We start from the raw sequence: 57671 nt of genomic DNA, 5'->3' as shown, positions 1-57671 counted from the left end.
ACTAAACTCGGAAGATCTGAATTTTTAGACTCATAAACAATCTCCCAATAATCAAGAAAAAATGAATTTTTTGGAGAGTTTAATTGCAGTTTTGATTGAGAAATTGACGACTGAGAACGATACCAAACAAAATAACACCGATCAAGCTGTAATAAATCCTGAATCTGACCTACTGTTGTTTTTAGAATAGTATTGAGGTCAAGGGAATTCCGAATTTGACTCGCAATTCGATTAATTAATTCTTCCTGTTGAGCGAGTTGACGAAATTTTGTTTCCGAAGTTTGTAGTGCAACTTCAGCTTGTTTACGAGCGGTAATATCTGTGATCGTACCAATATAACCGATTATTTCTCCCTGTTCATTTTTTTGAGCGATCGCCTGACCAAACACCCAACTCACTTCACCTGTCGGACGTTGTATTCGATATTCAGAACGAAATGTTTTTCCCTGTTGAACTGTTTTTTGCCATTCTTGAACAACTCTAGATCGATCTTCTGAATAAATAGTTTTGATCCATCCTGTTCCTAAAGAAGCGGCTTGATTAGTTCCAGAAATTTCACAACAACGTTCATTAACATACAAACAATTTCCTTGACTATCTGTATGAAAAATTCCTACAGGTGAAGTTTCAGCTAAAGTTTGATAACGTTTTTCACTCTCTCGTAAGGCTTCTTGAGCTTCAATTTCATCGGTTACATCCTGAACCAATGATAAAATAGAAACCAGTTGACCCGACTCATCAAATAAAGCTGAATTGTACCAATCGCAATAAACAACTGAGCCATTTTTTGTATAATTGCGGTTGCGAATTAAATTCCGGGGTTGATCTCTATCCAGCAGCGAAGTCATGACTTCACTCACCGCTTCCACATCTTCCGGTACAACAAAATTCCACTCACTCGGATGTAAATTTATTACTTCTTTTGCTGTCCATCCGAAGATCATTTCTGCTTGTTGTGACCATCGTTGAACGTGAAAATTACTATCCCATTCAATCACCGCTAAAGGGGTATTTTCAATATGAAAACTAAGCTGTTGATGGGCGCGTTCAAGAGCTTGATTAATTTTTTCGAGTTCTTTTGGGCTTTTTAAAGCCAAAATTTGGGGAACTAAAGGAATAATTGCTGTAGCCGTCACCACTGAAATAAAAGCTGTAATTGCTTTGATTGTTCCTGATACCCAATAGATTGGATACCAAAGGGTGACTATCGCCATTAAATGCGTTAAACCACAAGCAATAATAAACGCCGCAAACAATAGGAAAACATGGACATAGGGTAAATCTTTCCGCTTCCGAACAAAGTAAAATAAGGTTGCTGGAATGGAAAAATAAGCCAGAACAATTAAGACATCAGAAATAACGTGTAATCCAACTAATTGAGGTTGCCAAAGGTAACAATGACCATGAGGAATAAAAGAACTTATTGCCAAAAGATCTGATAAAATTTCCATAATAGACTAATTGATCTGATTGGAATGGGTCGAAGCAGCTTAAAAGTAATTAAACAATAGATAGGTGAATCTAACACGAAATTGATACTTTCATCTCTAATATTAGCTCAAAGTTAAAATAGATCACCCCCTAAAAATTAATTTTTAATCATTTTCAAACTTCCTCTAAACAAAAAATATAAAAGTGATTTATAGATAAGTTTTACATCACTTATATCAATATTTTTAGTTTTAATAAAACAAAAACACTTAATCTTAGAGGTATTCTGGTAAGCTCTCTAATTTCCTTCGGGAAAGAATCTCTACATTACGAGTTAAGATGAGATCTATATTAACCCTGAACACTCAATTCATCCAGAGCTTTAACAGAATAGTCCTTTGAACTCAAGATTAAGTGATACCCAAAAATAGTTACATCCCTCATCAAAAGAGCGTCACCCGGCTTAAAGTCAAAAAAATCAGAAAAGTAAAATGATCACCCCAATTCAGCAGAAAGCACAGTCCGAGAACAATCTAACATCGAAAAACGGCAACAGTTCTCAAAATAATTAGCCATTAACCCCTAAGTTGCCAAGAAATTCCCAGTAATCTTGTGAATTTTTAGTGAAACTGCTCAGGAGATTCACCCCCTCGTCGCCCTATCCCGGCTTACCACAGACTTGATATTAAGGTGAAATTTAATTAAACTTATAAAGAAAAGGAACTAAATTTTTTGTTACTCTGAATCTATAGCTTTAGAACCGTAGTCACCCGAATCAATAGTTCTTCCCCTTTCCAACAAGGCTTTGAAATGTCCCCAGAAACTCAAACCGAACTTCAACTCGAAGTAGAACGAAGACGCAACTTTGCCATTATTTCTCACCCCGATGCGGGGAAAACCACTCTAACCGAAAAACTCCTGCTGTACGGAGGCGCTATCCACGAAGCAGGCGCTGTAAAAGTCCGTAAATCCCAACGTCACGCCACTTCTGACTGGATGGCAATGGAACAACAACGGGGAATTTCCATCACCTCCACCGTGCTACAGTTTGAGTACAGTGACTACCAAATCAACCTTCTCGATACACCCGGCCACCAAGACTTCAGTGAAGACACCTATCGTACTTTAGCGGCCGCCGACAACGCGGTTATGCTCGAAGATGCGGCTAAAGGGTTAGAACCTCAAACCCGCAAGCTGTTTGAAGTCTGTAAAATGCGGAGTCTTCCCATCTTCACCTTCATCAATAAAATGGATCGACCGGGACGCCATCCCTTAGAACTCCTCGATGAAATCGAACAAGAACTCGGACTCAAACCCTACGCCGTCAACTGGCCAATCGGCATGGGAGACACCTTTAAAGGCGTATTTGACCGCCGTACCCAACAAATCTATCTCTTTCAGCGATCGCATCATGGTAGCCGTGAAGCCACAGAAACCATCATTAGTCTCGGCGATCCTCGCATTGAAGACCTCTTAGACCAAGACCTCTACTACCAACTCAAAGAAGATTTAGAACTCTTAGAAGAAGTCGGATCAGATCTAGACCTCGAACAAGTCCATCAAGGCAAAATGACCCCCGTATTTTTCGGAAGTGCCATGACCAACTTCGGGGTGAAACTATTTCTCGAAGCTTTTTTGGAATACGGCTTAAAACCCGGCATTCATCGCAGTACCCAGGGCGAAATTCCCCCCGAGTATCCAGAGTTTACAGGCTTTGTGTTTAAACTCCAAGCGAATATGGACCCGAAACATCGCGATCGCGTTGCCTTTGTGCGAGTCTGTACCGGAAGATTTGAAAAAGATATGACCGTCAACCATGCTCGTACAGGCAAAACCGTTCGTCTGTCTCGTCCCCAAAAACTCTTTGCTCAAGACCGAGAATCGATTGCAGATGCCTATCCCGGTGATGTGATTGGCTTAAACAATCCCGGTGTATTTGCCATCGGCGATACCATTTACAACGGTCAAAAACTTGAATACGAAGGGATTCCTTGCTTTTCTCCCGAACTCTTTGCCTACCTGAGAAATCCCAACCCCTCCAAGTTTAAACAGTTCCGTAAAGGCGTTTCTGAGTTACGGGAAGAAGGTGCGATACAAATTATGTATTCTGTTGATGATGCTAAACGTGATCCGATTTTAGCCGCCGTCGGTCAACTGCAATTTGAGGTGGTACAGTTCCGACTTCAGCAAGAATATGGCGTAGAAACCCTTCTCGATGTCCTTCCGTACAGTTTGGCGCGTTGGGTGCATGGCGGTTGGGAAGCCCTCGAAAAAGTTGGACGGTTATTTAATACCGTTACGGTTAAAGATAGTTGGGGACGACCTGTATTGCTATTTAAAAATGAATGGAATTATCAACAGGTGCAAGGCGATCACCCAGAGTTGCAACTTAATAGTGTTGCGCCCGTTGTTTCGGGTCAAGAACCTGAATCTATCTAGTTAACCTCCACCAGGATGGGAGTTGAAACCTAACTGCTAGAGTCGGGTTTCAATCTTTGTTTTTGCGTCACGGTTAACGGGGGAGTCTGTCAATCTCCGTTGTCTTTGACCACCAACACTGAACAGTGAGCCTCCGCCACAACTTGAGCGCTGACAGAACCTTGTAAAATACGATTTAACCCAGTCAATCCCCGACTTCCCAGAATAATTAAGTCTACTTTGTAGATATTTGCCAGGCGAATAATCTCGACTGCCGGATCACCATGAACGATTTCCAGTTCACTCCGAAAATCTAACTTGTCTTGATAAAGGCGGAGTTGCTCTTGGAGAAATTCTCCTGAGTCGGGATGAGGACGATCGGCGAGGGCTTCGCTATCAGACTCCTGGGCAGAAATCACATGGGAGAAGATAATATTTGTGGTCGGTTGTAATTGAAATTGTTCTAGAGCCTGAATCACCAACTCAGTCGATGGTGAACCATCAACAGCAACCAATATTGTTTTCAGCACAGATAGAGTTATCCTCCCAGACGACAAGCTACGATTGTTCGTGACTTCCAATCATACCAAGATCTGATCCTCAAACCCCGAATATCGAGATTACTTGACCGCAAATATTCAGTTACAACTGACCATCAAGATCAAAATTCCCTTGATCGTCAGAGGTTTCCGTTCGCAAACGTACTGAGTCCCCATGAGAGGGTAAACCTTCAGCAGTCGCCAGAATATTAACCGCATCAGCAACTTTTTGGAGAGCCGTAGGAGAATATTGGATTAAACTAGAATGCTTCAGGAATGTTTCCACCCCCAAAGCCGAAGCATAACGAGCCGCCCCGGAAGTCGGTAAAGTGTGGTTCGGGCCTGCGAGATAATCTCCCACCGCTTCTGGAGTTGAACTGCCCAGAAAAATAGCCCCCGCATGGCGAATTTTTTCCACCATTGCCCAAGGATCTGCAACTTCGAGTTCTAAATGCTCTGGAGCAAATTCATTAGACAGTTTAGCGGCCGCTTCTAAAGACTCAACCACAACCACTAAACCATAATGAGCGATCGCTTTTTCTGTTAAGGTTCGTCGAGGGTGATTCGTGAGTTGACGTTCGACTTCCGTGACAACCTGACGGGCTAATGCCGAGTCTGTTGTCAGTAAGATCGCCGCCGCCATCGGATCATGTTCAGCTTGAGCTAACAGATCCACCGCCACATAAACTGGATTTGCCCCACTATCGGCAATCACTAAAACTTCTGATGGCCCGGCGAGGGAGTCAATGCCAACCGTTCCATACACTAACTTTTTCGCTAAGGTGACATAGACGTTCCCCGGCCCTGTGATCACATCAACGGTTGGGATTGTTTCCGTACCGTAAGCTAGAGCGGCTACTGCTTGCGCTCCACCCACGCGATAAATTTCTTGAACCCCGGCCACTTGTGCGGCCACCAGCACGGCTGGATTGACTTTACCTTCGGGGCCTGGAGGCGTAGTTATGACAATCCGAGGGACTTTCGCCACCTTCGCCGGAATTGCATTCATTAAAACGGTACTCGGATAAGCTGCTCGGCCTCCGGGAACATATAAGCCCGCCCGATCAACCGGAGTGTAGCGTTTACCTAAGACCACATCATCCTCTTGAAACTGAACCCAAGATTTTGGAATCCGTTGTCGGTGAAAGGCCTCGATTTGTTTAGCCGCCAACCGAATCGCATCGAGAAGTTCTTTAGAGACTTGCTGATAGGCAGCATCCAACTCTGAACCACTGACACGCAACTGTTCTGGCGTTAAGGTTTGGTGGTCAAATTCTTGGGTGTAGTGCAGTAGAGCTTTGTCACCTTGTCGTTTAACGGTTTGCAGCACTTCCCGCACCGTTGCCTCTTTATGAAGGATCATGTCATCATGGGTACGACTCGCGATCCGTCGTAGTTCTGATTGTGCTTCAACCCACTGAGTGATAATTCGCAGCATGGTGATAGGAGTGCCAACCTCAAGAGTTATCGGCTAGAAGACGGAATTGGGAATCAGTCCAGAAATGGAGTGGACAGTACAAAATCGGAGTCACTTCGAGTCGGAGATTCAAAATCCCCCTTTTGCCTTGACCTGTCTCGATTTCAGCATTTTCCATCACCTTTCATCCATTCCGAATGTTGGGTGTTCCCGAACTTCTTGTAATAGTTTAACGTATCCTACCCTTGCCCGTCCCAGATTCCAGCTTTTCGCTCACTTCCCATTGCTTTTTTTTCCTTGATCCAGGTGAGAGGGCCTGCCCTTAAAGATTTTCGGACACCCGACGAAGCGGATCACGCTTGATCCAAAAATCCAATTTTTTCGGTTACTATTTTTGCAGAAAAGATGTTATAGTAGTATTTCTGTAACTTGTGTATCTAGAAGTCCTGAAGACCCGCATTTGGTGAGAACGCGAACCTATGGCTAATATTAAGTCTGCCATCAAACGAATTGAAATTGCCGAACGCAATCGGCTCCAAAACAAATTTTACAAGTCCGCCGTGAAAACGTTAATGAAAAATTATTTCGCAGCGGTCGAAAAATACGCATCTGATCCCAACCCAGACAACTTAAACGAAGTCAATCAGAGAATGTCAGCCGCTTACAGCAAAATAGACAAAGCGGTCAAGCACCGCGTCCTCCATCGCAATAATGGCGCACGAAAGAAGGCTCGACTGGCTAAAGCTCTCAAACCTTACTTCCCAAATCCAAATGCTCAGGAGTCCGCAGTGTCCTAAGGAATCCTAAATGGCTGTAGACAAAAGAGAAAAAATTACTCATTTGTCATGATCAACAGGGGAAGGGAGATGAGTTAGCTCTTCTCCCATTTGCCAATTGATAAAGATTCATTCGCAGCGACTCAAGAACTCGATCCTAGAGCGTTCTGCCCTGAATCTCCTCTATTGTATTCTAGAGTTCTAAACATTTAGATATAAAAGTGACCCTTAAATTAAGTCAAAAGTTGCAAGTGAGTTAACAACCCGTGACCGACTGCCAATCTGATCACAAAGGAGAGGGTTAGCACGCCTCACTTGCTAAAAGCGTAGAAAATTGGCGATCTTTACTGATCTTGATCCCCACTAACCGGCACTTGAGGAAAATCACACCCACGCGATTGTCAAGTTTGCCTGGGATGCCAGACAGCCCTAACCCAACTTCTGTCAACATCACGTTAAAATGCAGTTGAATTGCTGCCAAGGCTCTCCCGAAACGCGAATCTACTCAATTATAATGCAGCTCGTTGATACTCACGTTCATCTTAACTTTGATGTTCTCGCATCGGACTTAGAAGCGATTCAACAACGCTGGAAAGCTTCAGGTGTTGTTCGTTTAGTCCATTCCTGCGTACATCCACACGAATTCACCGAAATTCAAGCGATCGCAAATCAAGTCGAAAACCTCTTTTTTTCAGTCGGTTTGCATCCATTAGACACCGAAAAATGGACAACCGTTACCCCAGACCAAATCCTCAAACTGGCGCAATCCGATTCCCGTGTCGTCGCTTTAGGTGAAATGGGACTGGACTTTTATAAAGCCGATAACTACGACTTGCAATTGCTTGTGTTTGAAGCCCAACTCGAACTGGCTTATCACCTAAACAAACCCGTCATTATCCATTGTCGGGATGCAGCCGAACCGATGCTTCAACTCTTGCGAAACTTTTGGGAGCGACAAGGCCCGGTTCAGGGTGTCATGCACTGTTGGGGAGGAACACCCACAGAAACCCAGTCCTTTCTCGATCTGGGATTTTACATCAGCTTTAGTGGAACAGTCACCTTTAAAAAAGCCACTCAAATTCAAGACTCAGCCCGGATAGTCGATAGTCAACCCCTTTTGATCGAAACCGACTGTCCTTTCCTGGCCCCTGTTCCTCGTCGGGGAAAACGCAACGAACCCGCCTACGTGCGTTATGTCGCTGAAAAAGTCGCCCAACTTCGAGACATACCCGTCGAGATTCTCGCCCGACAAACCACCGAAAACGCTTGTCGGTTATTTGGCTTACCCCAACCCGAACTCCAAGAAGAACAACCCTTGAGTGTTTAACCCCAATTTTTGAGAGGGGACTTTTTACCCCAAGACTCACTATTATCCGTTCCAAATCAACAACTCTTGAGGAAAAAAGAATAATCGGCTTTTGTTGAACCCATTCAATTCAGCCTCAAGGAAACACCCCCAGCTTTCACGCCCCAAAGTAGAGGAAACCCATCCCCAACTCATAAAATCCGAAAACGAGTTAACTCTTAAATAAATTATGCTTTTGTTAAAAGAACCGACAGGCTTGCTCAAACCTCCCCTAAATTCAACACAGTACCCATCAATGTTCAAAATCTAGTCCGTCCACCTGACCCCATCCCCAAAAATCCAATTCCACGCAACTCAAAAACTAAACTCATGACGAATACCACCGCCGAAGAATCAATGTTCCTACTCCCCGACTTGATCGACATTCAACGCTCAAGTTTTCGGTGGTTTCTAGAAAGCGGACTCATTGAAGAACTCGAAAGCTTCTCCCCGATCACCGACTATACCGGAAAACTGGAACTCCACTTCCTCGCTCAAAACTATCGACTCAAACAGCCCAAATACGACGTTGATGAAGCCAAACGACGCGATAGTACCTACGCCGTACAGATGTACGTTCCCACCCGCTTAATCAACAAAGAAACAGGCGAAATCAAAGAACAAGAAGTCTTCATCGGCGATCTGCCGTTAATGACCGAACGCGGAACCTTTATCATCAACGGAGCCGAACGAGTCATCGTTAACCAAATCGTGCGGAGTCCTGGTGTCTACTATAAATCAGAAATTGATAAAAACCAACGCCGAACCTACAGCGCATCCCTGATCCCCAACCGAGGCGCCTGGTTAAAATTTGAAACCGACAAAAACGATCTCGTGTGGGTGAGAATCGATAAAACCCGTAAACTCTCCGCCCAAGTCCTCCTCAAAGCCCTCGGACTCTCCAACAACGAAATCTTCGACGCCCTGCGCCACCCCGACTACTTCCAGAAAACCATAGATCGAGAAGGCGAATTTAGCGAAGAAGACGCCTTGATGGAACTCTACCGCAAACTTCGTCCGGGAGAACCCCCAACCGTCGCCGGAGGAGAACAACTCCTCAATAACCGCTTCTTTGATCCCAAACGCTATGATCTCGGTCGAGTCGGACGGTATAAACTCAATCGTAAACTGCGCCTGACCATTCCCGACATTACCCGTGTTCTGACACCTACCGACATTTTAGCCGCGATCGACTACCTAATTAACCTCGAATACGACATCGGCGAAACCGACGACATCGACCACTTAGGAAACCGTCGCGTGCGTTCTGTCGGGGAACTCCTGCAAAACCAAGTCCGAGTGGGTTTAAACCGTCTAGAACGAATTATCCGCGAACGGATGACCGTTAGCGACTCAGACTCTTTGACCCCCGCATCTTTAGTGAACCCTAAACCCCTGGTGGCGGCGATTAAAGAATTCTTCGGCAGTTCTCAACTTTCGCAATTTATGGATCAAACCAATCCCCTGGCCGAATTGACCCATAAACGTCGTCTGTCCGCTCTAGGCCCAGGTGGTCTGACCCGAGAACGAGCTGGGTTTGCTGTCCGAGATATTCACCCCTCCCATTATGGGCGGATTTGTCCGATTGAAACCCCAGAAGGCCCGAACGCGGGTTTAATTGGTTCTCTCGCTACCCATGCGCGAGTCAATCCCTACGGGTTTATTGCTACCCCCTACTATCCAGCCGAAAACGGCCGGGTGCGACGAGATGGGCCTCCCGTGTACATGACTGCTGATGAAGAAGATGATTTGCGAGTGGCACCGGGAGATGTCGCCACAGATGCCGAAGGCAATATTTTAGGGGAAGTGATTCCAGTCCGTTATCGTCAGGACTTCACCGAAACGACTCCCGACCAAGTAGACTATGTAGCCGTTTCCCCCGTTCAAATCATTTCCGTTGCCACCTCATTGATTCCCTTCCTCGAACACGACGATGCGAACCGGGCATTAATGGGGTCTAATATGCAGCGCCAAGCAGTACCCCTGCTGCGACCCCAACGCCCCCTCGTGGGAACAGGTTTAGAAGCCCAAGCCGCCCGAGATTCGGGGATGGTGATTGTTTCACAAATTGATGGAGAAGTCTCCTATGTTGATGGGGCAAGAATTCGAGTCGCCTCACCGGAAGGCGAAGAAGTCGAGTACGAGTTACAGAAATATAACCGTTCTAACCAAGACACCTGTTTAAATCAACGTCCCCTCGTTTATGAAGGCGACCAAGTGGTAGTCGGACAAGTCTTGGCAGATGGTTCTTCAACAGAAGGGGCAGAACTGGCTTTAGGGCATAACGTGGTTGTGACTTATATGCCGTGGGAAGGCTACAACTACGAAGACGCGATTTTAATTAGCGAACGTCTGGTTTATGAGGATATTTACACCTCCATCCACATTGAGAAATACGAAATTGAAGCCCGACAAACCAAACTAGGGCCTGAAGAAATTACCCGCGAAATTCCCAACGTCGGGGAAGACTCCTTGCGACAACTCGATGCCAATGGGATTATCCGAGTTGGGGCCTGGGTAGAAGCCGGAGACATCCTCGTGGGAAAAGTCACCCCCAAAGGAGAATCAGACCAACCCCCAGAAGAAAAACTCCTACGAGCGATTTTTGGAGAAAAAGCCCGAGATGTTCGTGATAACTCCCTGCGAGTTCCCAACGGCGAAAAAGGTCGAGTGGTCGATGTGCGGGTCTTTACTCGCGAACAAGGCGATGAACTCCCCCCTGGTGCCAATATGGTTGTCCGGGTTTATGTCGCTCAAAAACGGAAAATCCAAGTCGGCGACAAAATGGCGGGACGACATGGAAATAAAGGGATTGTTTCGCGGATTCTCCCTGTCGAAGATATGCCTTATTTACCCGATGGACGGGCAGTGGATATTGTGTTGAATCCCTTGGGTGTACCCTCTCGGATGAACGTCGGTCAAATCTTTGAATGTTTACTCGGATGGGCAGGTGAAAACTTAAAGACGCGGTACAAAGTCATTCCTTTCGACGAAATGCACGGACAGGAAATGTCACGAGAAACCGTTCATGGAGAGTTGCAACTCGCCCGAGAAAAACAGAACAAAGATTGGCTATTTAACGCCGATAACCCCGGTAAAGTTCTGCTCTACGATGGTCGTACAGGAGAACCCTTTGATCAACCTGTAACCGTTGGGGTGGCTTATATGCTGAAGCTGGTTCACCTCGTCGATGATAAAATTCACGCCCGTTCAACCGGCCCTTACTCTCTGGTGACTCAACAACCCCTGGGCGGAAAAGCCCAACAAGGTGGACAGCGATTTGGAGAAATGGAAGTTTGGGCGCTCGAAGCCTTTGGTGCTGCTTACACCTTACAGGAATTGCTCACCGTCAAATCCGACGATATGCAAGGCCGTAACGAGGCTCTCAACGCCATTGTCAAAGGAAAAGCCATTCCTCGACCCGGAACACCAGAATCCTTTAAAGTGTTGATGCGGGAATTACAATCTCTATGCTTGGATATTGCCGTTCACAAAGTTGAAACAGGTGAAGACGGAGTGGGTCGCGACTTAGAGGTGGACTTGATGGCAGACGAATCCAACCGAGGACGCACCCCCTCCAAACCCACCTATGAGTTTACAGCCACCGAAGAAGACAAAAAAGACTCTTAAACAGTCAACAGTGACCCGTGAACACCGGAACAATCTAAAAAAACTGATAACTGAGACTTATCCGTTTCTATAACGTTAACGTTGACCACCCCCACCGTTAACTCATTCGTTAACAACTCCGTTTCTACAAACTATGCCTAAACTAGAACAGCGCTTTGATTACGTCAAAATTGGGTTAGCTTCTCCAGAGCGAATTCGGACTTGGGGAGAACGGACATTACCCAATAACCAAATTGTTGGCGAAGTCACCAAACCCGAAACCATCAACTATCGCACCCTGAAGCCGGAGATGGATGGTTTATTCTGCGAGCGAATTTTTGGTCCGGCGAAAGATTGGGAATGTCATTGCGGTAAATACAAGCGGGTTCGACATCGGGGTATTGTTTGTGAACGTTGCGGCGTAGAAGTCACCGAGTCAAGAGTTCGTCGTCATCGCATGGGCTTCATTAAATTAGCCGCTCCAGTGACTCATGTGTGGTATCTCAAAGGAATTCCGAGCTATATGGCAATCTTGCTCGATATGCCCCTGCGGGATGTCGAACAGGTGGTTTACTTCAACGCCTACGTCGTCCTCAACCCCGGTAACGCCGAAAACCTCTCCTACAAACAGTTACTGATGGAAGAGCAGTGGCTAGAAATCGAAGAACAAATGTATAGTGAGGATACAACCCTCAGTGGCGTAGAAGTCGGAATCGGGGCTGAAGCTGTTGCTCAACTCTTAGCAGATATTCCCCTTGAAGAAGAAGCCGAACGACTGCGTGAAGACATCGCTGCTGCCAAAGGACAAAAACGCGCCAAACTGATTAAACGCCTACGGGTGATTGATAACTTTATCGCCACTGGGTCAAAACCGGAGTGGATGGTATTACACGTCATTCCCGTCATTCCTCCAGATCTGCGACCTATGGTGCAATTAGATGGGGGACGTTTTGCCACCAGTGACTTAAACGATCTCTATCGTCGGGTGATTAATCGTAATAACCGTCTGGCTCGTTTGCAGGAAATTCTCGCCCCAGAAATCATTATCCGCAACGAAAAACGGATGTTGCAAGAAGCCGTTGATGCCTTAATTGATAATGGTCGGCGAGGACGAACAGTTGTGGGGGCGAATAATCGTCCATTGAAATCCCTCTCCGATATTATCGAAGGAAAACAAGGTCGTTTTCGGCAAAACTTACTCGGAAAACGGGTAGACTACTCCGGACGTTCAGTGATTGTCGTCGGGCCGAAACTGAAAATGCACCAGTGTGGACTCCCGCGCGAGATGGCGATTGAACTCTTTCAGCCCTTTGTAATTCATCGGTTAATTCGTCAGGGATTAGTCAACAATATTAAGGCAGCCAAGAAATTAATTCAACGCAATGATCCCAGTGTTTGGGATGTTTTAGAAGAAGTAATTTATGGTCATCCAGTCATGCTCAACCGAGCGCCGACACTACACCGTTTGGGGATTCAAGCCTTTGAACCGATATTAGTAGAAGGACGAGCCATTCAGTTACATCCTCTCGTCTGTCCTGCCTTTAACGCGGACTTTGACGGCGACCAAATGGCCGTTCACGTTCCCTTGTCGATCGAATCTCAAGCCGAAGCGAGACTGCTGATGCTGGCTTCTAACAATATTCTTTCACCCGCGACGGGTTCTCCGATTGTCACACCGAGCCAAGACATGGTACTCGGCTGTTATTATCTCACGGCTGAAAACCCCGCAGCTACAAAAGGAGCAAACGGCTACTTTGCCAGTCTTACCGATGCTATCACCGCTTATGAACAAGGAGCTGTAGACTTACACGCCTACGTCTGGGTGCGCTTTCAAGGTGAAGTAATGGGAAGCGAAGGTGAACGACTGGAAAAAGAAGAAACCAACAGTGATGGAGTCGTCACCAAAATCTACGTCGGAGAGAAAAGTGGACAACCCACTCGTCGGGTGCGAGAAGATCAAGACGGAAAAATTTTGTCCCAATATGTGCGAACCACTCCGGGACGTGTGATCTTCAATAAAACCGTTCAAGACGTTTTAGTGTAATTGTTTTCGAGTTCTCGTTTCAGGTGTTCACCCCAAGTGAGAAGATCACCTTCACCTGTCACCTGCTGACTAATTCACTGTTCACTATTCACGCTCTATAACCCATGACTGAAAATAAAAAAATCTTCCGTAATCAAATTATTGATAAAAAGCAACTCAAGAAACTCATTTCTTGGTCCTTTACCCATCATGGTACCGCTCGTACCGCTCAAATTGCCGATGAATTAAAAGATATGGGATTCCGCTATGCCACACGCGCCGGAGTTTCCATTAGTGTAGAAGACTTGCAAGTTCCCCCGTCTAAACGAGGTCTTCTCGATGAAGCCCAAGAAGAAATTCGTCGCACAGAACGTCGCTATACCAAAGGAGAAATCACCGAAGTCGAACGCTTTCAAAAAGTGGTCGATACCTGGAACGGGACGAGTGAGGCCCTCAAAGATGAAGTGGTGCGGAACTTTAAAGCCACAAACCCGCTCAACTCCGTTTACATGATGGCATTTTCTGGGGCGCGGGGTAATATCTCCCAAGTTCGTCAGCTTGTGGGAATGCGGGGACTGATGGCAAACCCCCAAGGGGAAATTATTGACTTACCGATTAAAACCAACTTCCGAGAAGGATTAACCGTTACCGAATACATTATCTCCTCCTACGGGGCGCGGAAAGGTTTAGTGGATACCGCCTTACGAACTGCTGACTCGGGATATTTAACCCGTCGTTTAGTAGACGTGGCTCAAGATGTCATTTTGCGGGAAATCGATTGTAGCACCGAAAAGGGAATTTGGCTGCGAAGTATGACCGATGGGGAACGCATTCTAATTCCCTTACAAGATCGGTTGTTTGGACGAGTGCTAGGAGCAGATGTTATCCACCCCGAAACTGGGGAAATTGTTAGCTTTGAAGGCAAAAAAGCTGTTCGCAACCAAGCCATTTGTGCCGACCTCGCAACTGCGATTGGTCAATCAAAAGTCAAGGAAGTTTTTCTGCGGAGTCCGTTAACTTGTGAAGCGACAAGATCTGTCTGTCGGCATTGCTATGGCTGGAGTTTGGCTCATGCAGATATGGTTGACCTCGGAGAAGCCATTGGGATTATTGCAGCCCAATCCATCGGTGAACCGGGAACCCAGTTAACCATGCGGACATTCCACACCGGAGGAGTCTTCACCGCAGAAGCCGCCGAAATTATTAAAGCTCCCTTTGATGGTGTGGTTCGCTTACCGAAAACACTGCGATTACGGGCCTTCCGGACTCGTCACGGTGATGATTCTTTTTACATTGAAAGTAACGGTAAAATCACTGTTGAAAATGGGGATCGGAGTCAATCGTTAAATGTCTCTCAAGGAAGTTCGCTAGTCGTCAAAGAGGGACAGCCAGTTAAAGCTGACCAAGTGTTGGTGGAGATTCCCGCAGGCGGTCGTACCGCTCGTAAAACCACAGAAAAAGCGACCAAAGACGTGGCCACAGACTTAGCGGGTGAAGTCAAGTTTGCGGATGTAGTTGCTGAGGAAAAAACAGACCGTCAAGGGAACATGACCCGCATCGCTTCGCGTGGGGGTTTGATTTGGATTCTCTCAGGTGAGGTGTATAACTTACTTCCTGGGGCTGAACCGACGGTTAAAAATGGAGATCATGTTGGGGTCGATAGTGTACTGGCTCAAACCCGATTGGTTTCTGAACATGGGGGAATTGTTCGGATTCATCAACCGGAAAGTGAAACGACAACACCAGAGGTTCTCGAACCTACTGTGAAACCTTTAGCGGAACCAACGGGTGCGGGTGTGGTCACTCCAACTACTACGGCTAAATCAGACCTTCCCCGTGAGATTGAAATTATCACGGCTTCGGTGTTGTTAGACCAGGCGTTAGTGCGGATACAGCAACTCCAGGGTCGGGAACAATATGTGATTGAAACCACCAACAACAATCGCTTTTTGCTGAAGGTGACACCCGGTAGTAAAGTCGAGAACCATGAAGTGATTGCTGAGTTGATGGATGATAGCTACCGCACGGCTACCGGAGGCATTATTAAATATGCGGGGGTTGAAGTCGCCAAACGGAGCAAGGCTAAACTTGGGTATGAAGTCATTCAAGGCGGTACACTCCTGTGGATTCCCGAAGAATGTCACGAGGTCAATAAAGATATTTCTCTGTTGTTGGCCGAAGATGGTCAATATGTCGAAGCCGGGACTGAAGTCGTTAAAGACATCTTCTGTCAGTCCAATGGGGTGATTGAGGTGACTCAGAAAAATGACATTTTGCGGGAGATTGTGATTAAACCGGGTGAACTGCATTTGGTTGATGACCCGGAAATGGTGATTAAAATTGATGGTCAGATTGTTAATCCGGGACAAGAAGTGATTCCCGGGATTGAAGCCAAAGAACTGCACTATGTTGAGTATGTGGAAACTCCCGAGGGTCCTGCTTTGTTGCTGCGACCCGTGACCGAGTTTGCTGTACCGGAAACTCCCCCGATTCCCTCTCAAGAGTCTTTAAACGAATCGATTTCGCTGCAAGCGGTACAGCGCTTAACTTTTAAGGATGGCGAACGGGTGCGCTCAGTGGAAGGTGTGGAACTGTTGCGGACTCAATTGGTGATTAATATCGACACTGATGCTCCCCAACTGGCGGCTGATATTGAACTGATTCCCCACGAAGAAGACTCGGAACTGATGCGCCTGCAATTGGTGATTTTAGAGTCTTTGGTGATTCGTCGGGATATCGTGGCTGATGCGACTCAAGGGAGTACCCGCACTCGTTTACTCGTTAAGGATGGAGACGAGATTGAACCGGGTGCTGTGGTCAGTCGGACGGAAATTTTGTGTAAAGAAACGGGAATTGTCAGTGGTATTCGCTCCGGGACGGAAATTCTGCGACGAATTTTGGTGGTGCGTGATGCTGACCAAATGAAATTTGACCTTCCTGCTGGTGTGACTACTGATGTTAAACCGGGTCAGTTGGTGGTGGAAAGTAGTGAACTGGCTCCTGGGGTGACGCTTCCCGAGTCGGGTGAGATTGTGGCTGTTCATCCAGGGTCATCTGGGTCTGCTAATGAGGGGTCTGTCTCGGAGGGTTCGGAAGATGATTCCCAACTGGCGCAAGCGGCTTCAACGAGAGTGGTGTTGCGTTTGGGGCGTCCTTATCGGGTGTCTTCTGGGGCGATTTTACATCTTAATGATGGAGATTTGGTTCAACGGGGGGATAACCTGGTGTTGCTGGTGTTTGAACGGGCAAAAACGGGGGATATTATTCAGGGTTTACCTCGGATTGAAGAACTCCTAGAAGCTCGTAAACCCAAAGAGGCTTGTATTCTCGCCAAACATCCCGGAACTGCTCAAGTCAATGTCACGGATGAAATTGTTGACCTGCGGGTGATGGAAAATGATGGCAACATTAGTGAATATCCGTTGTTACCCGGTCAAACGGTGATTGTCTCCGATGGACAAATGGTGGAAGTGGGTCAACCCTTAACTGATGGGCCGGCAAATCCTCACGAAATCTTGGAGGTTTTCTTTAACTATCATCAACACACCGAGGGCATTTATGAGGCGGCGTTGCGGAGTTTCCAACAATGCCAAACTTTCTTGGTGAACGAGGTGCAATCGGTTTATCAGTCTCAAGGGATTGACATTTCTGACAAACACATTGAAGTGATTGTTCGACAAATGACCTCGAAGGTGCGGATTGATGATGGTGGAGATACAACTATGTTACCGGGTGAGTTGGTGGAACTGCGGCAGGTTGAACAGGTCAACGAAGCGATGTCGATTACCGGGGGCGCACCTGCACGATATACTCCGATGTTACTCGGGATTACTAAAGCGTCCTTGAATACTGATAGCTTTATCTCTGCGGCGAGTTTCCAAGAAACCACTCGGGTGTTAACCGAAGCCGCCATTGAAGGGAAGTCTGACTGGTTACGAGGCTTGAAAGAAAACGTAATTATTGGTCGTTTGATTCCGGCAGGAACTGGATTTAATGCCTATGAAGAACTCGGTGTTGGGGATTTTAGCCTTGAGAATAACGACATGAGTTATCTCGAAGATGAGGAAATCGAATTGCAAGATGTTGTTCTTGACGATCGCACGGCTCGGAAGATGGATCGAGGCGATCTCAACCCAACTCAAGATTCCGATGAACTCGTCAAGGATAATTCTCTATTCTTGGATGATGAACTGATTGATGATGATAGTTTTGAGGAAGAACAATAGAAACAAAGGCGCTCCGTGAATATTTAGAGGTTTAGAAGTTCAGGAGTCTCTCTGGGGATGACGACTTCGCGACTATTAGATAGATCACTGTTAAACGTTTTGGCATCTGTCTCCCCTTTCAATCAACCCAGCGGAGTGGGGGCAGATGCACTCGGGAACCGCAGGGAGCGCCAAGGTAAGGTATAATATCAACAGCAAAGCACGATTTGTGAGCTGTAGTTGGAACCTCCAATTTCAGCGCACGCGAATTGAAGCCGTTCAACTCTACTCATTGTTGCTGACAATACCGCATGATTGGATCAGACCCCAAGTTAGAACAGCACGCTCATCAAGCCAAACACATTCACAATGACCACGAACATCACCAGACCACTCCTCATGTTCACAGTGAAGAATCCCTGCGACGTATTGTGAACCGCTTGTCTCGGATTGAAGGGCATATCCGAGGGGTGAAAAGAATGGTCGCCGAAAGTGATCCTTGTCCGGATGTTTTAGTGCAAATTGCCGCAATTCGAGGCGCCTTAGACCGAGTGGCGCGGATTATCCTAGATGAACACTTGAGTGAATGTGTGGCAAGAGCGGCAAAAGAAGGTAACATCGATGATGAGATTGAGCAGTTAAAATCTGCTTTAGATCGGTTTATCCCCTAAGCCTTGTGCTGCATTTATGTTCAGGAAAGTCTTCTTTGGATTTTTGTGGATCGGGTTTGTTACCTACGCCTTTACCTTGGCGCCACCCGATCAGCCCGATACCTTAGTTTTGATTAAAGATTTGTCAACGGGCAACTGGCAGGGAATCAATCCTCTGATCGTTGCTCTTTTTAATTTAATGGGAATTTGGCCGCTGATTTATAGCAGTTTATTGTTTTTTGATGGTCAAGGTCAAAAAATACTGGCTTGGCCGTTTGCAATGGCTTCTTTTGCGGTGGGGGCGTTTGCAATATTACCTTATCTGGTTTTCCGTCAACCCAACCCCAATTATTCGGGTTCTCTAAATTTTGTTTTAAAATTATTCGATTCTCGAATTACAGGTATTCTTTTAACAATCGGCGCAGTTACGCTGATGGGCTACGGTTTAAACGGTGGAGATTGGTCAGACTTTCTACAACAATGGCAAACGAGTCGCTTTATTCATGTGATGAGTTTAGATTTTTGTCTGCTCGGTCTGGTGTTTCCGGCTTTACTCTGGGATGATATGGCGCGACGGAAAATGAATAATTCTTTTCTCTTTTGGGGGGTGGCTTTACTTCCCTTGCTAGGGCCTTTATTCTATCTGTGTGTACGATCGCCTTTGAGTGCGACTCCGAGTGAAACGGAAACCAATCAACAACAACCCCAAACCTGACCTCTGACCCGATCAATCTGATCTCAAAGACTTAAAGATTGACCACAGATGATTGATGGCAAGATCCGGGGATCTTGCCATCAATACCCTGATTTTTTTTTCGATTTTAGATCAAAATTGCTCACAATATTAGTTTTTCATGTCTTCAGTCGTTGCGTAAATTGTTGCTTCGGTTTAAGATAAATTTTTCTATACTAGACTATATCGTTTAATTTTCTAACTTTTCAAGCCTCAGCAATACCTCTGCTCAGGAGGTCGAAAGATGGCTAAGAGTTGTAAGCTTCACCACTTTACAAGTGAATGGGGAAGCTCATTGCTCATTGAAAACGAGCTGGCTGTATTCTAGTTTCAAGTCATCTCTGTTTATCAGTCAGCCGCACACATTTTTAAATAAAACTGATTAACCTCAATGGAAACATTTAAGAAATGGATAGCAAAAGATACTCGAACAAATCCTTACTTCTGTTACTGGGGACTCTACTGCTGAGTTCTTGTGCGGAACAACCTCAAGCTGCGGCACCTCCACCCGTCGTTGTAGAAATTGACCGAGTGGAATCGAGTCAAGTTAGAAATAGCACCGAGTTTGTTGCTCGTGTCGAAGGGGTGGAAAACTCTATCCTTCAACCTCGGGTAAGTGGTTGGGTGAAACAAGTGTATGTGAGATTAGGCGATCAGGTGTCAACCGGAGATCCGCTGATGTTGATTGATCCGTCCCAACAGCAGGCAAACTTGGAAAGCCGGTTGGCCGTGGTCGAATCCAGACGCGCCCAACTCGAAAGTGCCAAAGCCAACCTCGACTCTCAACGGGCCGAATTAAGGCGATTGCAAGCGGAGTTGAGCTTTCAATCCCAAGAAGCCAATTTGAGAGACGCAGAACAAACCCTGGAAGCCGAAAGGCAAGAAAAGCAACGCCTGGAACGGGAACTGGAGTTTATTTCAGAAGAAGCCCAATTGAGAGATGCCGAACAACAACTCGAAGCCGCCCGTCGGGAGCGAGATCGTCGGGCTGTCGTTAAAGAAGAACGGGACAGAGCCTTTCAGAGATATGAGAAGCTGTGGCAAGAAGGGGTTGTTTCTTCAGAATCCTATGATCAACGGTTGCGCGAGATTCGAGAAGCCGAAGCAAGCCTTGCTCAACAAGAAGATGCCATACGATCTGCACAAGCGCAAGTTGTAGCCGCTCAACAGGATCTCGAACGCCAGATTAGTACCTTACAAGCTCAGATTAGCACTCAGCAAAGCCGGATCGAAGCGGCTCGGGCGAGGGTTGAGAGTGCCGGACAAGCGTTTGAACGCCAAGTTGCGACTCTTAATGCTCAAATTGAGAGTCAGCAAAAGGTGATAGATGCTCAACAATCTGAAATTAATCGCTTGGGACGGGAAATTCAACAGGCTCAAGCGGATGCGACGGCCCAACAGGTGCAACTCGACTACTATAGTGTAGAAGCTCCAATTTCGGGAATTGTGGGTAATCTGCCTGTGAAAGTGGGGGATTTTGTTGATAGTCAAACGACGATTACCAGTATTCGACAAAATGATCAATTAGAAGTGAATATTGATGTGCCTGTAGGACGATTATCTCAAATTAGAGTCGGGACTCCGGTTGAACTGATCTCTCAAGAAACAGGTCAACAGATTGGTACAAGTAGGATTTCCTATGTTTCTCCCAGTGCGGGAACAGCAACTCAAACGATTTTAGTTAAAGCGATTTACAACAACCAAGATAACAAACTGCGAACTGACCAAATTGTGCGAGCGAGAGTGATTTGGGAACAACTTGCGGGAATTACAGTACCGACAACGGCAATTAACCGCATGGGCGCTCAAAGCTTTGTGTTTGTGGTTGAAGAAGAAAATCAAGACGGTCAGCAAATGCAGATTGCCAAGCAAAGACCTGTGGAGTTGGGGAGTATGCAGGGTCAAGGCTTTGAAGTGTTATCGGGGTTAAAAGCAGGCGATCGCATTGTCACCGAAGGGGTGATTAAACTGCGTGATGGTACACCTGTTGCGGAGCCAAATCAACAATAGGAAGCCGGATCAGTTTCGGAGTAATTGAGAGTGGGGGCGTTGTGTCGCTGACCTTACCCTGATCTCCAATCATGAGTTGAGCTAATAGAAATTCACCCGAAAGGAGGATGCTTTCACAAAACTCAAACGGTATGGAATTTTAGTCAATCGCTCAGTTGATTGAATCAATCAAAAGGTAAGGAGTCTGATAAACTGGAAGGCAATTATAGTACATCAATTCTTTTGTTATAAAAAAGATTAATTTTTTTAACCTAGTTTGTACTCGAAAACATCAAGACGTTCAAATACCAGTATCTTAAAAAAGAAGTTTAAAATAGAGTCCGACTCTCGTTAACAATCGGTACTCCCAACCCTAAACTCATCTATTCCTGCTGATTTTTATGTTGTTATTCGTTAGCACATTTATTAAAAGACCCGTTCTGACAACGGTTTGCACGATTATTATTATTTTGTTGGGAGCTATCTGTATTCCTTTGCTGCCGATTACTCAGTTACCCCAACTCGCAAACACCCAAATTAATGTGACTGCGGTTAATACTGGGGCAGACGCTCAAACCACTGAAACGACGGTCACGACGATTTTAGAACGGGAAATTAACGGGGTAGAGGATATGAGATTCATCTCCTCCAATACCGGAAATAACGGCGTTTCTAATGTTTCTGTTGCTTTCCCCGTAGATGTGGATCGAGATATCGCTCAGGTCAACGTTCAAAACCGGGTTGCCCAAGCCGAACCTACCCTACCGGAAGCAGTTCGACAAACGGGGATATCGGTGAGCGCTTCTTCGCCGAGTATTCTGCTGGTGATTGCCTTTTACTCCGATACCAACGATAACGGCAGATATCTCTACGACGATATCTTTATGAGTAACTACGTCGATCTCAACATCGTAGACCAACTTAAACGAGTTTCGGGGGTGGGTGATGTCACGATTTTTGGGGAACGGCAGTATGCGATGCGAATTTGGCTCGATCCCCAACGGATGACCGCCCGGGGATTGGTGGCTCAAGATGTGGCGTCGGCACTACAGCAACAAAATATTCAGGTGGGTGCGGGAACGCTGGGTCAGAATCCAGCCCCAGAAGGTCAGCTATTTGAAATTCCCCTACAGGCAACAAGCCGTTTAACAGTCGATCAGTTTGAAGATTTGGTGCTGAAAGTTGGGGATGATGGGACGCTGGTGCAACTGCGGGATGTGGGCCGGGCTGAACTGGGTGCTGAGACTTACAGTACCACTGCAACCTTTAAAGGTCAGCCGACGGTGGGGTTGGGGATTTATCAACTTCCCGGAAGTAATGCCCTCGAAGTTGCCAATGAGATCAAATCAACTATGGCGGAGTTGAGTCAGGGTTTTCCGCCAGGATTAAATTATGAAATTGCCTACGACACTACGTTATTTATTTCGGCTTCTTTAGAAGAAGTGGTTGTCACCCTCACCCAAGCAATTGGTTTGGTGATTTTAGTCATTTTTATTTTCTTGCAAGACTGGCGCACTACATTAATTCCGGCGGTGGCGATTCCGGTGGCGTTAATTGGGGCAATGGCGGGGTTAAAAATCATGGGATTTGAACTTAATACTCTGACGCTTTTTGCCAGTACCCTAGCAACGGGTTTGGTGGTTGATGATGCAATCGTGATTGTTGAGGCGGTTTCTCTGAAAATTGAACAGGGGATGAAACCCCGTCAAGCCGCCCTGGACGCGATGAGCGAACTGACAGGGGCAACGATTGCTACTTCTTTGGTGTTGATGGCGGTATTTATTCCGGTGTCTTTCTTTCCGGGAACAACGGGAATTATCTTTAAACAATTTGCCTTGACAATTGCTTTTGCGGTTGCCTGTTCGACCTTTAATGCTTTGACGTTTTCACCCAGTATGGCGGCGCTGCTGTTGCGTCCGAAAGATGAAACGAAAGGGCCGCTTGGATGGCTGTTTAGAAAGTTTAATCAGGGGTTTGGTTGGTTGCAAAATAAATATGCCAAACTGGTGAATTTTCTGATCAAAATCAATACCCTGGTGATGGGAATTTTTGTGGGGGGTTTGGTTCTCACCTTTTTGATGTACCAGTGGGTGCCGGGGGGATTTGTCCCAGAAGAAGACCAGGGCTATTTTCTGATTCTGATTCAATCTCCAGATGGGGTTTCTCTCAACTACACCGCAGAGGCGATCGACGAAATTACCGATCGCGTTTTGGAATCTCCCGAGGTGGAGGGAACCTTTGGAGTCGCTGGGTTTGGTTTTACTGGGATTAACCCCAGTCAGGGGATTATGTTTGTACCGCTTAAACCTTGGTCAGAACGCCCGACCCCCGATCAGTCGGCTTACGGGGTGCTGCGTCGGGTAAACGGAGCTTTGCAAACTGTCCCCTCTGTGAGAGCATTTGCGGTGAACGCCGCGCCTGTACCGGGGTTGAGCAGTACGGGGGGTTTTGAGTTTCAACTGCAAGACCGCACCGGGAATTTGCCGATTTCAGCGTTGCTAGAAAATGGTAATCGTTTAATGGAGGCGGTGAACTCGGCTCAGTATCCGGCTGTGGGTGCGGCTTTTAGTCAATTTACGGCAAATAAGGCTCAAAAACAAATTGAAGTGCTTCGCGATCGCGCTAATGTGCTGAATGTCAATGTTAGCGATATTTTCCGAACGTTGCAAACCTATATTGGTTCGGCCTATGTGAGTGACTTCGTTCTCGGACAGCGACAGTATCGGGTTTATATCCAAGCTGAAGCTGATGCCCGGGCGGCTCCTAATGATCTTGATAAACTTTATGTTCGCTCCCGCAATGATGAGATGATTCCGTTGAGTAGTTTGATTAAAATTACGGATTTTGTCGGCCCGGAAACGATTACCCGTTTTAATATTTTCCGTTCAATGCTGATTCAAGGAAATCCGGCTCCGGGTTATAGTAGCGGACAGGCGATCGCCGCGATGGAACAGGCAGCAGCAGAAGTGCTTGACCCCGGTTTTGGGTATGCGTGGCAGGGGAGTGCTTTGGAAGAAAAATCTTCTGGGGGAGCGGCACCGATTATCTTTGGATTAGGGTTGGTGATGGTGTTTTTGGTGCTGTCGGCGCAGTACGAAAGCTACATTGATCCCCTGATTATTATTCTGTCTGTGCCGTTGGCGGTGTTGGGAGCGTTATCTGCGGTCTGGTTCCGCTCTAACGTTTTGATGGCGGGGGGCTTGTGGCCTGGAGTCACGAATGACGTTTACTGTCAGGTGGCGCTGGTGATGCTGATCGGTTTGGCGTCTAAAAACTCAATTTTGATTGTGGAGTTTGCCAACCAACTGCGCGACAAAGGGTTGAGCATTAAAAAAGCGGCGACCCAAGCGGCAGAACAGCGGTTTCGACCCATCCAAATGACGGCGATTTCTTCGCTGATCGGGTTTTGGCCGTTGGTGGTGGCGTCGGGTGCGGGCGCTTCGAGCCGCTGGTCGTTGGGAACGGCTATTTTTGGCGGGATGTTGGTGGGGACGGTGTTAAGTTTGTTGATTACGCCAAATCTCTTTATTGCGGTGAAAAGTTTGGAGGCGGGTCTGTTGAAAGGGGAAAAACCGGATAAAACCGATGGTGATGGTGATGATGATTCTTCGGGTTTAGGGGGGTTATTCAAGTCTAGAAAGCGCCGTCAGAGTGGTAATTCTGAATCTTCTACAGAAGAAATGTTGAGTCCTGATGAGGCTTTACGAATCAATCATCAGTCTCCTGATCCCACTGGAGAAGGGGTTTAGGTTTACTATTCACTTAGGAGTAAATCAACGAATGCTATGACGGATGAAGAACGTGTTCAAGGTAATTCTGCTGAGGCTTCCCAAGCTGACAGCCTTTCAGTCTCTAACTCGGATGACTCGACAGCGTTAACTCTTTTTAGCTTGTCGCAGCGCGTTGAACAGTTGGAGGAACAGTTGAGTCGTATGGCGTTGTTGTTGAGTGATGTCTACCGTTACGGGAAATTGCGAGACTTGTTGGCGGCGCAACAGTGGAAGGAAGCGGATATCGAAACGACTAGAGTGATGTTAGAAATTATCGGACAGAGTAATCACGATAATATTACGCCGGATGATGTGATTAAGTTTCCTTGTAGTAGTTTATGCTTGTTGGATCAACTTTGGCGGACTTATAGTCATGATCATTTTGGGTTTAGCCGACAACAACAAATTTATGTCAGTGAAGGGGGAACTGATGATATTTCTAATATTGATTTGAAGGTTTTAGAAAAAGTTGGCGATCGCCTGGGATGGCGGGATAATAATAAATGGTTAGATTACGATCGCTTGGATTTTAGTTCATCGGCGCCGTTGGGCTGTCATCCCTCTAACTGGTGGCGTTCAGCGTATGGGGCGAAGATGGCGGTTTATTTTCTGGCACGACTGATGCAGTGTGATGTTACTTCTGATGTTCAACTGATTGCAGAGGACATTGAAAATGTTTAAAGATTGGTCTCCGGATGATTGGATTAATCATATCCTGTTTGCTGTGACGATTTTGCTATTACTCGTTTCTTTTATTTTGGCTTAATTTCTTTTTAATTTGAGTAATTATTTTCGGTGGTGTTGAGGTGGATTTTGATTGAATTTCTATTGATTATCCTTGCACGCTGATCATGATCTCTTAATTTTTACCTCAACAACGGGGGAGAGATTATTGAAAATTATTTTAATTTTCGTAAAACAATGTTTGTAATGTCTCCACGGTTTGCTAAAACGGATATAGAGACTAAACAAAAAATGTAGATATGAGTCAGCTTAGGGGGAAAATACGATGAATACGAGGCTCATCCTCTTTTCGGGGATTATCATGGCGATGCTTGGCTCTGTATTTGGGTTGGCTGTCTCTAAGCTACACCAGGATCGGTATCAATGTTGTAATCAGATTAGCATCAATGATGTGGGTTATTCTCGCTCAAAAGCACCGAGTCAATATGCAATGGCGGGAACCGCGATGGGGTTTGCCGTCGGTTCAGTTTTGGAGACCGTTCGTCAACTCAAACCCGAGGAGAACGAAGAATAAAGCATAATACCTCAGTTTATTGATCAACTTATTACTATACAATCCTACACAAAGAGATACAAAATCAGACATTGTATTGACTCATCAATTTAAGTTTATAAATTTATCAAACTATCCGGGAATGAAAGCGGAAGAATTTGCCAAACAAGGGCTAGAACTAGCGAGGCTGTCATCAGGGGCAATCTATCTGGAAACTGCTACTGTGTAAGGCTTTCAGAAAGTGAAAACTGATGCTTTGCAGTCGAGAAGATATTGCAGCTTCTAGGTAGTTCCTGCAAAATTCGGAGGGGACACGCATTAGGAGTCAATAGCTACAATCTTTACAGAGCAAAGGTTTCAGTAGTTTTAGCTTAATTGTCGTCAAGACCTGCTCAAACATTGAAAGCTGCAAAATTATCTAGATTGCCCCTGGTGTCAGCAATGCTAGTTTTGCTCCTCATAATGCGATTGACGCGGTAGCGCACTGGGCTTCGCCCAATCGCTTTTTTTGGGGGGGGGAGTGAACGGTTCCTTTGATCAGATACAATCTACTCGTCTAGGAGCTATTGTAAAGATAATTCAAAATGGCGAAGAAAAAGTTCGAGGGGCTTCCTTTTCCTGATTTAGTCAAAATAGATACTGATACTCCAGTTTCAGTAAGCCAAATTTCAGAAATTTTGAAAAATCATCCAAAAGGAGTTAGTATCTGTGTTCGAAGCCTTGATGGACATCCTGACAGAGGTGGGTACTTTTTTCATTTTCGTTCTCTTGATCGTGACCAGTGCCAATTATACAACTTTGAGAAGATACCCATTGAAGTATTACCTATTGAGCAGACAATACTTCTAATCAATCATTGTTCTGGATTAGAGTTTAGTGACTGGGCATTTCAGTTCTGTCAGTCTGTTGTTAATTTTCGGCTTGATCCAGATTGATGGGAATTAAATGCTTTGGTTTTTTTCCCGATCGTTTCTTTTTTAACGTCCCTTGCTCATACCTAAGCTCACTCCAGTGATATTTGTCTGAAAATCGAAAAACTTTGTTGATACCTAACTCTCGAAGAAGCACTTTTTGCTTTGATGGCTTAGGTGCAATAGAATTTAACAAAAAAAGAGTATCACCTGATTGCCAACCGATTTGCTTATCTTTGAACAAAACAGGTGTAATTTCAGGATATCCAGATAGCTTTGGAAGAAATGAATATGCTAATCTATCAAAACCTAGTCGAACTACTTCATTTTTAAAAGTCAGATAATCAGAGACAGTACGGCGAAGCAAATCTGTCATAAGTGGTTCATATTCAAAGTCTTGCTGCCAAATCCTTAGAAGCTTTCCGTAGTTACCTTCTTCTTCATTGTATTTGCCTTCTTTACAGTTCACTGCGTATCTAAGATCAAATCCCTGCAATCCGTTGCCTAAATCTTTAGGAGGACAGTTCAACCAATACCAATCACGCAATAAAGCTAGTGATGATGCGTGAAAAACATATACTTGGTAAACAAAAGATGCTCGATCCCAATTAATATTTTCAGGATCGTTTTTCCAATCCCAAGCAAAAATAACTACAAAGTCTGTTTTAGGATGAATATCTTTTCTCAGGGTGTCAAAATTAGCAGATTTTTCTTCCGAAATTGACTGAAGACACTTAACTTCAACTCGAAGACCTTTATGACCTGAAGTTGTACGAACCTCTAGATCAGGAAAACGATTAGCAACAACGTATGTCCAAAAAATATCTTTAATCTCAAGATTCTCAAGAATAGAATTTGCTATCCGTGCTAACTCATACTCGATAATTAAACTAACGCGATTGCGTGTATCGGTTAAATTTCTTTCGTTTTCTGGAATTTTTTCACCAGAATAGATGCCAAGTTTACGTCGAACATCTGTTTTATTGAGTGTTTTGACAATTTCCGGAAGGAAAGACTCAGCTAACCATGATAATGTATCTATCGGATTAAACTCTCCTTTAAGAAAAGCCTTTAAAATTGTAGGATCAAACATCATTTCTTTTCTTCTTTTATTAGTTATTTGTAATCGTTGATGCCCACTAAAAGAAGAAACCACCTCTTGAACAGATGATGTTAGCATCAGTTGAGAATGAGTCAATAAGCTTTTGATTTCTGAGTTGATATCATCAACTTTTTGACGTTGACTTAAATACTGATAATGAATTTGCTCTTGAATATCTTTGGATGGTAGTGGAATCATAACTTGACGTAGGTCTTTTGACTTTACTCTAGGACGACCGATCCCTGCTACTAAATGCCGAATTTGTCCATAAACAAAGTCAGATCTAAGTAAAACGCTCAATATAAGAGGATCAACTACAGGTGAGCCATCAAGCTCCTTTTTGATAGTGAAAACAGAGCATTCAGACGATACGAAACCTGGTTCAGGAAAACTCGCTAATACAACTTTTCTTAAATTAGGACGCATTTTAGCAAAAATAATATCACCAGGATAATACATTTTTACCGCGCTTTTTAATGAATCAGCAAGAGTGGAAACTTGTTCATATCGTCCAGTATTAGCTTCTATATTTGTCAGGCTAGTGTAGCAAATAACTTCACCAGCAAGTTCTTTATGTGGAGTAACTGAAATATTTCTCTCTATGCATATTTCGTCCAGCCGCTTCAAAGGATAGATACAGTTACTGATAAGCTTCTGACTGTCAATTCTAGATGGATGATGAAACTGGAAGTCTATTCTGTAGTCATTATCTTGATAAGATAGATTAGAGTAAATATCTGTGATGTAGATATTCTCTGATGTTTCAACCTTCCCATATTTACAATATCTTTGCCAAGCTTTTAATATTAGGGGAAGATCACTATTAAGGTGGCTTTTACCTCGTTCGTCGTAGTTGATATCTTCATCACCGTTTGTTTTACGACCAACTTTATCTGCTTTAGCAAAGAAAATATTTGGATTACTGATATTATCAGCTTTTTTAGACATTATTAAAATAGAACTATTTACTGTTGCATATGGCATAAAAGTTGTTTCAGGCAAGTTAATTACAGCTTCCAAATTAAAATTTCTACTAATAAATTTTCTAACATCAGTTGCATGAGATAGGTTTAAAACACCTTCGTCTAAAATAATTGCAAGCACACCCCTTTCACGTAACAGTGCATGACAACGTTCGATGAAAAGAATACCACGTCTTCGAGCTGTTCTACCTGAACCTAATTTGAACGTATCTAAAGTTTCTGAATCGGCGAAGTCGCTCCCAAATGGTGGATTGGTTATTATCGTATCAAAAGATGAAAATAATTGATTTGCTTCATTACTTAATGTCCCACCGTTAGGAATAAAAAATGTATGAAAGTTATCAGCTTCGTGAAGAAGCATATTAATTCCTGAAATCCAAGATAAACGTTCATCTATTTCAATGCTAGTTAAAGATGAATAGTTAATTTTATGTTTTACAATACTAGCAAGGAAACCTCCTGTTCCTGATGCGGGATCACATATATCTCCTTTAATATAGGGTTTACAGGCAGAAATAATGAAATCAACAATGTGAGGCGGTGTAAAAAATTGCTGATGATCTCCTTTGTTGAAGGTATTACGAATAACTTCTTCATATGCTAATCCTGTTACATCGAATCTTGTAGATGCAAAATTTAATGACTGAAGAGTAGCAATACATTTTATAATCGCATCATCAGAACAGGAAAGCTCTCTAAAACGTTTCGGAATTAAACTACTATACTGATGTGCAAGCTCCTTATAGTAGCTTCTAATAGCGTTAGAATTCACTGGAACTTCAGCAGACGAAAATAGTTTAGAGAGTTTATGATTCTGAGCTTTGTCAAATATAACTTTAGAAAAAATCAGCTTAATAATTTCGTCTAAACGATTAATGATATTGCTTTGGCTGTCATTATCGCGGAGAAGATCGTGGAGACGGGTGACTAATAGACGAATGTTTCTCAAATCAAGCACTTCAGGCTGTGAGGACGTTGTTATTTCTAAAGGGATTTCAAGCTGTTTTTGAATTGGCATAGATATACACAATCTAGACAAAGACCAACCGCAGAGTAAATTTCGTATCTATATTGTCTACTGTCTACAGACATATGTCAACTGTCTGTAGACAATTTACTTTAAAATGGGGATCTAAATAAATTTGTAAATTTGAGTCTATAGTAACAGTGCAAGTTAAGCGTGTAATAGAAGTTGTGAAAGAGTTTCCAGGCTTAGGGAAGCGAATCAAACAGGTGAGGGAGAAGGATAAACGACCACTTGTCCAAATTTGTCGCGAGGCTGGCATTAGTCGTGCTTACTGGTATCAACTGGAGGCTGAAGACTTGAGAGCACCTGCGACAGAGGAGATGATCCGTAAGATTGAGATAGTTTTGGGTGTTGATTTAGATATCGGGTTTGATAAATGAGAAATAGAACTTATTATTTGTTGGCGTAATGCTAGAGAAGCTGTCATATATTTGGAAAACTTATTAATTAGTCCCAAATTTTTGTAAAAGAGAGGAGAGTAATTCATAGGCTGAAAACTATATATAGAAGTAGTTTCAGCAACAGGCTGCACTTGATAGCAGGAACCTTATATTTACGCCAAGTAAGCATGGCACTTCATAGCAGCTTCTCTATCAATACCCCAACAAACGAATTCCCCCGCTCTCTTAATCATCTGTTTAACAAGCTTGAGACTCTAGTTTTTAATTTTTAATGCGATGAATCTTCAAGAAATTGGTTCCTCGCGGATGTTTGGTGGGAATTCCAGCAACAACTAGAATTTGATCCCCCGTATTGACTAACTGACGCTCTAACAGCAAGGTTTCGGCTTGGTCAATTAATCCTTCAAAAGAACCGACTTCGTGAGTTAATAAAATGGGGAGAACGCCCCAAACTAAGTTCAAACGATGGTAAGTAATTTCATCGGGAGTAAAAGCCACAACTGGAGCTTTTGGTCGTTCGGCAGCCGCAAGTTCAGCAGTATATCCGGTGCTAGTATAAGCGACAATACACTTCAACGGCAGAATTTTATCAATTGTATTTAAGGCTTCACTCAACGCATGGGTTTCGTCAGACTCAGCAGGAGGATAGTTAACAAATTTCAATTCGGGTTCAACACCAGAGGCAATTTTAGCCAGCATTTCCACCGCTTTTACCGGAAAATTACCCACGGCGGACTCTCCCGACAACATCACTGCATCGGTACCGTCAATAATCGCATTCGCAACATCTGAGGCTTCTGCACGAGTTGGACGGGGGTTGTTAATCATGCTTTCTAGCATTTGAGTTGCGGTAATCACCGGAATGCCTTTTTGGTTACAGAGTTTAATAATCTGTTTTTGCAACAAAGGCACTTTTTCCGGACTCATTTCTACTCCTAAATCCCCTCGGGCGACCATCAAACCGTCACATTCATTAATAATTGCTTCTAGGTTATCAATAGCTTGGGGCTTCTCAATTTTTGCCATTACCGGAATATGTTCCGCCCCGTGTTCTGTGAGAAATGTTTTTAAGTGGCGAACGTCTTCAGCCCGACGGACAAAACTCAGAGACACCCAATCAATACCTTGAGATAAACCAAATTCTAAGTCTTGGATATCTTTTTCTGTCATTGAAGGCAGTTGTAAAATTAAACTGGGTAGATTGACGCCTTTGCGACTTTTTAATAAGCCCCCTTCAATGATTTTACAGTTAACAGATGAACCCGAAATTTCCTCAATTCTGAGTTCTAATAAGCCATCATCGAGCAAAATTTGCGCTCCCGGTTCGGCTTCTTCTGCTAAAGAGGGATAATCAATAGAAATAGTATTGGGTTGATTATTATACTCATCAAGCGGAACTAAAGTTAGGGATTCACCAGTGATTAATTCTACCGCACCATCGGGTAATTGACCAACTCGAATCTTCGGCCCTTGTAAGTCTTGTAAGAGTGTAATTTGGATGTCTAAATCATCTGAAACCTGACGTAACATTTTAATAGTTTCGGTATGATCTTCGTAGCTACCATGAGAGAAATTTAATCGAGCGATTCTTAGGCCTGCAAATACCATTTGTTTGAGGATATTGGTATCTCGACTAGCTGGGCCGATAGTGGCGACAATTTTGGTTCGATGAGTTAACGTTTGCATAAGCTGAATCTGTTAGCACTTAGAGGTTGATTTAAAGTTCCCTGTTTAGGGAGATTTGATCTTCTTTTCAGTAGATGAAGACCAAGATCAGATAAATAAGCAAAAAAAACAGAATATTCTTTAATTAGGAGTTTGCAGATTGAAATTTTGTGTTTCTAAAGATCGAGTTTATCGATATATTCTCGTAAAGTATGAGCCGATTTTTTGAGGAGTTTTTCTTCGTTTTCAGCTAGGGTAAAATTCATAACTTTCATCACACCTTTTTGGTTAACAATTGAAGGTAAACTAATACAAATATCTTCAGACAATCCGTACATTTTATCGACTCGGGTACTGACGGTAAAAATCCGATTTTGATTGCCAAGAATAGCTTTAACAATCTCTGTTACGGCTAAACCAATGGCATAGGAAGTATATCCTTTTCGCTTAATAATTTCATAAGCGGCATTTTTTACCTGTTCAAAAATTTCATTTAATTCTGCCAAATCACAACTTGGGCTTCCTTCCCAGTCACCATCACAGATTTTCATTCCCGCAACATTTGCCTTACTCCAAACCGGAACTTCACTATCACCATGTTCACCAATAATATAAGCATGAACACTGCGAGGATCAATATCAAGTCGGTTAGCTAATAAAGCGCGAAAACGAGCGGTATCGAGTACCGTTCCTGAACCAAATACTCGGGAACTGGGAAAACCGGAAAGCTTGAGACTAACATAGGTCATAATATCAACAGGGTTGGCGACAATTAGTAAAATTGCATTGGGACAATGTTTCGCAACATCCCCAATTAAACCTCTGAAAATTTTGACATTACGGTGTAATAAATCTAGACGAGTTTCACCTTCTTTTTGATTGGAACCTGCTGTGACAATCACAACATCTGCATCTTGTCCAACATCGGCGACTGTTCCGGCTTTGATGCGAGTCGGAGAGATAAAAGGAACGCCATGTAATAAGTCCATGACTTCTCCTTCGACTTTTTCGGTGGCAATATCTTGTAAGATTAGTTCATCAAAACAGTCTTGAATTAAGATAGAATAGGCACAAGCCATTCCGACTTGACCTGCTCCAATGATTACCCCTTTACGAAGTTTAATTTTACTGTGAAAATTCTCCGCATCTGGATGTAGATTAAATAATCCCTCAAACATAAATCCTCCCGTTAATTAATTAATTTTTGAGTTCATTCAATTCGACAAATTGTACGTGACTATACAATTGAGTTTTTTTGACTTGTTCTACAACAATTTTGACTGAATTACACCTAATTTTACCACTAACTTTTCAATCTCGCAGGGAAATGATTCAATGGATCATCTATTCTTAACCACAATTATAAATCTTCTTAACCTCTTAGCCAGTAGAATCTCAAAAAAAAGGGTTTATTCATCTATCTAATGAGGTAAAATGAGGAGAATTAAATCCTCATAATTCACAAGTGATATCTATAAAAAGGTAGATTTTTTTTAATCCATCGTTTTGTACCTGATAGAAATTGATGTTAAGATTTTAAATCTAAGTCAATTCCAAAAGAATCTCGTAAAATTTTGTTATATTCTGCTTCAGTCTGTATGGTATAGTCTTGTCGTTGACCATTTTGGGTGATTATTAATCGATTATCGCTCAATGTGATTCGACCTTCAAGAGTTGCTTTCGTACAGATACGACGCTGAGTGAAAATAGATTGAGGAGAAGTTTGATTATATTCACAAGTGGGTTGAAAATCTGTTAGTTTTCTAGGTGTTAAAGTAAAACAATATTTGGGTTGATAGTGGTTATCCTTTTTTTGATAAAATATCCAGTTAATATCCTCTTTTATTAACTGATAATATTCTTCATTTTTGATTTGTTCAGTTAAAGTTTCTAACTTCAAAGGATAAAGAAATGAGTCTCCAAAACCAACATCAGCTAACCAATTATCTCTATCTTTTACCAATAGCGTTAAATGACCAAATTCTCGCCCAAAATGACCATCTTCTCGCGCCACCTGAGCGGAAAGTAGAGTCACCTTAAAACCCAGTTTTTGCAAGAGCCAAGAAAATAAAGAATTAAGTTCATAACAAAATCCTCCTCGGTTTTGTCGAACAATTTTAGTGTATAAAGCTTCTAAATTGAGATGAATCGGTTGGTTGAGATGAATACTAAGATTTTCAAAGGGAACGGTGAGTAAATGACAGCAATGCAGTTGATGAAGCGTCTCAAGATTGGGTTCAAGAGAGCCTTGATAGTGAATACGGTTTAGATAGGCTTCAACGTCCATATAAAACTTAATATTTTGATCATTATTCCTGATCAAATTTCTGTTCAATTTGACGATATTTCGGGACATCAATCAGTTTCTCAAACTCCTGAAAACTGACTAAGTTTTTTAAATTAGCTGTAGTTCCTGTTTCTTTCAACTGACGCAAACAATCCATCATTGCTTTGGTTACTGTGAATAAACCCGATAACGGAAAAAAGACGATTTTAAACCCCAACTGTTGTAATTCATGGGCTGACAATTGCGGTGTTTTTCCGCCTTCTATGATATTTGCAACTAAAGGAATATTGGGTAAAGCATTAGCAATTTTAACAAGTTCATCTTCAGACTGGGGTGCTTCAATAAAGATCACATCAGCACCCGCTTCAAAATAAGCTTTCCCTCGGTTAATGGCCTCATCTAAACCCAAAGGTGCGCGTGCATCTGTCCGTCCAATAATCACTAAATTACTATCCGCTTTCGCCTCAACTGCGGCTTTGATTTTCGCAATTTGTTCGGTTGTGGAAATCACTCGTTTTCCCTCAAAGTGACCACATTTTTTAGGCCATTCTTGATCTTCTAAAATAATTCCCGAAATACCTACATTAACCGCATCTTTAACTGTACGAGTTACATTTAAAACATTACCATAGCCTGTATCTAAATCTGCAATTAACGGAATTTCAATGGACTGAACAATTCGACCAATACTATAAAACATTTCAGTCGCCGTGAGAAAGCCATAGTCGGGTAAACCGAGTGTGGATGCAGCAATACCAAACCCGCTAGTAGCGATAACTTCAAAGCCTAACTGTTCAGCGATTTTAGCACTCAAACAGTCATAAATACCCGGAATTACCAAAATTTCTGATTGTTCGAGTCGTGTTCTGAGTTGATTTCCAAAAGACATAGGGCAATATTAAACCTCTATAATTTAGGATACACCAATTTCTGTCGTTAATCCTATCAATTTTTACAAGCCGATGAAACCTCAAAAAATAATTCAGCAGTTTATCTTTGCAATAGCAGTCGGCTTTTTATTCTACTGGCTGAATATTCCGGTGGGTTGGCTACTCGGGCCAATGATCGTCGGGATTTTGTATGCTACGATTTTAGGTTATTCTCAACCCTTACCTCCGGTTTTTATGACATTGGGTAAGGCTTTTTTGGGGTTAGCAACAGCAGTTCGCTTTTCTCCAGATACTTTAATTCTTGCTGCTAATTATGCCATTCCTCTATTACTTTGTATTGCTATTACCGGAATTATGAGCTTATTTCATGGCTATTTATTAGCTCGTTTTTCAGGAATTGATCGCGTCACGGGATTGTTAGCTTTTATTCCCGGTTTGGCGTCGAGTATTGTGGCAATTGGCGAAGAAATGGGAGCAGATGCGGTGGCAATTGCTTTGTTTCAATATTTGCGTTTATTGTTAGTAATTGTGATTGTTCCGACTCTAGCAACTTTCTTGTTTCCGGCTAATTCTGAGAGTCCAAATCTAATCCCTATTTTGACAGTAGATCAATTATCTATTCCTTTCGTTTCCAATTTGTTTATATTAGCAATTTGTTGTGGTCTAGGCATCTGGGGCGGAAATAAATTTAATCTACCTGCATCAGGATTTCTAGGGACATTTATTGTCGGTTTAATTGTCTTTTGGACGTTTCCTGACTATATCCAAGTCCCTCAATGGTTATTTAAAATTGGATTGTTATTTGTCGGACTTTCAATTGGATTGAAGTTTGATTTTCAAACGGTTCGTAAACTCTTTAAAGCAGTGTTAATTGAAGCAGTATTAGTCATTTCGCTAATAATTTGTTGTTTAGCAATTGGATATGGATTTCATCGGGTGGCAGAGGTTGATATTGTTACTGCTATTTTAGGTTTAACACCGGGAGGACTTGAAGCGATGATTGCAACTGTTGTGCAGCTTGGCGGTGATACTAGCTTAGTATTAGCGATGCAATTAACTCGAATGTTAATGATTCTTTTATTGACTCCCTGGCTAACTGCTTTTGTGAGTAAACAAGACCAAAAAGATGTCTAATTGCTAATTGTTTTAAAGAAAAATAAAATAAAATAAGTTTTTTCAAAAATTTAGGTATCATAGATTTAAACTTGTGCAACTTACAACTATGTCTGAAGCTTTTACCTTTGATCAACTGATTAAAAATGTTCAGGTTATTCGTCCTCATCAGCCTTCTGTGGAAACACTTGATCTCGGGATTAAGAATGGAAAATTTGTTAAAATTGAACCGAATATTAACCCTAAATACGCTCAACAAACCTTCGATGGAAATCACCTTTTAGCCTTTCCAGGTGTGGTAGATGCTCATATGCACGTTGGGATTTATCAACCCCTCAACCAAGATGCTGTTACCGAAAGCAAAGCGGCTGCAATGGGCGGTGTAACAACCAGTTTAAACTATATTCGTACAGGTCAATATTATCTCAATCAAGGTGGTTCTTACCATCAGTTTTTCCCGAAAGTCTTAGCACTTTCTGAGGGTAATTTTTATGTTGATTATGGGTATCATGTTGCTCCAATAGCCGCCCAACATCTTGAAGAAATGCCCCAACTGTTTGAGGAGTTTGGGGTGTCTTCGTTTAAAATTTTTATGTTTTATGGCGGTTATGGGTTGCACGGATTATCTGACCAGCAAAATTTATTTTTAATGATAAATAAAGAAGAACGCTACGACGTGGCTCACTTTGAGTTTATCATGCGAAGTTTAACTCAAATGAGAGAAAAATATCCCGATTGTCAAGATTATCTCAGTTTGAGTTTGCATTGTGAAATTGCGGAAATATTGAGTGCTTATACTAAAATTGTTCAACAGGATAATACCTTAACTGGACTAAAAGCTTATAGTGCGGCTCGTCCTCCTCATTCAGAAGGTTTAGCGATTTGTATTGCGTCTTACCTCGCCCATGAAACTAACTGTATTAATATCAATTTACTGCACTTAAGTTCTCGCAAAGCTCTTGAAGCGGCTTTGATGATGCAAGCGACATTTCCTCATATTAATTTCCGTCGAGAAGTCACCGTCGGACATTTACTTTTAGATGTAGATACACCGACTAGAAAATGGGCAAAAGTGAATCCTCCCATTCGTCCGCGAGAGGATGTAGAATTTTTATGGCAAGCGGTTTTAAACGGTCAAATTGATTGGATTGTGAGCGATCACGCTTGTTGTTCTGCGGAACAAAAAGTTTCTCAAAAAGACCCCGAAAATATTTGGTTAGCGAAGTCAGGTTTTGGCGGAACTGAATATTTACTATCTGGGGTTTTTAGTGAAGGAAATAAACGCGGAATGCCTTATCATCAAATGGCTGAATTATTATCTTGGAATCCTGCACAACGATTTGGGCTGTTAGAAAAAGGGGATATTGCTGTGGGTTATGATGCGGATTTGGTGTTAGTTGATCCCCATGAAATGTTTACGGTTCAAGCGGATGAATCCCCGTCTCAACAAGGTTATACTCCCTTTGAAGGTATGGAATTAACTGGACGAGTTAAAAGTACATTTCTTCGCGGAAATTTGATTTATCACAACGGAGAAATTCTCGGTTCGCCTCAAGGACGTTATTTAAAACGACCCTATAGAAAGACTAAAAAACAATGAATTAATTTGGTATTATCTTGGTTTTTTGTGTTAAAATAGAGGTAAGTTTAATTTGTTCAGTCGCGTTTCTATGACTGAGATAACCTCAAAAATCGAACTTCCACCCCCTTTCCCAGACCATACTCAACTCCCCGAGTCGGATGGTACTTTTGTAAAAAATTTTTATAACCATCCCCAGAGTATTTTACTCACAGATTCTATCGGCCCAATCTTACAAAAAATTCATCCAGACGGACAATATGCCATCGGTCACAGTTCTCCGCGATGCAAGCTCCCGGAGCTGCTGTGACTTCGTCAAGACTGCGGGATTTATTGGCAAGAAACTGACCCGCCCGAAAAAGGAGCGGAAGCGCCGGACTGGTTTTATGTTCCGAATGTTCCGCCCAAACTTGACGGTCAAATTCGTCGTTCTTATGTCTTGTGGCGGGAATTTATGGCTCCTTTAATTGCCTTAGAATTTGCTAGCGGAAATGGAGACGAAGAACGGGATAATACACCGTTATCTCGAACGGGAGAAAAAACCAAACCGGGTAAATTTTGGGTCTATGAGCAAATTATTCGCATTCCCTATTACGGTATTTATGAAATCAATAATAGCAAGTTAGAAGTTTACACTCATCGGAACGGCTATTATCAAAAAATGTCTCCCAATGAACGCAATCATTATCCGATTTTACCTTTAGGAATTGAATTGGGATTGTGGCAAGGTCGCTATCAAAATCAAGACCAATTGTGGTTAAGATGGTGGGATAACGAAGGTAACTTGTTATTAATAGGAGATGAACGCGCCGAACAAGAAAAGCAACGTGCCGAACAAGCCGAACAAGAGCGCAAAAATGCCATTCCTCGGTTGTTGGGAATGGGTTTAAGTGTTGAACAGGTGGCGGAAGCACTCAACCTCAGCATCGAACAAGTTCAACAACAAATTTAAGCCTCAGACCACCCATTATTTGATTTTTGCTTCAAAATATAGATGGAGTCATTTTAGAGGTATCTATGTTTCCTTTCTTCAATCCTTGCTGGAATTGGGATAATTCATCTAGTTCTCACAAAGCCTACCAAGAGCGCAAACTGCAATTTATGAAGTGGATGCGAGATGATCTCGAAACTCGGCTGGCTGGACTCAATGCGGCGATAGAAACCGTTGAACGCCAAATGAATCAAGAGTAAGCACGATTAGCTTTAAAGTTTGAAATTTAAAGTTTGAGTCAGGGTGCTATTTTGGGGTACTGAATCTTGCACCTTTACTCATAATATATTAGCACAAGTTAGCATCACAGCTAACTTTTTTATTTATTAAGTAATGTTATGGAATTAACCTAGTTTATGAGTAAGAATTAAATCTCCAAAAAAGTAGTTTGATCGGATACAAATGATGTAAAATTTTTTCACAACGAACATTAGTCAAGCCTAATTTTCTATGACAGCAAATCCAGAGCGCATCGAATCTTTTCGAGCCTTAGCCCTTCAGTTGACTTGTGAGGCGGTTAATTTAGCGAGTAGTCCTTCCGAAGCCCGAAGCATTATGACGAAAGCGGTAGAGAGTTTAGAGGGAAAAATAGCCACCAGTTTAGCGTTTATTGGTTCAGACTGTCGTTTGGTGTTACTTCCTGAATATTGGTTAACAGGTTTTCCAATGGGGGAAGCATTAGGGATTTGGGCGCAGAAAGCTTGTTTGGCAATGGATGATCCTATCTATGATACTTTAGCAGAAATCGCACAGAAATTCAATATATTTTTAGCCGGAAATGCCTATGAAATTGATCCCAATTTTCCGAGTTTATACTTTCAAAGCTGCTTTATTTTTAACCCATCTGGAATAATGGTTTTGCGGTATCGACGGTTAAATTCTATGTACACGCCTACACCGCACGATGTTTGGGATAAATATCTAGATTGTTATGGTTTAGATGGGATTTTTCCGGTGGCAAAAACCGAAATTGGCAATTTAGCAACTATCGCCTCGGACGAGATATTATTTCCAGAATTAGCGCGAACCTTTGCCACCCGAGGAGCCGAAATTTTCTTACATCCAACTTCAGAAATTTATGGTCATGCAAGACTGCCAAAAGAAGCTGCAAAAGTGTCTCGGGCTGTGGAAAATATGGCTTATGTTATCTCTGCTAACACTGCCGGAATTGTTAACACTCCGCTTCCTAGTTCTTCAACTGATGGGGGTTCAAAAATAATCGACTATCGGGGGATTCTATTAGCTGAAACGGGAGCGGGTGAGAGTATGGCAGCTTTTGCAGAAATTGATTTAGCGGCGCTCCGACGCAACCGCAAACGCCCTGGGATTCAAAATTTATTGGCGCGTCATCGTTCAGGATTGTATACTGAAACATATCAGCAACCTCATTTTTATCCAGCCAACACAATGCTAGAAGGAGAGATAGAACGCCAACATTTTATTAAAACTCAGCAAGCAACGATTAACAACTTGATTCAGCAAGGAATAATTTAAAAATGGAAAAGAAAATTAAAGTTCGCAATCCCAGAACTGGAAAAATTGATTATTTTATTACACCTCTTACAGATACAGAAATTGCTGAACAGTGTAATAATTTACGACAATCTCAAATTGACTGGCAGTTAGATATTCATCAAAGAATTGAAGTTTTACAAAACTGGAAAAAAGTCCTTATTGCTGAAAAAGATGCTTTGATTCAAGCCTTGGTTGAAGATACAGGAAGAATTCGAGAGTCAGTCATGGAAGTTGATGGTGTGATTTCCAGTTTAGAGCGATGGTGTAAACTCGCACCCGAACTCTGTTTAACGGAAGAAAAAAACACAGCTATTCCGTTTATTCAGATTAAATCTCAACTCGTTCCTTATTCATTAGTTGGGGTAATTAGTCCTTGGAATTTTCCCTTGTTACTGTCTCTAATTGATGCAATTCCGGCGTTATTGGCTGGATGTGCAGTCATCATTAAACCCAGTGAAATTACTCCCAGATTTATTCAGCCTTTAGTTAAAACAATTGAATCTGTTTCCCAGTTAAATCGGGTTTTGTCTTTTATGCAAGGAGCAGGAGAAACAGGCAAAATCATAATTGAAAATGTTGATGCAATTTGTTTTACTGGCAGTGTTTCAACGGGTAAAAAAGTTTCACAATTAGCTGCAAAACAGTTAATTCCGGTGTTTTTAGAGTTGGGAGGAAAAGATCCGGCTATTGTTTTAGAATCTGCTAATTTAGAACAAGCAACTTTAGCGATTTTATGGGGTTCTGTGATTAATGCCGGACAGTCTTGTTTATCCATAGAACGGATTTATGTAGCCGAATCAATTCACGATTATTTTGTTGATAAACTTGTTGATAAAGCCAGTCAGTTATCTCTCAACTATTCTGATATCAAAAACGGTGAAATTGGGCCGATTATTTCAGCCAAACAAGCAACTATTATTGCTGAACATTTATTAGATGCAACTGAAAAAGGAGCAATTATTAATTGTGGGGGTCAAGTCGAAGAATTAAACGGAGGATTTTGGTGTCGTCCGACGGTATTAACCCGTGTTAATCGTAACATGAAAATAATAACCGAAGAAACCTTCGGCCCGGTCATGCCTATAATGACTTTTACCTCGAAAGAAGAAGCAATTAAACTCGCAAATGATAGCGTTTATGGGTTGAGTGCGGCTGTTTTTGCTGCTTCACAAACAGAAGCATTAGAAGTCGCCCAACAGATAGAAGCCGGGGCAATTAGTATTAATGATGCAGGGTTAACCGCTTTAATTAATGAAGGTGAAAAAAATTCGTTTAAATCTTCAGGTTTGGGAGGTTCACGAATGGGGGCGGCTTCAATGGCTCGATTTTTCCGCAAAAAAGCCCTCTTAACCAAAACACAACCCGTTGTAGACCCCTGGTGGTATTGACAAAACTAAAAAGTTCATAAACAATGAAAAACAATCTTATTCTTCTGTTAAAATCAGATATCCTCAAAGTACAATTATAAATTTAAAAGAGGAGAATAAATTATGTCCAATCTGCGCGAAAAAATGCCCGTTTTAGCCCGCCATGAAGGAGACTGGACAGGAAGCTATACCCTCGTTAATACGGAAGGGAAAATTATCGATAAACATCAATCTCATTTAACCTGTCAATTTCCCGAAACAGGGGATTATCCCTACTTTCAAATCAACCGTTATCACTGGGAAAATGGTAAACAAGAAGAACATCAATTCCCGGGCATCTATCAGGATAACAAACTTATTTTTGATACTGAACGCATTACCGGAAAAGCGTGGGAAGCAGATGAATCTACTCTGATTTTGTGGTTGGCTTATAAAGGCGTACCGGATGCTTATATTTATGAAATGATTCAAATTAGCCCTTGTAACAATTATCGCGCCCGCACTTGGCAATGGTTCAAAAACAATCAAGTCTATCAACGCACTTTAATTCAGGAAGAACGAATGCAATAAAATTGGGAATTTAATTGTTGTTCAAAATAAAAATTTAGATAATGAAACAGCCAGTGAAAAGAGCATATTTAGACACAGAAGACGGACAAATTCTTTACCGAATTGCTGGCAAAGGAGAACCTATTTTACTCCTACACATGACACCTCGAAGCGGCGATGAATTTCGAGAAATTATCCCCATTTTAGCCGAAAGTCAACAAGTGATTGCAATGGATTTAATGGGGTTGGGAGATTCAGACAAACCGCCTAGAGAGTATTCTGTCGCTGATTATGTTCAAAACATTATTACACTTTGGGATGAGTTGGGGATAGAAAAAAGCAACGTTCTCGGAAGTGTAACGGGCGGTTATATTGCGGGAGAATTGGCGGCGATTTATCCAGAAAGAGTTAATAAATTAATTCTCTGTAATGTGCATGGATTTGATGCCGAAGAACAGCAAAAAATTGTGCAAAGATATTCAATAGGATTTAAAATAAAAGAAGATGGTTCTCATTTAATGGAACGTTGGCTTTCTCGTGTTAATTATGTAGGAAATGGAGAGTTAAATCATCGTTGTGTGATTGATGATTTAAAATGCTTTGGTTTTCCTGTCTATCCGGGTGTTGCTGTAGCAAATTACTGTTTGTTAGCAAAAGAAAGATTTAAACAGATTCAATCTCCAACTCTAGTTTTAACCGGAGATAAAGCGTTAGAACCCTTAGAAAAAGCAGGTTTAGCAAAAGCAGAAAATCAAACTTGGCTATCTGAGTCTATTCCTGACATTCAAGAGATTATAATTGAAAATGGTACGCTTTGGATGATGAATCAACAACCTGAAAATATTTGCAAGTTAGTGGACGATTTCTTAAAAACTTCATAGATTCATTAATTTAAAAACCATGAATATAAAAATAAAACGAGCTTTCTTAGACACAGAAGATGGTCAAATCCATTACCGAATCGCGGGAGAGGGAGAACCTTTACTGTTATTACATATGAATCCTCGCAGTGGTGACGAATATCGGGAATTAATGCCGATTTTAGCCCAAACAAAAAAAGTCATTGCAATGGATTTAATGGGGTTTGGAGACTCCGATAAACCCCCGAGAATGTACACAATTTCTGACTATGCTAAAACGGCAATTGCTCTTTTAGATGAACTCAAAATCGAAACAGCTTGCATTTTAGGAAATCATACTGGGGCTTTTGTGTCCGGAGAAATTGCAGCCACTTACCCCAATAGAGTCAAGAAATTAATCTTAGGAAATGTTGCGGGTTTTGGAGAAGCTGGACAAGCCAAACTCTCTGAATTTTATGACATTGGCTTTCAAATTCAACCCGATGGTTCACATTTAATGAAACGTTGGTTAGCCCGTTCTCGTTATATAGGTTCGGCTGAACTTAATCATCGTTGGGTATTGGATGATTTAAAATGTTTTGGTCATCCTTTGTATGCAGTTTGGGCGGTTAAAAATTATTGTTTAGAAGCGGAAGAACGATTTCGTTTAATTCAATGTTCAACCCTTATTTTATGGGGTTTAGATGATGTTTATGAATTTGAACGTTTGGGGTTAGCCGCAGCCGAAAAACGCCATTTTGTTTCTCAAGTTATCCCGAATAACACAGTTGTTGAAATTGCTAGCGGTACAATTTGTATGATGAATCAAGTTTATCAAGAAGTTACTGAAGCCGTAATTAACTTTTTAGATGAGACACCCAATTAAATGAACCCGAAAACGTACAAAAAATTAGTTGCAAATCAAATTAGTAGCGACTTTAAATCCGCTATTGAAATCATTACAGTTCCCTTACTTGAACCCGCAGATAATGAAATTGTCATTCAAAATAAATTTGCTGGAGTCAATGCCGGTTTTGATACTTTATTATCTCAAGGAAAGATTCCCTATTTTCAACCCACTCCGCCCTTTGAATTGGGCGTTGAAGCGGTGGGGGAAGTCGTAGCGGTTGGTCAAAATATTACCACTTTAAAAATAGGTGATGCTGTCGCCACAACAATTCGGGGGGGTGGCTATAGCGAATATCAGGTAATTGATGCAAACCTCGCCATCAAAGTTCCCCAAGCAACCCCAGAAATTTTAACATTAATTCCCACCGGAATTTCTGCTTTAGTCGCCTTAGAACAGGTGGGAGAAATGACAACTCAAGAGACAATATTAGTCACCGCAGCAGCAGGAGGAACCGGACACATAGCCGTTCAAGTGGCAAAATTAGCGGGAAATCATGTAATCGGAACTTGCGGTTCAGAAGCCAAAGCCAACCTACTCAAAAAATTGGGTTGCGACCGGGTAATTAACTATCGAAAAGAAGATGTAAACGAGGTGCTTCAGCAAGAATATCCAGAGGGAATTAACTTGGTTTTTGAATGTATTGGTCGCAAAATATTTGATGTTTGCGTTGATAATTTAGCCGTTCGAGGTCGCTTAATTGTCGTTGGTTTTATCTCCGAATATGCAGAACAATTAGAAGTGGTAAATCAACCCAGAATTTATGAAAAAATCTTTTGGAAAGGGGCTTCAGTTAGAGGTTTTCTGATGCCACTTTATCAAAAATACAGTTTAGAAGCTAGAAATCGTTTATTTCATTTACTCGAATCCGGTCAAATTCAAGTTGCAATTGATTCGGCCGAATTTAAAGGAATTGAATCTATTCCCTCTGCGGTTAATTACTTACTCGGAGGGAAAAACTGTGGAAAAGTTGTCGTTCAATTTTAGTTGAGATTTTGCTTATCCTAAAATAGCAGTACACTTAATTTCAACTAACAAACCCGGTGTAGATAAAGCTGTTATTCCTACCCCGGTCCAAGTTGGATACTGGTTAACAAAATAGCGGTCTTTCACCTGTATAAAAAGTTGTAAATTCGGAATTTTAAACTGTTTTTGTTCTTCGGGAGTCGTTGGCGGAGTTCCGGTTACATGATAAGTAATCATCTCGAAAACATCATCAAAACTTCCTCCAGCAGCATTAAGAACAGCCTTAACATTTTCAAAGGCTTGAACAAACTGGGCTTCTATTTCTTCAACAACTTGTAAATTTTTATCACGGCCCACTTGACCGGAAATATATAATGTGTTTCCGACTTTAATTCCGGGACAATAGTGAAATTTTTCATAGAGAATTTCCATTCCTTCAGGGATAATAACTTCGCGCTTTGTCATCTTTCAAAAATACTGTACTTGTTTCATTTGATTAATCAAAACCCCAATAGTAAATTTTCCAGTTATTCTTAATTTAACCTTGAAAAATAATTGGGGAGTATATAAATTTTACCAAATTCGATATATAAATGCAGTATCAACCCATACAGCAAACAACAGTCAATCTTTAGGAAGATTTAAATAGCTAATCAATCCTAATCTGAGTTCGAGATAGCCTTAATCTCAATACCCAATTTTAACCTCAAACTTCTCTGACTGTCAGCCTTGCATCGAACTCGCACAACTCCCAATATTGGGGGAATTATGACCATAGAACCTTGTTTTTTTCTTGACACCACCTAAACCATGAACGCACAATTTAAACACGCAATTCTCCCGCAGACAACCCATGATGAGTTAGCCCGTCAAAACTTTGTGCAGAGCCTATCTCTTTATGTGAATCGTAAAATGGGATCGGGAATTAAGACAGTTTATGAAAAAAATGTCAAGCCTAATTTTGAAGAAAAACATCAACGTGTTCCCGAAAATCGCCATGAAATTTTACAAGAAATGCAAACTCAATCCTATTATCATTGGTGGAGTATTTTAAAGCGATTTCAACAGGAAATGATGTGGGAGTCGGTGGGTTCAAGCGTTGAACGTCAACTTCCCGATCTGATTAAAAAAGCTAAAAATATACAAAATCAAATTGGTTCTTTAATTCTCGATCCTAACTTCCAAACACCCGCTTATATGAGCGAAGTTGATATTCATTGTATGCCGGGAGGATATCATACTGAAATTATTGAAAATGATCTCGCAGCCGGTGCCGTTTATGATCGGGGTGTTTATGTTTATGGTTTGGGTTGGTTGGGAACGCTTAATGATAACATGGGGCATTCCATTATTCAAAATTATCTCCAACCAAATTATCCTCATTTTCAACCTAAAAAAATTCTTGATATGGGATGTGCAGTCGGTCACAGCACCCTTCCCTATGTTGATGCTTATCCCGATGCAGAAATTCATGGGATTGATATTGGTTCACCCATGTTACACTACGGTCACGCTCGGGCAGAAGCCTTAAAGAAACGAGTCCAATTCTCCCAACAAAATGCCGAAAAAACCAGCTTTATCGACGGAACATTTGATTTAATTGTCTCTCATATTTTGTTGCATGAAATACCCGCTTCTGCCATTGAAAACGTCATGCGAGAATCTTATCGCTTACTAGCGCCCGGTGGGATTATGATTCATCTAGATGCGCCTTTATACCGCCATATGGATGCTTATACAGCTTTTATTTCCGACTGGCAAACCATAAACAACAACGAACCTTTTTGGGGTGAAATGCGAGAGTTAGATTTAACTGCTATTGTTAAAAAAGCGGGTTTTAACTCGGAAAAAGTGAGTGAAAACTTTATTCGCAAATATAGTTGTAAAACACCCCAAAATTATTCTTATCAAAAAACACCCCCCGTTAGCAACCGTCCGACTTGGTTTGTGATCACTGCCCAAAAATAAGTATTAGAAAACAATCTAATGGTACAAACAGCAAAAGGACAACGCCCCGTTTACCTCAACGATCCTCAACAGGATAAATTGTTAGGAATAATTATGGCGTTAGCAGGTGAAGTTTCTGTACTCCGCGAACGTTTAGATACCGTAGAACGGGTGTTAGAAACAAAAGGAATCTTATCAACATCAGAAATTGAAACCTATCAACCCGATGAAAAAACTTCCAAAAACCGAGAACAATGGCGAACAGAATATCTTTCTCGAATTTTGCGAATACTAGAGGAAGAAATTGATACAATCTAATCGTAAAAGAGGCTATAATTGCAACAATTGTCTCTAGTTTGTATCGATGAAAGGAACACAACAAACGCTCGAAACTGCCCAACAAGCCTTTGAACATTTTCGTCACGGTTTAGCCACAGGAGAATGGGAACAATTCATTGCTATGTTGAGTGATGACTTTACGTTCTCATTTCCCGCAGGCCCCTATCAAGGGTTAAATGAAGGAAAAGAACGCATGGCTGAATTTTTAGCTTATGTGTCTGAGAAAGTATTTAGTCAGGGTTTATTTTTCACCCTCGAACGAACTACTTTTAATGAAACCACTGTTGTTTTTGAGGGCAAATCTGAAGGCTTAATGTTTGGAAAACCCTATAACAATCAAGTTGCCATTTCCTTTGATGTTCGAGACAATAAAATTTGCAGTTATCGAGAATATTTAAGCCTTGTTTACAAACCCTAGTTAGTAATTATTAGGAAAAACCTATTTTTTCCTTCGATTTTGAGTAACAATTTGATCAAAAGACCAATTTAATCCCGGCGCTAACAAACTATGCAACCGACTCAACAAGGTCATTTCAATTCCCGGTGTAATAGCAAATTTATTCTTTTTAATTCCGCCAAGAATTTCTTGAGCAATATCTTCAGGTTGCCACATTTTCGCCGTTTCGGTAATCTGTTTTGTTTCCGGGGGTTTCGTCTGATTTTCTGCTTCTAATTGCGGTGTATCCGTATCAGGCGGATAAACAATTGTTACTTGAATTCCTAACGGTTTTAGTTCCCCTCGCAAAGATTCCGCCAACCCTCGTAATGCAAACTTTGACGGACAATAGGGCGTATAACCATAAATTCCAATCAATCCCGCACCTGACGAAATTAGCACAATACTACCCTGTTTCTGCGGTTCCATATAAGGCAAAACCGCCCGAACTGCATACAACGAACCAAAATAATTAATCGCCATTGTTTCTTCAAAAGTTTCGATGGGCAAATCTTGAAAATAACCCGGAATCGAAATTCCTGCCGATGTAATTAAAATATCGGGAGCGCCCAATTCCTTAACAGAATTTTCAATAACCCTTTCCAGAATCAGGCGATCAGAAACATCCGCAACTTGCGTAAAAACTCGCTGTTCAGACTGTAATTTAACCGCTTCAATTTCCGCTTTCGCTGTTTCTAATTTCTCCGCAGAACGAGCAATAATTGTTATATTCGCCCCCGATGCAGCTAACAACTTCGCTGTCGCTTTCCCAATCCCACTCGAACCCCCCGTAATAATCGCGTGTTTTTGATTAAAAGTCATCGTTAGTTATTTGCTATAAAAATACCTGTACGGGCGCAAACCGCAGCGCCCCTACTTGCTGGTTTTTCGCCCTAAACTTTTTGAGATTTTTTAGAATTTGGGCGAAACAAATGGGAATGCTGAGGGTGATATAATTGCGATCGCGTCGTTGTTTTCTGATTTCCCAACGCCGGACTAATCACATAAAGCGTTGTTCTAATCAACTTTTCTTCTTCAGTCACTTTTGCCATTTCCGTCAACGGCACAATTCTAATTTTTTCATCCGGCCATCCCAAACGATAACAAATTGCCACAGAAGTTGAAGCCGGATAATGTTCCAATAATTCTTGCTGGGCTTGTTCGACATGACGCGCACTCAAATATAAACACAAACTCGCCTGATGCGCCGCCAAACCCGCCAAAGCCTCGCGAGGAGGAACCGAAGTCGCCCGCCCACTAAATCGAGTTAAAATAATCGTCTGCACCAACTCAGGTACCGTCAATTCTAGCTGTAATTTCGCGGCTGCATCCTGATAAGCACTAATTCCGGGAACCACCTCAACCGCAATTTCCGCCTCGGCTAACTGATGAATTTGTTCGTGAATGGCACTATACAAACTTGGATCGCCCGAATGCAAACGCACGACAGAACGCCCTTGTCGCACCCGTTCGATCATCATCGGAATGATATCTTCTAGGGTTTTATTGGCTGTGGCGATTAATTCTGCATCAGAACGCACATCCTGTAATATTTGTTGAGGTACCAACGAATCCGCATACAAAATCGTATCGGCTTGGGCGAGTAAGCGTTGGGCTTTTATCGTCAGTAACTCAGGATCGCCAGGTCCGGCACCAACAATATAAACCGCAGGTTGTAGTGAATTTGTAGCTGATCTGTTCATAGTTAAAACTGCTCAAAAATTAATCAATTTTCCAAACTGTTCCGGATGTTACCAAACTTTTCTTGATAAAGAGAATGGTAGATGCACCCTGGTTGAAGCTCCAGATTTTTAATCTGGGGCATTTTTTTATCTATTTTTTTGTTGTTCCGGATATTGTCAAAGTGATCTCGATAATAATCAAGAGTAGATGCACCCTGGTTAAAGCTCTAGATTTTAAATCTGGGGCATTTTTTTTGTCAAAATTATCGATTAATTCCGGATATTACTAAACTTCTCTAGATATAAATAGTGGTAGATGCACCCTGGTTGAAGCTCCAGATTTTAAATCTGGGGCATTTTTTTATCTATTTTTTTGTTCCGGATATTGCCCGAGTTTTCTAGAGAATAATAATGGTAGATGCACCCTGGTTGACACCCTAGATCATTCGATCTAGGGGTTTTTATTTTAAGATACATCCCGTTGCTGCTTGGGTGAAACCACATCTGGTAGAGAACGATTTAGCACATAAAGCCACGCTAAACCTGCTAATCCTAATATAATACCACTTAAACTCACCAGTTGAGCAACTCGCAACGGCCCAAACATTAAACTATCTGTTCTTAATCCTTCTATCCAAACTCGACCTGCACTGTAAGCGACAAAATAAACTAAAAATATAGTCCCCAGTTTTAACGGAGGTTTACCTTTTAATCCTCTAAGAAATAATACCATAAGTAAGATAAAAACTAAAAGGTTCCACAGCGACTCATAGAGAAAAGTCGGATGAAAATATTCAAAGTTTGCATACTCAGGTGGACGATTTTCAGGCGGAATATAAAGTTTCCAGGGGAGATCGGTTGGACTTCCAAACGCTTCGGAGTTAAAGAAATTTCCCCAGCGTCCAATTGCCTGACCTAAAATAACAGAAGGAGCGACTAAATCCGCCAATTGCCAAAACGGAACTCGCTGGATTTTAGCAAAGATTAAAGCCGCAATAATTCCCCCAATAATTGCCCCGTGAATTGCAATTCCTCCTCGCCAGATTGCGATCATACTTGCCGGATCATTAGCATAATTTTCCCACTCAAAGGCAACATAATAAAGTCTGGCACAGGGGATCGCCCCAATCACCAACCAGATTGCTAAATCTCCGATCAAATCCGGATCAACCTGACGACGTTTGGCGAGGTACTGAGAAAGCGTCACGCCAATTAACACCGCAGATGCGATTAAAAAACCATACCAGCGAATGGCGATTGGCCCCAACCGCAGCATAATCGGCCCGGGGGACGTAAATTGAAACGCTAGCAGTAAATCAGAACTTTGCATAATGAATGTGAAGCCGTTGCATTGGCAATCTATATTTTAAAACTAAATTGCCTCCAAATTCTGTTAAATTTTCATCCTCGACCCAAAAAACCGTTTTTCTTCTGAGAAAAAAGAGTTATTCATTTAGTCATTAATTTGTTATTGATGTAAAATATAAGTTTAGAATTGCTGAATTCACATTATGTCTCAGTTAACTCGTTCTCAACCGGAAATTAAACCCTTTCCCGATCACACTCAACTTCCCGAATCTGATGGTACATTTGTGAAGAATTTTCAAGAACATCCGCAAAGCATTTTATTAACGGATTCAATTAAAACCACCCTCGATAAACTTCATCCTGACGGACAATATGCCATCGGTCAAGACTGCGGAATTTACTGGAGAATGACCGAACCTCCCGAACGGGGTGCAGAAAGTCCCGACTGGTTTTATGTGCCGAATGTGCCTCCCACAATTGATGGTATTCGTCGTTCCTATGTGCTTTGGCAAGAGTTAATTCCGCCTTTAATTGTAATCGAATTCGTGTCGGGCGACGGTTCGGAAGAACGCGATCAAACGCCGTTACGTCGAAATCAACCCGAACCTCAAAGACCCGGAAAATTTTGGGTCTATGAACAGATTATTCGTCCGGTATTTTATGCAATTTATGAAGTTCAAAAAGCCAGCGTCGAGGTTTATATTTTAGTTGCGGGTCACTATCAGTTACTTCCTGCTAACGAACGAGATCATTATCCAATTTCACCTCTGGGTGTTGAACTGGGAATTTGGCAAGGTCGCTATCAAAATTCAGAACTCCCTTGGTTGCGATGGTGGGATGAACAGGGAAATTTACTGTTAACAGGATGGGAACAAGTAGAATTGGAACGCCAACGCGCTGAACGTGCAGAACTTAAACTAGAACAACAACGACAACGGGCCGAACAATTGGCTGAATTATTGCGTTCTCAAGGGATTAATCCCGACGAATTGTAAAAAAATTAGTTCAAGGATAAGATGGGTTATATAGCAATTCTTTAATTATTTGACAGTTGTTTAGCCCCCAAACCCCCAATCCTGGGGGCTGTAAACAGGTAGGATTTTCCGAATGATTTCACACTGCTATATTATTGTTAACCAATCAATTTTTGAACGGATAAAAGACCCATACAAAATACAAACAAGTTGAGAAAACAGGAGCTATTATGGTACAATCTGAACTCGGTATCACCTCACTTCCGGATCACACTCAACTTCCCGAATCCGATGGTACATTTGTGAAAAACTTTCAAGAACATCCCCAGAGTATTCTACTGACAGATTCTATTAAATCTACCCTAGATAAACTTCATCCTGACGGACGATACGCCATCGGTCAAGACTGCGGAATTTATTGGCGTCTAACAGAACCGCCCGAACGAGGGGCTGTTGCACCCGACTGGTTTTATGTTCCCAATGTTAAGCCGCTTGTTAATGGAGAAGTCAGACGTTCCTATGTACTGTGGCAAGAGTATATTGCCCCTTTAATTGTCTTAGAATTCGTTTCGGGTTCTGGTTCGGAAGAACGAGATCGAACCCCACCCGCATCTGTGGTTAATGGTGATGGAAAAGTGGGTAAATTTTGGGTCTACGAACAGGCGATTAGAGTTCCCTATTATGGAATTTATGAAGTTAAAAAAGCCTCGGTTGAATTGTATCATTTAGTAGACAATTGCTATCAACCTGTTACGGCAAACGAACGGGGACATTATCCAATTTCACCTTTAAACGTTGAATTAGGAATTTGGCAAGGACGTTATGGTAATATGGAATTACCCTGGTTGCGTTGGTGGGATAACGAAGGGAATTTGTTGTTAACAGGAGAAGAACGCGCAGAAAAACTCGCAGAACGGTTGCGGGAACTGGGAGTAAATCCCGACGAATTGTAAAAAGATTAGTTCAAGGATAAAATGGGTTATATAGCAATTCTTTAATTATTTGAAAATTATTTAGCCCCCAAACCCCCAATAATGGGGGCGGTAAACGGGTAGAATTTTTCCGAATTATTTCACACTGCTATATTGTCGTTAACCCATCAATTGTTCAACCGAGAAATGAAACTAGAAAAATGATTCAAAAATATCTTCAAAAAGCAATGCAGACAGCGCAGTATGAAATACTCGAAGATAATGAAGGTTTTTACGGTTCAATTCCGGGCGCTACAGGAGTCTGGGCAACTGGAAACACCTTAGAAGAATGCCGTAATGAACTATTAGAAGTTCTAGAAGAATGGATACTAATTGGTATTGCTCAGGGTCACAAATTGCCAGAGTTTGATGGAGTCAGTTTGAAAGTGGAGCCTATTGCTTAATGCCACCTTTCGGCCCTATATCCCGTCGTCATATGGTGCGGGATAGTTTACGAGTTAGGATTCCAAATCCCCATCAAGGAGATATTAGTAAAAATCTATTAAAACGAATTTTAATGCAAGCGGGGATTTCACAAGATGAGTGGGAAAACCTTTAATTAAACAATATATTTTTGAGTTGACTTATAAGCTCGACAATATTTAGACTGAACTTTTGCTTAATTCAACTGACTCTTATCAATAAAAAAGAATAGAGACTGTCTCTACCCTCTCATGTGAACTTCTAAGTTTATGACTTTAGAGAAGAAACTACTACCGTTCTAACAAACTGTCACGAATGCGATAATTTTTAGGATGTCTATATTCATCTTAACCTTTTAGAGAAGCTCTTTCAAGTCAACTCCTTCCAATGTATTAGTTTGAATGATTACACTATCTTCTTTATACTTCACTCGTTCCAAATAAACTACCTCATATTTTCCTGCTTTATCATTAATGGTTTTAAGCACATAATCTGGAATATTTTGTGATAGACCATCTAATTTTTTGCCGATGATTGCACTGGAAAACGTGAATAAATTTCCTGTAAAAATTGAGTTAAGCACAGTCAAAGAACCTGTTGAGATTGAACTCAAAGCAACATCAAAAATACCAAGTATGCCACTGGGGATATCTGACTTATGATCTCTGACTGTGATTTTGCCAGTAAGCTTTCGGTTAGCGTCTACTTCTAATTTGAGACCCGCCTTTACATCCCAAGCATTATCGTAAATTTTGACTCGCCCGACCAGAACATTTTCGTACTTTTTAACTCTCAGACGGAATTCAATTTTGATTTCTTGTCTCTTTGTATCAATTCCACGAAATTTAAACCATTTCAAGCTGTGCTTGTTATACTCGGTATCTTTAATATACTCTTCAGGAAGTGATTCAATAAGTTTTTTCAATCCTTCGTTACCTAGTCTTATATTGAGTCTCCAATCATGGATATAAACTTTATCAATAAAGTCTGCAATATTTTTCTCTTGTTTAGAAGTCATATTCTCTAACTTAATTGATTTCATTTGCAACCATTAATATCTTATCAGCTATTATCAGATACATTCACCTAATAGCTCATAGAATTTTATTAGAAAATTTGTTAGGATGATTGTATTGCAATAACTTAACAAAGTCATACCGAATCTGAATCAATTAATTGGGTGCGATCGCGTGACGTTGTATCAAGTGTATCGCAATTCTCATCAGTTAAGCTGAACTTTGGCTTAATTCAACTGACTGCTATCAATAAAAAAAGGATAGATACAGTCTCTACCCTTGAAGTTTAAATATTAAGTTTTACGCGATCGTAGAACGCAACATTAATTGAGTCGAGCAGCGAAATTATGAATTGGGTTTCACTCCAGTTCAATCCAACCTACTACCTACGCAGTGCCTCTTTGAGAGAGTCGATGTAGTAATCAATCTGCTCGATGACTTGGGTGTTGGTGTTCGTACCAAGCTTGGTGACCCCCCTACCTACCATTTTGCCAATTCCTGCTGTTCCAGCACCTGATGTAATTGTAATTGCACCCGCAATTGCCGTTGGCGGAAATGCCATCAACGCCACGCCCGTAACCATTGCTGTCAATCCCAGAGCAGTTGATGCAATTGAGGTTATTTCTCCACCTGTTTGTACTCTATTCATAGAGTGTTGAAGTTTTAATTTTTGTTGTTCAAGTTCTCGGATCACCATTTCGGCTTCTTCCACCGTCATGTCGATACCTTTCCATGTAACTGGCTTAGTTTCGGGAAAACTGCCAACCTCGTAGCGATATTTTTCAATCCAACCGTCAATTTTTTGAATCTTCATCTTTACTTCAGCTAGATATAAGAGTTGATACGAATGAGATCGTCTTTTGGTTTGTCGTGTCTCATCTTGCTTCTATATTAAAAAACTCTAAAACCCAATGTCACCTAACAACTATTAGGAGTTTTTAATAAATTTTGTTAGGTAATCTAGACAAGGTGTTAGGTAACGTGTTAGGTTTGTTAGGTACGGTAAAAAATGTACCGTAAAGTTTCAATGAATTTACGGAGTTTTTGGGGTGTTTAATTAACTTGCCCGTAATTTCGCGCTCGTTCTGAGAAGAATCAAAAACAGCTTTACAGGGTGCGACAAGCTCATCGTTATAACAACAAAAATTGAAATGACAACTTCAACTGGCCAATTGAAGCGTTCACTAGACCAGAAGTTTCTCGAAGCGGAGAACAACTGGAACCTGGAACAACTCTACACCGACCTCACCGCAGCCAAACAATTCCATAAACATAGTGAGAAACAACAACTCACCAAAACAGAAAAAACAATGTTGCGGGGGTTGCTTTGTGGTTTGAGTCCCTCGGAAATTGCCACAGAACTTCATCGAAGTTGTTCGGGTTTAAGGGTAGATTTATCAAGGGGATTGTATCGTTATGTAGAAGCCCTAACTGACCAATCTCTAGGACATTGGAAAGATGTTTGTGTATTTCTCCAAGTAGGATATCAACGGTCAACTCATCTTAATACCGAAGAAACTCCGATTTCTCAAGCAGTGGAGGTTTTAGAATTGATAGCTGAAGATCCTCCCCAACAACCCCTCACAACTTCGGCTTCTCTCACAACTCCTTCACCTGTTAAACCCAAAAAAATTGACTGGATAGAAGCGATAGATGTTTCTACGTTTTATGGACGGGAAACTGAACTGACGACACTTAAACAATGGATAATCGAAGATCGCTGTCGGGTGGTGGCGATCTCCGGAATACAAGGGGTTGGAAAAACTTCCCTTGCTTCTAAATTAGCCGGACAAATACAAAACGAGTTTGAATATATTATCTGGCGAAACCTCGATCATGCTCCGCCCTTTACTTATCTTCTCACAGATTTGATTCAATTTTTCAGTGAATCTCAAACTTCAGAACACCCAGAAGAATATTTAATCAGTCAGTTATTTCAGAAATTAGTTCAATCTAGAGTCTCGACCTCAAACTTTAACCAATCTGTTATTATTGCTGACGGGATACGAACTCTAATCAGGTTTCTCCAAAAACATCGATGCTTAATCATTTTAGATAATTGGGAATCCCTATTTCAACCCAATACGCTAGTGGGTCACTACAAAGAAGGATATCAACCCTACGGAGAATTTCTCAACAAAATGGGTCAACTTATCCATCAAAGCTGTTTGCTGATTACCAGCAGTGAAACCCCGAGAAAAGTTAGTATATCAACGGGAAAAAATAAAGCCTTTCCTTGCTTAAAAGTTGGGGGTTTAAAACCGGAAAATGCAAAACAAATCCTCAAAAATGAAGGAATAGTCGAAGCAGAAAATCTGGAACAGATAGTCAGTGAATATAACGGAAATCCCCTGGCTTTACAAACCATCGGAAAAACGATTCAAACCGTCTTTGCAGGTAATACAACCGAGTTTATCAAGTACCCCGCTTTCTTTGGGGAGTTTGGCGATCGCCTCAGCCGTCAGTTTGGGCGACTCTCGAAAATCGAAAAAATGGTTCTCTATAAGATAGCCAATTCCAAAACCGATCTGACTTTAACTGAAATTTGCGATCATTTTAAACCCCCTTGCGACTGTTCAGAACTGGTTAATATTTTAAGTTCATTAGAAAAGCGATCGCTGATTGAAAATAAATTAGAAGCAGGTCAACATTACTACCGAATCGATCCTTTAATAAATTACTATTTGCAAGAGGTTTTACCGTCTGTTTCTTAATTTATTCATCCAGTACAATTAATTCTAATCGCTAACACTGTTTAATTCATCCTCTAATTAAAAAATCGCCACAAATCCACCAAAAGTTAGAAAAATATTGTAACAATCTGATAAAATACTCAAAACTCCCCCACACTAAGCTATCTTAAAAAGAAGTCCAAGTGGAGGAAACATCATGTCATCTACTCCTCGTCCTCCTGCGTCGGGTTCAGAAAACTCACCAGAAGAAAATCCTTCTCTGGAAACGGGGTTAGCGGCGCTGAAACAAAAACAATATCAAACCGCGATCGTCCATCTCCAAGCGATCGCCGAGTCTCAACCGCACAGAAGCGCCGGAATAAAGGCGCAAATGGGGTTAGTTGTCGCCTATGAACGAACTCGCAACCTTCAAAAAGCGATCGCCCTCTGTAATACTCTGACACAACATCCCAAAGCAAAAGTTCAAACCTGGGCGAAAAACACCTTAGAAGACTTAAGAAACCGTTATTCGTTAGAAACCGAAGCCAAAGCTAATCATAAAAATACCACACCCCCATCAAAAGAGGCGGGTTTTGTTCCTTTTGAACCTTCGTTACAACCCCCCCATATTAAACCCCAAAAAGATGCGGGTTTTGTTCCCTTTGAACC

General features: G+C 42.0%; 45 protein-coding genes and 2 pseudogenes (1 of these 47 running past the window's edge). 33 read left to right on the top strand and 14 right to left on the bottom strand.

What is annotated here, in order from left to right; translation table 11 throughout:
- A protein-coding gene (locus M595_RS08305; RefSeq protein ID WP_023065700.1) for a PAS domain S-box protein crosses the window boundary here: on the bottom strand, window positions 1-1451 show its 5' portion. The gene continues 1279 nt to the left of window position 1, outside the view; 1451 of the gene's 2730 nt are visible here — the first part of the coding sequence; its start codon is at window positions 1449-1451; the stop codon falls past the left edge of the window.
- Between the two features lie 790 nt (window positions 1452-2241).
- On the opposite strand from M595_RS08305, the gene prfC reads away from it, so the two are divergent.
- Window positions 2242-3870, top strand: a complete 1629-nt coding sequence (gene prfC / locus M595_RS08300) for a peptide chain release factor 3 (protein WP_023065702.1) — start codon at window positions 2242-2244, stop codon at window positions 3868-3870.
- A gap of 89 nt (window positions 3871-3959) precedes the next feature.
- On the opposite strand, the gene M595_RS08295 is transcribed toward prfC, so the two are convergent.
- Window positions 3960-4379, bottom strand: coding sequence for a universal stress protein (locus tag M595_RS08295; protein ID WP_023065709.1), 420 nt, complete (start codon window positions 4377-4379; stop codon window positions 3960-3962).
- Window positions 4380-4491: 112 nt separating this feature from the next.
- Window positions 4492-5826, bottom strand: a complete 1335-nt coding sequence (gene hisD, locus M595_RS08290; protein WP_023065698.1) for a histidinol dehydrogenase — start codon at window positions 5824-5826, stop codon at window positions 4492-4494.
- Between the two features lie 458 nt (window positions 5827-6284).
- On the opposite strand from hisD, the gene rpsT reads away from it, so the two are divergent.
- The 12 genes from rpsT (at window position 6285) to M595_RS08230 (ending at window position 27077) form a co-directional block, all read left to right on the top strand.
- A complete protein-coding gene (gene rpsT, locus M595_RS08285) occupies window positions 6285-6602 on the top strand; it encodes a 30S ribosomal protein S20 (protein ID WP_023065722.1) in 318 nt (105 codons plus the stop codon).
- Window positions 6603-7095: 493 nt separating this feature from the next.
- Window positions 7096-7908, top strand: coding sequence for a TatD family hydrolase (locus M595_RS08280; RefSeq protein ID WP_023065673.1), 813 nt, complete (start codon window positions 7096-7098; stop codon window positions 7906-7908).
- 348 nt (window positions 7909-8256) lie between these two features.
- Window positions 8257-11556 (top strand): DNA-directed RNA polymerase subunit beta, encoded by a 3300-nt coding sequence (gene rpoB, locus M595_RS08275; RefSeq protein WP_023065733.1) that lies wholly within the window; start codon window positions 8257-8259, stop codon window positions 11554-11556.
- A 133-nt stretch (window positions 11557-11689) separates the two neighbouring features.
- Entirely contained in the window at window positions 11690-13579 is a 1890-nt protein-coding gene (locus M595_RS32680) for a DNA-directed RNA polymerase subunit gamma (protein ID WP_023065674.1), read from the top strand.
- 104 nt (window positions 13580-13683) lie between these two features.
- Entirely contained in the window at window positions 13684-17784 is a 4101-nt protein-coding gene (locus M595_RS08265; protein ID WP_023065703.1) for a DNA-directed RNA polymerase subunit beta', read from the top strand.
- Between the two features lie 290 nt (window positions 17785-18074).
- Window positions 18075-18434, top strand: coding sequence for a metal-sensing transcriptional repressor (locus M595_RS08260; RefSeq protein ID WP_023065689.1), 360 nt, complete (start codon window positions 18075-18077; stop codon window positions 18432-18434).
- A 16-nt stretch (window positions 18435-18450) separates the two neighbouring features.
- Window positions 18451-19128 (top strand): hypothetical protein, encoded by a 678-nt coding sequence (locus M595_RS08255; protein ID WP_023065734.1) that lies wholly within the window; start codon window positions 18451-18453, stop codon window positions 19126-19128.
- A gap of 426 nt (window positions 19129-19554) precedes the next feature.
- The gene (locus M595_RS08250) at window positions 19555-21156 is read left to right on the top strand and encodes an efflux RND transporter periplasmic adaptor subunit (RefSeq protein ID WP_023065690.1); all 1602 of its coding nucleotides are present in this window, start codon (window positions 19555-19557) and stop codon (window positions 21154-21156) included.
- 380 nt (window positions 21157-21536) lie between these two features.
- A complete protein-coding gene (locus M595_RS08245) occupies window positions 21537-24884 on the top strand; it encodes an efflux RND transporter permease subunit (protein WP_040483794.1) in 3348 nt (1115 codons plus the stop codon).
- Between the two features lie 36 nt (window positions 24885-24920).
- Window positions 24921-25586, top strand: coding sequence for a GUN4 domain-containing protein (locus tag M595_RS08240; protein ID WP_023065711.1), 666 nt, complete (start codon window positions 24921-24923; stop codon window positions 25584-25586).
- Window positions 25587-25914: 328 nt separating this feature from the next.
- Window positions 25915-26163: a hypothetical protein gene (locus M595_RS08235; RefSeq protein ID WP_040483793.1), complete on the top strand. Its 249-nt coding sequence runs from the start codon at window positions 25915-25917 to the stop codon at window positions 26161-26163.
- Window positions 26164-26726: 563 nt separating this feature from the next.
- Window positions 26727-27077, top strand: coding sequence for a hypothetical protein (locus tag M595_RS08230; RefSeq protein WP_040483792.1), 351 nt, complete (start codon window positions 26727-26729; stop codon window positions 27075-27077).
- Here M595_RS08230 and M595_RS08225 read toward each other — a convergent pair.
- Window positions 27052-30156, bottom strand: a complete 3105-nt coding sequence (locus tag M595_RS08225) for an N-6 DNA methylase (RefSeq protein ID WP_023065720.1) — start codon at window positions 30154-30156, stop codon at window positions 27052-27054. The genes M595_RS08230 and M595_RS08225 overlap by 26 nt on opposite strands.
- 149 nt (window positions 30157-30305) lie before the next feature.
- Here M595_RS08225 and M595_RS08220 point away from each other — a divergent pair, with 149 nt between their 5' ends.
- Entirely contained in the window at window positions 30306-30545 is a 240-nt protein-coding gene (locus M595_RS08220; protein ID WP_023065664.1) for a helix-turn-helix domain-containing protein, read from the top strand.
- 282 nt (window positions 30546-30827) lie between these two features.
- On the opposite strand, the gene pyk is transcribed toward M595_RS08220, so the two are convergent.
- The 4 genes from pyk to M595_RS08200 all read right to left on the bottom strand — a co-directional run bounded on the left by pyk (window position 30828) and on the right by M595_RS08200 (window position 35407).
- The gene (gene pyk, locus M595_RS08215; RefSeq protein WP_023065687.1) at window positions 30828-32252 is read right to left on the bottom strand and encodes a pyruvate kinase; all 1425 of its coding nucleotides are present in this window, start codon (window positions 32250-32252) and stop codon (window positions 30828-30830) included.
- A 155-nt stretch (window positions 32253-32407) separates the two neighbouring features.
- Window positions 32408-33409, bottom strand: a complete 1002-nt coding sequence (locus tag M595_RS08210; protein ID WP_023065725.1) for an L-lactate dehydrogenase — start codon at window positions 33407-33409, stop codon at window positions 32408-32410.
- Between the two features lie 350 nt (window positions 33410-33759).
- A complete protein-coding gene (locus tag M595_RS08205; protein WP_023065710.1) occupies window positions 33760-34518 on the bottom strand; it encodes an arylamine N-acetyltransferase family protein in 759 nt (252 codons plus the stop codon).
- 22 nt (window positions 34519-34540) lie between these two features.
- The gene (locus M595_RS08200) at window positions 34541-35407 is read right to left on the bottom strand and encodes an isocitrate lyase/PEP mutase family protein (RefSeq protein WP_023065682.1); all 867 of its coding nucleotides are present in this window, start codon (window positions 35405-35407) and stop codon (window positions 34541-34543) included.
- Between the two features lie 73 nt (window positions 35408-35480).
- Here M595_RS08200 and M595_RS08195 point away from each other — a divergent pair, with 73 nt between their 5' ends.
- The 10 genes and pseudogenes from M595_RS08195 to M595_RS08155 all read left to right on the top strand — a co-directional run bounded on the left by M595_RS08195 (window position 35481) and on the right by M595_RS08155 (window position 45255).
- Window positions 35481-36542, top strand: a complete 1062-nt coding sequence (locus M595_RS08195; RefSeq protein ID WP_023065692.1) for an AbrB family protein — start codon at window positions 35481-35483, stop codon at window positions 36540-36542.
- A gap of 73 nt (window positions 36543-36615) precedes the next feature.
- Window positions 36616-38121, top strand: coding sequence for a dihydroorotase (locus M595_RS08190; RefSeq protein WP_238987040.1), 1506 nt, complete (start codon window positions 36616-36618; stop codon window positions 38119-38121).
- Window positions 38122-38191: 70 nt separating this feature from the next.
- Window positions 38192-39052, top strand: a pseudogene (locus tag M595_RS08185) (Uma2 family endonuclease).
- 65 nt (window positions 39053-39117) lie between these two features.
- Window positions 39118-39291, top strand: coding sequence for a hypothetical protein (locus tag M595_RS31775; RefSeq protein WP_023065680.1), 174 nt, complete (start codon window positions 39118-39120; stop codon window positions 39289-39291).
- 250 nt (window positions 39292-39541) lie between these two features.
- Window positions 39542-40585 (top strand): nitrilase-related carbon-nitrogen hydrolase, encoded by a 1044-nt coding sequence (locus tag M595_RS08180; RefSeq protein WP_023065685.1) that lies wholly within the window; start codon window positions 39542-39544, stop codon window positions 40583-40585.
- Between the two features lie 2 nt (window positions 40586-40587).
- Window positions 40588-41994: an aldehyde dehydrogenase family protein gene (locus M595_RS08175; protein ID WP_023065707.1), complete on the top strand. Its 1407-nt coding sequence runs from the start codon at window positions 40588-40590 to the stop codon at window positions 41992-41994.
- 102 nt (window positions 41995-42096) lie between these two features.
- Window positions 42097-42543 (top strand): DUF3598 family protein, encoded by a 447-nt coding sequence (locus tag M595_RS08170; RefSeq protein ID WP_023065728.1) that lies wholly within the window; start codon window positions 42097-42099, stop codon window positions 42541-42543.
- A 53-nt stretch (window positions 42544-42596) separates the two neighbouring features.
- On the top strand, window positions 42597-43403 hold the full coding sequence (locus M595_RS08165) for an alpha/beta fold hydrolase (RefSeq protein ID WP_238987039.1): 807 nt from the start codon (window positions 42597-42599) through the stop codon (window positions 43401-43403).
- A gap of 19 nt (window positions 43404-43422) precedes the next feature.
- Complete coding sequence (locus M595_RS08160) at window positions 43423-44247, top strand: alpha/beta fold hydrolase (protein ID WP_023065739.1); 825 nt, start codon at window positions 43423-43425, stop codon at window positions 44245-44247.
- Window positions 44248-45255, top strand: a complete 1008-nt coding sequence (locus M595_RS08155; RefSeq protein WP_023065736.1) for a zinc-binding dehydrogenase — start codon at window positions 44248-44250, stop codon at window positions 45253-45255. It begins immediately after the preceding gene.
- A gap of 12 nt (window positions 45256-45267) precedes the next feature.
- On the opposite strand, the gene M595_RS08150 is transcribed toward M595_RS08155, so the two are convergent.
- Complete coding sequence (locus M595_RS08150; RefSeq protein ID WP_040483791.1) at window positions 45268-45699, bottom strand: RidA family protein; 432 nt, start codon at window positions 45697-45699, stop codon at window positions 45268-45270.
- Window positions 45700-46044: 345 nt separating this feature from the next.
- On the opposite strand from M595_RS08150, the gene M595_RS08145 reads away from it, so the two are divergent.
- From M595_RS08145 to M595_RS08135, 3 genes are read left to right on the top strand one after another with little or no spacing between them, the layout of a single operon-like run.
- On the top strand, window positions 46045-47202 hold the full coding sequence (locus M595_RS08145) for a class I SAM-dependent methyltransferase (RefSeq protein WP_023065686.1): 1158 nt from the start codon (window positions 46045-46047) through the stop codon (window positions 47200-47202).
- Between the two features lie 18 nt (window positions 47203-47220).
- A complete protein-coding gene (locus M595_RS08140) occupies window positions 47221-47499 on the top strand; it encodes a hypothetical protein (RefSeq protein WP_023065716.1) in 279 nt (92 codons plus the stop codon).
- 46 nt (window positions 47500-47545) lie between these two features.
- Window positions 47546-47938, top strand: a complete 393-nt coding sequence (locus M595_RS08135) for a nuclear transport factor 2 family protein (protein WP_023065688.1) — start codon at window positions 47546-47548, stop codon at window positions 47936-47938.
- A gap of 21 nt (window positions 47939-47959) precedes the next feature.
- Here M595_RS08135 and M595_RS08130 read toward each other — a convergent pair whose 3' ends face one another.
- From M595_RS08130 to lgt, 3 genes are all read right to left on the bottom strand, one after another.
- Complete coding sequence (locus M595_RS08130) at window positions 47960-48778, bottom strand: SDR family oxidoreductase (protein ID WP_023065730.1); 819 nt, start codon at window positions 48776-48778, stop codon at window positions 47960-47962.
- Between the two features lie 71 nt (window positions 48779-48849).
- Window positions 48850-49659 (bottom strand): precorrin-4 C(11)-methyltransferase, encoded by an 810-nt coding sequence (gene cobM, locus M595_RS08125; RefSeq protein WP_023065679.1) that lies wholly within the window; start codon window positions 49657-49659, stop codon window positions 48850-48852.
- A gap of 445 nt (window positions 49660-50104) precedes the next feature.
- On the bottom strand, window positions 50105-50968 hold the full coding sequence (gene lgt / locus M595_RS08120; protein WP_023065691.1) for a prolipoprotein diacylglyceryl transferase: 864 nt from the start codon (window positions 50966-50968) through the stop codon (window positions 50105-50107).
- Between the two features lie 181 nt (window positions 50969-51149).
- On the opposite strand from lgt, the gene M595_RS08115 reads away from it, so the two are divergent.
- The 4 genes from M595_RS08115 to M595_RS31545 all read left to right on the top strand — a co-directional run bounded on the left by M595_RS08115 (window position 51150) and on the right by M595_RS31545 (window position 53450).
- Window positions 51150-51941 carry a Uma2 family endonuclease gene (locus M595_RS08115; protein WP_023065742.1) on the top strand — a complete coding sequence of 264 codons (792 nt, stop codon included), beginning with the start codon at window positions 51150-51152 and terminating at the stop codon, window positions 51939-51941.
- Window positions 51942-52150: 209 nt separating this feature from the next.
- A complete protein-coding gene (locus M595_RS08110) occupies window positions 52151-52873 on the top strand; it encodes a Uma2 family endonuclease (RefSeq protein ID WP_023065668.1) in 723 nt (240 codons plus the stop codon).
- A gap of 179 nt (window positions 52874-53052) precedes the next feature.
- Complete coding sequence (locus tag M595_RS08105) at window positions 53053-53295, top strand: type II toxin-antitoxin system HicB family antitoxin (RefSeq protein ID WP_023065735.1); 243 nt, start codon at window positions 53053-53055, stop codon at window positions 53293-53295.
- Window positions 53295-53450, top strand: coding sequence for a type II toxin-antitoxin system HicA family toxin (locus M595_RS31545; protein ID WP_162531839.1), 156 nt, complete (start codon window positions 53295-53297; stop codon window positions 53448-53450). Before M595_RS08105 ends, M595_RS31545 begins: the two co-directional genes overlap by 1 nt.
- Window positions 53451-53669: 219 nt before the next feature.
- Here M595_RS31545 and M595_RS08100 read toward each other — a convergent pair whose 3' ends face one another.
- Window positions 53670-54332, bottom strand: coding sequence for a hypothetical protein (locus M595_RS08100; RefSeq protein ID WP_023065675.1), 663 nt, complete (start codon window positions 54330-54332; stop codon window positions 53670-53672).
- A gap of 380 nt (window positions 54333-54712) precedes the next feature.
- Window positions 54713-55144 (bottom strand): hypothetical protein, encoded by a 432-nt coding sequence (locus tag M595_RS08095; protein WP_023065677.1) that lies wholly within the window; start codon window positions 55142-55144, stop codon window positions 54713-54715.
- A 337-nt stretch (window positions 55145-55481) separates the two neighbouring features.
- On the opposite strand from M595_RS08095, the gene M595_RS08090 reads away from it, so the two are divergent.
- Both M595_RS08090 and M595_RS08085 read left to right on the top strand, forming a co-directional pair.
- On the top strand, window positions 55482-57044 hold the full coding sequence (locus tag M595_RS08090) for an NB-ARC domain-containing protein (protein ID WP_023065715.1): 1563 nt from the start codon (window positions 55482-55484) through the stop codon (window positions 57042-57044).
- 175 nt (window positions 57045-57219) lie between these two features.
- Window positions 57220-57671 (top strand): annotated as a pseudogene (locus tag M595_RS08085) (hypothetical protein); the annotation flags it as partial.

The sequence above is a fragment of the Lyngbya aestuarii BL J genome (assembly GCF_000478195.2).
Lineage (GTDB): Bacteria > Cyanobacteriota > Cyanobacteriia > Cyanobacteriales > Microcoleaceae > Capilliphycus > Capilliphycus aestuarii.
Note: the sequence above shows the minus strand (reverse complement) of the source record. Positions and strands in the feature narration are given on the sequence as shown.

Bases quoted from the DNA above. Each gene is read 5' to 3' on its own strand.
- M595_RS31775 (WP_023065680.1), top strand. From the start codon at position 39,118: ATGTTTCCTTTCTTCAATCCTTGCTGGAATTGGGATAATTCATCTAGT.
- M595_RS08105 (WP_023065735.1), top strand. From the start codon at position 53,053: ATGATTCAAAAATATCTTCAAAAAGCAATGCAGACAGCGCAGTATGAA.
- M595_RS08115 (WP_023065742.1), top strand. From the start codon at position 51,150: ATGTCTCAGTTAACTCGTTCTCAACCGGAAATTAAACCCTTTCCCGAT.
- M595_RS08195 (WP_023065692.1), top strand. From the start codon at position 35,481: ATGAAACCTCAAAAAATAATTCAGCAGTTTATCTTTGCAATAGCAGTC.
- M595_RS08110 (WP_023065668.1), top strand. From the start codon at position 52,151: ATGGTACAATCTGAACTCGGTATCACCTCACTTCCGGATCACACTCAA.
- M595_RS08140 (WP_023065716.1), top strand. From the start codon at position 47,221: ATGGTACAAACAGCAAAAGGACAACGCCCCGTTTACCTCAACGATCCT.
- M595_RS08135 (WP_023065688.1), top strand. From the start codon at position 47,546: ATGAAAGGAACACAACAAACGCTCGAAACTGCCCAACAAGCCTTTGAA.
- M595_RS08100 (WP_023065675.1), bottom strand. From the start codon at position 54,332: ATGACTTCTAAACAAGAGAAAAATATTGCAGACTTTATTGATAAAGTT.
- M595_RS08260 (WP_023065689.1), top strand. From the start codon at position 18,075: ATGATTGGATCAGACCCCAAGTTAGAACAGCACGCTCATCAAGCCAAA.
- M595_RS08170 (WP_023065728.1), top strand. From the start codon at position 42,097: ATGTCCAATCTGCGCGAAAAAATGCCCGTTTTAGCCCGCCATGAAGGA.
- prfC (WP_023065702.1), top strand. From the start codon at position 2,242: ATGTCCCCAGAAACTCAAACCGAACTTCAACTCGAAGTAGAACGAAGA.
- M595_RS08175 (WP_023065707.1), top strand. From the start codon at position 40,588: ATGGAAAAGAAAATTAAAGTTCGCAATCCCAGAACTGGAAAAATTGAT.
- rpoB (WP_023065733.1), top strand. From the start codon at position 8,257: ATGACGAATACCACCGCCGAAGAATCAATGTTCCTACTCCCCGACTTG.
- M595_RS08210 (WP_023065725.1), bottom strand. From the start codon at position 33,409: ATGTTTGAGGGATTATTTAATCTACATCCAGATGCGGAGAATTTTCAC.
- M595_RS08145 (WP_023065686.1), top strand. From the start codon at position 46,045: ATGAACGCACAATTTAAACACGCAATTCTCCCGCAGACAACCCATGAT.
- M595_RS08160 (WP_023065739.1), top strand. From the start codon at position 43,423: ATGAATATAAAAATAAAACGAGCTTTCTTAGACACAGAAGATGGTCAA.
- hisD (WP_023065698.1), bottom strand. From the start codon at position 5,826: ATGCTGCGAATTATCACTCAGTGGGTTGAAGCACAATCAGAACTACGA.
- M595_RS08250 (WP_023065690.1), top strand. From the start codon at position 19,555: ATGGATAGCAAAAGATACTCGAACAAATCCTTACTTCTGTTACTGGGG.
- M595_RS08225 (WP_023065720.1), bottom strand. From the start codon at position 30,156: ATGCCAATTCAAAAACAGCTTGAAATCCCTTTAGAAATAACAACGTCC.
- M595_RS08155 (WP_023065736.1), top strand. From the start codon at position 44,248: ATGAACCCGAAAACGTACAAAAAATTAGTTGCAAATCAAATTAGTAGC.
- M595_RS08280 (WP_023065673.1), top strand. From the start codon at position 7,096: ATGCAGCTCGTTGATACTCACGTTCATCTTAACTTTGATGTTCTCGCA.
- rpsT (WP_023065722.1), top strand. From the start codon at position 6,285: ATGGCTAATATTAAGTCTGCCATCAAACGAATTGAAATTGCCGAACGC.
- M595_RS08240 (WP_023065711.1), top strand. From the start codon at position 24,921: ATGACGGATGAAGAACGTGTTCAAGGTAATTCTGCTGAGGCTTCCCAA.
- M595_RS08130 (WP_023065730.1), bottom strand. From the start codon at position 48,778: ATGACTTTTAATCAAAAACACGCGATTATTACGGGGGGTTCGAGTGGG.
- M595_RS08200 (WP_023065682.1), bottom strand. From the start codon at position 35,407: ATGTCTTTTGGAAATCAACTCAGAACACGACTCGAACAATCAGAAATT.
- M595_RS08150 (WP_040483791.1), bottom strand. From the start codon at position 45,699: ATGACAAAGCGCGAAGTTATTATCCCTGAAGGAATGGAAATTCTCTAT.
- M595_RS32680 (WP_023065674.1), top strand. From the start codon at position 11,690: ATGCCTAAACTAGAACAGCGCTTTGATTACGTCAAAATTGGGTTAGCT.
- M595_RS08205 (WP_023065710.1), bottom strand. From the start codon at position 34,518: ATGGACGTTGAAGCCTATCTAAACCGTATTCACTATCAAGGCTCTCTT.
- M595_RS08180 (WP_023065685.1), top strand. From the start codon at position 39,542: ATGACAGCAAATCCAGAGCGCATCGAATCTTTTCGAGCCTTAGCCCTT.
- M595_RS08255 (WP_023065734.1), top strand. From the start codon at position 18,451: ATGTTCAGGAAAGTCTTCTTTGGATTTTTGTGGATCGGGTTTGTTACC.
- M595_RS08095 (WP_023065677.1), bottom strand. From the start codon at position 55,144: ATGAAGATTCAAAAAATTGACGGTTGGATTGAAAAATATCGCTACGAG.
- lgt (WP_023065691.1), bottom strand. From the start codon at position 50,968: ATGCAAAGTTCTGATTTACTGCTAGCGTTTCAATTTACGTCCCCCGGG.
- M595_RS08090 (WP_023065715.1), top strand. From the start codon at position 55,482: ATGACAACTTCAACTGGCCAATTGAAGCGTTCACTAGACCAGAAGTTT.
- M595_RS08245 (WP_040483794.1), top strand. From the start codon at position 21,537: ATGTTGTTATTCGTTAGCACATTTATTAAAAGACCCGTTCTGACAACG.
- M595_RS08265 (WP_023065703.1), top strand. From the start codon at position 13,684: ATGACTGAAAATAAAAAAATCTTCCGTAATCAAATTATTGATAAAAAG.
- M595_RS31545 (WP_162531839.1), top strand. From the start codon at position 53,295: ATGCCACCTTTCGGCCCTATATCCCGTCGTCATATGGTGCGGGATAGT.
- pyk (WP_023065687.1), bottom strand. From the start codon at position 32,252: ATGCAAACGTTAACTCATCGAACCAAAATTGTCGCCACTATCGGCCCA.
- cobM (WP_023065679.1), bottom strand. From the start codon at position 49,659: ATGAACAGATCAGCTACAAATTCACTACAACCTGCGGTTTATATTGTT.
- M595_RS08230 (WP_040483792.1), top strand. From the start codon at position 26,727: ATGGCGAAGAAAAAGTTCGAGGGGCTTCCTTTTCCTGATTTAGTCAAA.
- M595_RS08235 (WP_040483793.1), top strand. From the start codon at position 25,915: ATGAATACGAGGCTCATCCTCTTTTCGGGGATTATCATGGCGATGCTT.